Source organism: Syntrophomonas curvata (assembly GCF_052976825.1).
This window is the reverse complement of record NZ_CM129641.1, coordinates 2,709,677-2,767,347: the sequence shown is the minus strand read 5'-3', so window position 1 is coordinate 2,767,347 and position 57,671 is coordinate 2,709,677. Positions and strand designations below refer to the sequence as shown.

The window sequence follows — 57,671 nt, the reverse complement described above, 5'->3', positions numbered from 1 at the left end:
GCGTGGTAGATCTTGTTTAAGATCGCATATACCTGACGACCGGCAGGATAGAGCATATCGAAGGCCAGGACTATATCCTGATGGCCGGGAATTTTATCATGGTGAAAATTTCCTCCGATAAAATCCAGTTCCACCCCGTATTCCCTGGCATAGCTCCGGGCAACGGCTTCTACGTGAGGAAAATCGAATACCTGCGCCTTCATATGGGGGTTTAATTGCTTTAAGGCAATAGCGTAAAGACCATGCCCGCCCCCCAGGTCTAAAAGCTGCTGACAACGGTTGAAACAAGGATGACCGGATACTATCTTTACACAGGTATCTAAATCTTTCTGGTTTAGGGCTGACTGAGCCATGGCCTTTATAAAGGAAGGATTGAAGGCATCGGTCGGCCGCTCGAAACGGTTAGGAGCAATGGTCTCACCTTTAAGCCAATATACTAGTTTATCCCAGGCCTGACGGCGTTCGGGAGCCAACTGCAATGCGAGCAGGTCTCCCATATAACGGGGGCTATCAGGCCACAGATAGTTCAGGGAAAAATCGGAATTGCGATAGCAGCAGCCTTCCTTATTAAGCAAGCCCAGGGCGGCAAGCGCATCCAGGAACAAAACCAGACGTTCCACATCCTGTTCGCCTTCCTGTGCCAGCTCATCAGCTCTTTTGGTCTGTTTCCCCAGACGTTCAAAAATGCCCGCCGCGAAAGCCTGATAGATAATTATTGCTTCCTGCAAGTTGCGGGACAGCCTGCTTAAATGGGCTGCATCCGCCCCGGTGCCATTATTCAGGGCTATGCTGTATTCGTTTGAGGTTTCAGGACTACCGTCTTCCCTGTTTTTTAAAGGTTTCCAGCAGCTTAGCAAATATTTTTCTCCGTCACTGATTTTTATATCTGTCAATCCGGCTTTACTAATCATCCATACCATCTCGCTGTCGTCAGGGAGCGTATCCTCCGCAACCAATCCCCCAAGGGAGCGGTGCAGATGGTTGATTGCCTCCCGGCTTTGGGTATGGCAGATCACCAATCTCCCTCCTGGTTTAAGCAGGGCCGCCAATTGACGCAGGGCTGCAGCTTTATCCCGAAAATGGGGAAAACAGGAATTGCAGATTATTTCATCAAAGCTGTGGCGGGGAAGACCGGGGTTGACCGCATCTCCGACCACAAAATCCAAGCGGGTATCCTGGTAGCGCAAACGAGCTTGCTCCAGCATGTTTTCGGCAATATCCAGGGCTACAACTTTTCCGCCGGATGCAACCGCATCCAGCAGCATGGGAAGAAGCACCCCGGTGCCGCTGCCGACATCCAGTACCGCTGCTCCCGGGGTAATATTCAGCTCATGGACAATGTCCCGCAGGCATTCCCGGGTTTTATCACTTATCATTTCTTCCCAGCCTGCTGCCAGTTGGTTGAAATGTTCTTTATGTCTGCTCATGATCATACTTCCTCTCATTATAAATAAAACCAACTAGGTTGCGGTTCCTGCTTATAGCGCTATTTTAGAGCAGGATACGAAATGACCTGTCCCTGCTTCGATTAGTTCCGGCTGCCTCAAACAGTCTTTATCAGCCCGGGGACATAAGGAATAAAAACCGCAGCCTGCAGCGGCCAAGCTTTTATTCTTACCGTAATTAAGCGTAGCCGGCTTGCTCTCCAGGCTGGAGAATAAATCCACCAGCAGTTGGGTATAGGGGTGCCGGGGGTGGCGGACAACATCTTCCGTATCGCCGAGTTCCACGATCTGTCCCCGGTACATGACTGCAATACGGTCGCTCATGCACTGTACCACGTCCAGATCATGGGAGATGAAAAGACAGGCAATCCCCTGCCCGTTTTTGATGTCACGCAATAGCTGCAGTACATGGGCCTGAACCGAAACATCCAGCATGGAAGTAGGTTCGTCAGCTATAATCAGTTCGGGTTGCAGGGACAGAATTCTGGCCAGAGCTGCCCGCTGGATTTGCCCCCCGCTTAGCTCGCGCGGGTAGCGATAAAGGTGCTGAGGTTTCAAACCGACCGTTTCTATCAACTTAACCGCCTGCAGCAGCTGCTCCTTATTATTCCTAGGGCAACCTTGAACCTGCATAGGCTCGCAAATACTGTCCAGAACCCTGAGATGGGGGTTGAGGGCAGATTGGGGTGATTGAAAAACAATCTGCATACTTTTCCTGACCTGCTTAAGGTCATTCCCCTTGACACGGGTTATATCCTGTCCTTTATAGACAACCTGGCCCGAGGTGGGAGGGACAAGTTGCATTATCATACGGCCCAGAGTAGATTTGCCGCAGCCGCTTTCGCCCACCAAGCCCAGGGTTTCACCGGAAGCAATACTAAAAGATACTCCGTCGACAGCATTAAACGGCTGTTTCCTGAAGTTTCCGGTATAATAGGTTTTTTTCAAGTTCTTTACCTGAAGCAATATAATTACACCTCACTTGCCGTCCTGAATATTCCTGCATTATCGGGCGCTTCAGGAAGCAATCAGCCTCGGCCCGGGAACAACGCGAGCAAAAGCAGCATCCGGCCGAGGGATTTAAAAGATCAGGGCTGCTGCCTGGTATAGGAGTAAGCCGCCTTCCCGGCAGTGAATTCATCAAGGCTGCCGTATAAGGATGGAGGGGACATTCCAAAACCTCATGAACTGGTCCCTGTTCAAGTATTTCTCCGGCGTACATTACTGCTATCCAGTCGCAGAGGTAATAGGCCAGCTTAAGATCATGAGTTATTATAAGTGTACCGGCTCCGGTTTCATGGCTCAGCTGCCGCAAAATTTCCGCTACCTGGTATCGGGCTACGGCATCCAGCCCTTTGGTAGGCTCATCAGCTATCAGCAGTGAAGGGCTGCCCGCCAGCCCTAAGGCAGCGAGCACCCGTTGTTTCATCCCGCCGCTCAACTGGTGGGGGTAGTGTTTAAGATGCTTTTCGGCATTAGGAAGGTTCAAATTTTCCAGCATGGTAACCGCCTTCTGCTGGGCTCGTGAAGAGGATAACTTCCGATGCAGATGCAGGGTTTCTTTAAGCTGCCGGCCTATCTGCAGGACTGGGTTCAGGCAGGTACCTGAACTCTGGGGAATAAGGGCAATCTGGCGGCCCCGCAGTTTACGCATCTCTTCCCGCTCCAGATCCAGGAGATTTTGCCCCTGAAACGCGATTTCTCCGCTTATCCTGCTATAAGAGGGAAGCAGTCTAAGAATAGACAGGGCCAGAGTGGATTTGCCGCAGCCGGTTTCTCCTATGAGGCCCAGGGTTTTCCCTTTGCCTATCTCCAGATTTATATCGTTGCAGGCTTTTAGTTCTCCCTGCCGGGTAGGATAACTTGCATGGAAGTGGTGTATATTTAGAAGTTTGGTCACAGCAGTTTCCCCCTTTAATCTTAAAGCGTTTCTTTGCGGCCAGGCGCCGTAATATCCCGTAAGCCGTCCCCCAGGAAATTAAAGGCCAGGACGGTTATCATAATGGCCAGACCTGGAAATATCGTCAGATGAGGGGCGGAACGCAGAAAGGCTTTGCCGCTGGAAAGCATGGCTCCCCATACTGCTTCTGGCGGCTGCAGGCCCAGTCCCAGGAAACTCAGAGCCGCTGCATTTAGTATTACGTGGCCGATACCTAGTGTAGCCATAACTGACAGCGGAGCGGCAACATGGGGCAGAATATGTTTGCGAACAATATAAGCTTTGCCGGCGCCTATTGCCCGGGCCGACTCTACAAAATCCTTCTCTTTAACCGACAGAACTGCTCCTCTGACTACCCGGGCATAGCTCATCCAGCCCACCAGGGCCAAGGCCAGCATCAGGTTAAACAAACCCGGCCCCAGTAATCCGGCTATAGCCAGAGCCAGAACCAAACCGGGGAAGGCCAATAATACATCCACCAGCCGCATTAGCAGTTCATCGACCAAGCCGCCGTAATATCCGGATATAAGCCCCACCAGCAAACCGGTAGCCGCAGAAATCAGCGTTACGGTGATACCTATGAACAATGCGTTCCGAGTACCGAAAATCACCCGGCTAAATATGCAGCGGCCCAGATCGTCAGTTCCAAAGGGATACTGAGCGCAGGGTTCCAGCAGATTGTTTTCCAGGTTCTGCTCGTAGGGATGGTGGGGAGCGATAAACGGGGCCGCCAGAGCCAGGGTTAACAATAGAAAGACTACCAGCAAACCGATTAATGCCATTTTGTTGATTGCTTTATCCGAGCCGTAGGAACTGGAATAATGTACGTCATGCATAGCTCCTTATTTACACCTCTTTTTCCAACCTGATACGAGGGTCCAGATACAGGTAGGAGATATCAACCAGCAGATTGGCCACGACCACCAGAACAGCGAAGAACAGCACGCAACCCTGGATAAGGGCGAAATCCCGGGCAAAAATAGAATCGACCAAGAGCTTGCCCAGCCCGGGCCAGGCAAAAACGGTTTCAATCACCACTGCCCCCTCCAGCAGGTGCCCGGCCTGGATACCCAGCATGGTTACAACCGGAATAAAGGCATTTTTTAAAGCATGGCCGGCAAGTATGTCTCTTTCTCTTATTCCCCGGGCACGGGCGCTGATGATATATTCCTGTTCCATGACCTCCAGCATGCTGGAGCGGGTTAGCCGGGTAGTTATGGCTGCTATCCCACATCCCAGGGTCAGGGCCGGCAGTACCAGGTGGCGCAGGCTGCCATAGCCGCACACCGGCAACCAGCCCAGACTCAGGCCAAACAAGAACATCAAAAGCAATCCCAGCCAGAAGGCGGGCATGCTAACTCCCAGCAAGGCAATGGCCGTAGCTAAATAATCGACTGGGGTATTATATTTTACTGCGGCCAGGATACCGAGCGGCAACGCTATTAATAATGAAACAACCAGAGCCGCCAGGGTTAATTGCAGGGTAGCAGGAAAACGTACCAGGATTTCTTCCCAAACCGGTTCTCCGGTGGATAGTGAATTACCCCATTCTCCTCGAACAATATGCAGTAACCAGCGACCGTATTGGACGTATAGCGGTTTATCCAGCCCTTCTTCCTGACGGATAAGCTCAATTTGTTCCCGGTTCAGGTTTTCCTGGCCATAACGGGCCAGGGCTACCATCTCGGCGGGGTCTCCCGGCGCCAGGTGCATTATAAAGAAAGTTAGAAGAGTGACGCCCAGAGCAACAATTAACAAAGCTGCCAGGCGTCGGGCAATATATCTAAGCAAAACCAACCTCCGTGTAGGGATATGTTTTTAGATTCAATCCTGCAGGTAAACTCCATCCAGTTCCAGCCAGGGATCTTCGGCAGATATTTGATATCCTTTAACCCTATTCCTGGTTGCAACTGTCTTTTCCTCGTGGACTATATAGTAAGCGGGAACCTCATCCAGGATCATCTTTTGGATCTGGCTGTAGAGTTGGGCTTTTTTATCCCCATCCTGTACAGCTTCAGCTTGCTCTACCAGACGGTCATAAGATTCGTTGTTATAATGGCTCTTATAATTCTTGGAGTAATGGATTTTAACATGATGGGGATAGGGACCCCAGACGAAAAAACCGGTGCGCAGTATAACATCAAATTTGCCTTGGCTTTCCAATTGCTCCATGGCCGCAGTTTCCAAAACCTGTATATCCGCCTTAATCCCTGCCTGCGCCAACTGGGCCTGGCATGCCTCTGCTTCCCGCTGCTGGCGGGAACTCCAGGTAGAAATCAGGATATCTATTTTCAGGGGCTGGCCGTTTTTTTCAACTATCCCGTCACCGTCAGTATCCTTGAATCCGGCAGCAGCAAGCAGTTCTTTGGATTTATTGCTATCGGCGGTATAGAGGGGGAGGTTACCATCGCTGTACATCATGACCGGAGAATAAGCTCGTCCCCGGGCAGCCACACCGATGCCGTCCAGGATATTCTTAACTATACTTTCGCTGTCAATAGCGTAAGCTACTGCTTTTCTAACCTTTACATCATCGAAGGGCGGACGGGCGCAGTTAAACTGAAGAAAGTCGGTAAAAGTAGAGAGCTTGCGATGCACGGTAATACTGGCGTCCTTTTCCAGAACCTTAACCTCAGATTCGGGCACTTTGATGCTCATGTCAATATCCCCGGAAGTAAGGGCTATCATCCGGGTGGAGGCATCCGGTATGACCTTGAAAACTACTTGCTCCAGCCTCGATTTCTCCCCCCAGTAATCGTCGTTGCGAACCAGCTTGATTTCCTGCCCTTTAAGCTGCTGGGCAAGTTTGAAAGGGCCAGTTCCAACCGGTCCGGTAAAATTACCCTGAGCATCTATACTGCTCGGACTGGCTATCGGCCAGGCAACGTGGGTAAGGTAGGTGGGCAGGGGAATAGGCCTTACACAGGTAAAACGAACGGTATAATCATCCGCCGCCTCTATCTTTTCCAGTTGCAGGGTCTTGGCTTTGGTAACATTGGCACGCTCACCGTAGGAATAAACCACAGCATCAGCATTAAATGGAGTACCGTTGTGAAACTTGACCCCTTCCCGCAGATGAAAAGTCCATACCCGGCCGCTGTCATCTACGTCCCAGGATTCAGCCAGTCCCGGTATCAGTTTCAAATCGGGGTCAAGCCGAACCAAAGTTTCATAAATCTGTGACCAGACAAAGCGGGCATCGCCATCAGGAAATTGTATTATATCCCAGTTAGCCACATCGGTGCCTATGCCTATGTGCAGTACCTGATTATCCCCGGATACGGCTGGTTTGGATTGGGAGCATCCGGGCAGGCATAATAGCGCAAAAACCAATATTAATACAGTCCACTTTTTCATTGCAGCACATCCCCTCTTTAATAACTTGATCCAACTATCCCAGTTTTCGGGACTTTTCATATCAATGGCCGGTATCAATGATAATGGGCAGTAAACTTTGAGGTTTTTCCCGCCTTTTAGTTGCATAAAAAAGGCCACAAAAACCTATCTCCTGTTTACAGGATAATAAGCCTTCATGGCTTCCTTCAAAAACATGACAAATATGGATTTGAGTAAAATAAAGATATACCTCGGCAGGTTCCTCCTGCCTATAAACAATCTAATTCGACATAAAAAAATATTATCCTCTGCGTTAGGTGAAAAAAACGACGATATTTCAATATGCTCGGTCTCCCATCAGTATCCTTCTGCTGCAATCCCCATATGTTCGTATGCTATAATGGATACAAATGCCATATAGAGGCAATAATCCGGGATAAGACCTTTATCACATCAAACATAGCAAGGAAGTGCTGTTAAATGTCTCAGCCGTTAACTCCGGCACTGGAGGACTACCTGGAGGTTATTTACCAGCTTTCGGGAGAAAACGGAACCGCCAAGATAAGCGATATTGCCAGACGGATGAACATTGCCAAGCCCAGCGTAACACAGGCTATTGCATCCCTGCGCCGCGAAGGTCTGGTTTATCAGGATCGTTATGGGCCGGTATTGTTAACCCCCAAGGGTGAAAAGCGGGCCCGGGAGGTCTGGTATCGGCACACGGTAATCAGGCGTTTCCTCGAAGAAATATTGGGGGTTGAGCCGGCAACGGCTGACCGGGATGCCTGTTTAATGGAGCATAATATCAGCGTAGAAACCTTTTCTCAAATGGAAAAACGGCTGCAGGAAAAACCTGATGGAAAAATTCGCTTTGCAGAAAAGGATCAGCTGACGGTGGCAGAACTGCTTCCCGGACAAAAAGCCCGCATACTTAAAATTGTTGGGAAAGACTCCTGGATCAGGCAACGGCTGATGGAAATGGGGCTTGTTAAAGGGGCTAAATTGGAGTTGGAACGCTTTGCCCCCCTGGGAGATCCCATCGAGATCAGTCTGCAGGGTCAACATCTGAGCCTTAGAAGGACAGAAGCATCCATGCTGTTGGTTGAATTGATAGACGAATAGAGCAACTTTTATCCACAGGAGAGCAATAGGCTTGCTGATTACGTAGCCGTACCTATCTAGGCGCTTTGCCGGAGCTTATGCCTTATGCCGCTAATTCAGGCGTCCCGTATACTTTAAAACCTATTAACTGGCTGTTGACAATGAGAAGTCAAGGATGTATCATTGAAAATGATAATGATTATCAAAATCAAGTCTTGCAATAAAGGCTTTTGTTTTGGGATAAAAGTTAGGCTAGACTAACATAAGCGCAGGGGGTGCGGCGGTGGATTATCTGATCATAGCTTTGTGTTTTTTATTTGCTGCTATAATCCTCACCAGCCGCATCAAACGGTTTATTCAAATGCTTTATGAAAACAAGGAACTAAAAAAGAAGTCGGCAGCGGTAGAGATAACTCTACTTGAGGAGGAGAGCAATGACAATGAATTTTGAGGCGAATGTCTGCAAGGCTGAGACGAAGTCTTTGCTTGAGAGGCGAAAAAGCGTTTGGGAGCTGGGCTTAAATGTGCACTGTTCCGTATGCGGTACCTGCCTGAGTGTTGCTGAACAAAGAAATATGCTCAAAAAGCTTAATCTGCGGGAAAAAGAATATCGTGATTACGAAATACACGCCCTGTTCGTAAACAGCCTGCATATGAAGAACAGGTTATCGCTAATGGTAAATGCACACCTGGAAAAGAAGTATCGTTTGGATATAAATCAATATGCCTGTCTGCCGGAAGAAGAGCTTATGTCCGTCTGGCGGAAAAAGATGGCAGAGGGAAACGTGTGCGGGCTCTACTGGGTAATGTTAACTAATCCGAATTTATCTGATGAAAGCATAAATCTGGTGGTTGGTGAGGTGCATATGTTATCGCATTTGAATGGAGGCATATGCCGACACGAGCGCATGAAATTGAAACGGATGACTGAAGAAAAACAAGGATTAAAATTAAGATTGCATCAGAGCAAAGCCAGGGAAAGGGAATGGGCAGGGGAATTGGAAGCAGCCCGGATGTGCATTGGCAAACTGGAGAAGCAGATACGGGAGCTCCAGGCTGAAGCGGTTACCGGGGAAGAAGCGAAGGCTTATCGGAACATAATCGACAGCCTTAAAAAGGAAAATGATGAATTGCACAGCAAATTGGCGGAAACCGGCAGTAAATGTCATGATTACAAGAAAGAATCGCGGCGACTGGTCAAAGATAATGCTGCCTTGGAAAGACAGGTGCTGGAGCAAAAAGAGACTATCGTGGAATTATGCCGTGAAATAAAAAAACTGGCCAGGTGCAATGCCGGCGCTGTTAGTAGTGCTGAAGCAGAAGGCGGGGAGTCCAAAAAGGGTAAGCTGCTTATGGTAGGCGGGAATTGTAGGCTAAATCCCTTTTACCGTGATTTGGCTGAGCACATGGGCTGGGAGTTCCGGCATCATGACGGTTGTCTCGGCGGCGGGCGGCAGAGCTTGATGGAAATGCTAAAATGGTCGGATTTGATTCTATGCTCACTTGATATCAATAGTCATGGAGCGGTTCATTGTGTTAAAGACCTGGCCGGCAAATACGATAAGGAATACCGTTTACTGGGCAGTATCAGCCTGAGCAGAATGGCGCGGGCCCTGGCTGAAGAGTCTGGTGCATGACGAGCCGGCTGGGACGGGACGATAAACCTCTTGAAGACGCTGAGTTGGAAAGAGGGGAGGGGTCTCGAATATGCCCGTGATATATTGCTCGGGTCGGTCAGGTATTTTAACTGCCGCTTTAAACAATATGGATGAATGGGGGCTGGATTATGGCTGAAAATTGGGTTTATAAGAAGGATGAGGGTACAGCTGTTGCGCAAATTAGCCTTAACGATTTAATTACCGCCCTAACTGTTGCCCTTGACTTGGCCGGGGGTTCTGACCGTAAGCATTCGTTGCGTACTGCTTACGTAGCTACCCGTTTAGCGAGTATTATGCCAATACCCAAACTTGAGGTTGACAACATTTATTATGCGGCATTGCTGCATGATCTGATTCCAGCCCAAAGCTATTTTAATCAGGAATTGATATTTGACATTATTGCTAGCTTATCGCTGAATTCGCAGGTAGCCGGCCGGGTAGCGGAATTATGGAAATATAAGCGGAATAACCAGGTGAAAGCTTCTTTAGGGCAGCTCAGCTTTTCGGCGCGTATTATATACCTGGCAGAATACTTTGAAAATCTGTATTGCAACGGCGAAAAAGATGCTTATTTAGTACGCCGGCCCATAAACTTCTGGATCAGAAGCGCAGTAGCCGGGGTAGACAATAGAATAGCTGAAGCTTTCAATGATTGTGTGCGGGAGGAAGCATTCTGGCAGGATCTCAGGGAAAACCGCATAAACCGTGCTGTCAGACAAGTGGCGCCTGATTGGCGCCAGCAACTGAATGTGGATGACATTGAAAAAATGAGCCGAAGCTTTTCTTTGCTGATTGACCGTAAGAATCCCTATACCGGCGAGCACTCTCAACGAGTGGGAGCGATAGCGGGACATTGTGCCCGGCTATATGGGTTGGATACGGTTATGGTGCGAAAGATTTCCATTGCCGGCTATATGCATGACCTGGGCAAATTATCGGTACCTGAAGCCATCCTGAATAAACCCGGTTCTCTAAGCGAGCTTGAAATGCAGGTAATAAAGGCTCATCCCTATAATAGCTATGCAGTATTAAGTGAGGTTGAAGGCTTTGCCGACATAGCCCGCTGGGCGGGGAATCATCACGAGCGCATGGACGGCAGCGGTTATCCCTGGGGAAAGCGGGATCTTACTATTCTTGACCAGATAATAGCTGTGGCTGATATTTACGAAGCCCTAACCTCGAATCGGCCTTACCGGCAGGCTTTAAGTGCGGACGATGCCTTAAACCTGATCAAAAACCAGGTAATCAAAGGGGAGATTATGGCTGATGCCTATGGACTGCTGGAAGCAGCGATAGTGCATGGGGGCGGGCTGAAAGAGCAGGGTTATTATGGTGATAAAGATTGGTTGAGACCGGTGTATTCATATACTCAGGCCAAATAAATAGACGCGGGAACGAAAAATTTAACGGATAAGGGGAACAAATCATGGCGATTATGGGTGCCCGGAAGATAATGGTGATATTGACAGAATTGGAAAAGGAATATGATGATTTATTTTTTATGTCTTTGGAGCAAACCAGTACTCTTTTCGACCGATATCTGACCCAACTGCAGCTCATATCAAAAGATTTAACCCGAGCTGACAGAGAGGATGCCGAATCCCGGGATGTTTAATGTGAAGGGATTGGCTTAAGGAAAAGCTTCAAGCGCATTCCGCTATCCAGCCGTAGCTCCGGCTGCTATGGAAAGCGGATATCGACCGCAAAATGTTAGGTTAAACTAACACGTATCTGCCGCTAATGATGAGCCGGTATCGGTTTGCAGTTGACAAGCAGTGAAAAAAGCAAGCAGGGAACGGGGGAACTAAATGATCTGGAGGTGACGAAAAGATTTTTCTGAGGTTTATACAATGAAGTACTTAATAATGGAGGAGGGCATTGGATGAGAGCAAAGTCGCGTTTTAAAGCAATACTGAGTATCTTTATAATTTCGTTGATGACATTTAACTTGGGCATACCGGTCGGGGCAACCGACAGCTTAAACATGTCAGGTGGGAATGTTCCGGGTGTCCTGGTAATTGCCCACGGTTCTCCTGCTTCTCAAGATAGCTGGAATGTGCCGGTACGCACGGTTGTTCAAGAATTACGGTCGCAACTGCCCTATTCGGTAGAACTGGGCTTTTTAGAGTATTTGCCTGAGGAAGATATCCATATTGCTGTGCACCGGTTGGAAAATCAGGGAGTAACCCGAATTGTTGCCGTACCGCTCTTTATATCTTCGGCTTCCGAACATATGGAAGAAATCAAATATGTGCTGGGCTTGCCCAGCAATTATACCGGGCACGAAGAAACACCCGGGCACGATGGACACGGGGGAGGCGGATCCGAAGAAGAATTAAGTCCGGTTGAAGCCCGGGCCGGCATAGAGCTGACCGCAGGGTTGGATGACCACCGGCTGATAGGCGAAATATTAAGCGATCGGCTGCAGACATTCAGTACTGATCCTACGCAGGAAGCATTAATTCTGGCCGCACATGGCCCCGGGGAAGAGGCTTACCAGGGAGCCTGGGAAAAAAACCTCAATTCCATTGGTTCCCAGCTGCAGCAAAAACATGGCTTTAGGGTGATTGAGCATGGCTATGTGGCCTTCGGCCAGCCGGATGTGCGTACTGTGGTTGAGCAGGTCTATGTGGCCGAACAAGTCTATGCCGCCAGCCCGGTTACCGGTATTCTGGTAATGCCGGTTATGCTCAGCGAAGGCTATTTTACCGACATGAAAATTCCCGGCAGTTTACAGGGCCTAAACTACTCTTATCCCGCAAAAGGCCAGCGGGCTTTAATGCCCCATGATAACATACCCGGGTATATAAGTACCCGGGTTACTGATGCCGTCGTAGGTTCTGTTGAACTGAAAGAAGGAGGCCGGATCTGCTCCTACAAGTTTATGGATGCTGCCCTGGGAGAAGGGGGCGAGATTTGTATTTGCGCCGGCCTGGCTTTTCGGGCTATGCAGCAGGCCATACGCGTTCTCGTTCCTGATGCCGTTCCGGGAAAAGACCGCTTTATGGCCGTAGGCCCCAAATCTCATGGGAGTGAAGAAGCTTTTGCATTGCTGCTGGGCGAAGGCTGCTATAGTTTAGAAGATAGAGAGCACAATGGCTCATATTATCGGTATCAGATAACCGATCGGCAGACTGGCAGGGTGGTATCCGTCCAGGTTCGTCCGGAAGTATTTCCCGCAAACTTCTTTCCGCTCAGGCAAAAAATCAAAAACGGTGCCGCCACCCCGGAAGAGAAACAAACTTTCAAGTCCCTGCGCGGTCAGGTGGTAGAAAAGGTATGCTGGCAAGATTCCGAAAAGCTATTTACGGTAAATGGCCCGGCAATACCCGGTTCTGGTGGAGGCGGCAGTTCTTCCGCCGCTAGCCCGGTAAAGCCCGGTGATACCACAAAAGCCCCTGAAATTAAGGCATTAGCCGGATTACCGGTTAAAGTCAAAGCTTCCTTGGGGGCTATACTGATGATGGAAAATGCCGTCATAACTATACCGGCCAATGCATCACCGGCAGATATTGAGGTTAGTATCAGTAAGGCGACCGAAATTGCTGGCCTCAGTATCCCGGCAAGCCAGCAGTTAATCAGCGATGTGCTGGAGATTGCCAAAAACGAGACGGCTGATTTTAAGGTGCCGGTCAGCATTCAGCTGAGTTTTGACAAATCTGGCCTGAACACAGAAAAATATGAGGTCAAAATATGTTTCTATGATGAAGGCAAAAAGGAATGGATGCCGCTGGAAAATGTCAGCGTCGATCTTGCTGATGGAACAGTTCGCGGAGAAATCAGGCATTTTACCAAGTTTGCGGTATTAGCCTTTCCCCGGGATACAGTTCCGTCTATTACCGCTCCCGATAAATGTAGTGATATTTTGGGGCACTGGGCCGAAGCGAAGCTGAAAGAAATGCTGGGCAAAGGTATTATCGGCGGGTATCCTGATGGAACATTTCGTCCCGATGGGGCGATAAGCCGGGCCGAGTTCTGCACCTTGGCGGTAAAGGCGATGTACTATGAACTGCAGCCGGGTAATACTTTTGCGGACTCTTCCGATCACTGGGGAAAAGACTACATTTCGACCGCGGTCGCTCAGGGCATGGTGCATGGTTACAGCCCTGCTGCCTTTGCCCCCGATGATCCTGTCACCCGCGAGCAGATGGCGGCAATTATTCATAATATCCTCGGGACAGGTACGGATATAAAAGGTACGGATGTAAGCAAGAACATTTTCAGTGATGCCGATCTGATTTCCCCCTGGGCTCGGGAGGCGTTTGATACGGTCAGTCGAAGAAGCTTAATCAGCGGATATCCCGACCACAGTTTCCGGCCCCAAACTCATCTGACCCGGGCCGAAGCAGTCACGGTATTTTGTAAATTGGCGGAGATGGATAAGCAGTGATTGCCTTAGTGGCAAGCCTTATGATTATCAGTTCAGTCCTTCTTATCGGTGTATTGACAAAGCCCTTAACGTTTGTGGTCATCCCGGCCAATAGGCAGTGCTGGGATTTTGCAATCAATGTGGTTTTAAAATGAACCGGGTTGGAGAAGGCGGGTAAGGTATTAAAATAACTGGGAGAAGGTTGATGCTAATGAACAATGATGAGGTAGTGAATAAAAAGACCGGTATTCCCCGGTTGTTGGAAATTGCCGGGGAGAAACGCGGGTTGTTGGTTATTTCGGGAGTGCTGTCGGCCATAAGTACGGCGCTGATGTTTTTCCCCTTTGCAGCTGCCTACTTTATTGTGGCGGAGCTGCTGCAGCATGCTGCCAGTCCGGCATTGAGCGATATGGATTTGATTCGTCAATGGGGATTGCGGGCTTTGTACTCTCTGTTGGGGGCCCTGCTTTTTTTGTATGCCGGCACCATGGCTTCCCACATAGCGGCTTTTCGCATACTGTACAGCCTTAGAGTGCGCTTGGCCGAGCACCTGGCCCGGCTGCCCATGGGATACCATACCCGGCAGTCATCAGGAACCGTTAAGAAGCTGCTGGAATTAAGCGTGGAAAAGATTGAAAGTTTTATCGCCCATCAATTGCCTGACCTGGTGGGAGCAGTTGCTCTGCCGGTAATTATGCTGACGGCCATGTTTATTCTGGACTGGCGCCTGGCTGTTGCCTGCGCCGTCCCCATTATTGGGGCTTATTCCCTGCAGGCGCTGGTGTTCTATGGGGAAGAAGGAATGGGAAAAGTCAGAGAATATCATGATGCCCTGGAGAGAATGAATGCGGCCGGGGTGGAATATGTCAGAGGAATGCCGGCGGTCAAGGTGTTTGGACTTACCGTAAGCACCTTTCTGCAATTTCATAACTCGATTATCGGTTACCGGGATTGGGCGGTGCAATACGTACGTTTCTGCAGGCGGCCCTATATAGCCTTTACCACCATTCTGGTTTCGCTTATGGTCTTTATCCTGCCGGTCGGGGTTTTTATTCTTAGCGGCCAGCCGGATAATCAGGCATTTGCCCTGACATTGATGCTTTTTCTGGTAGTAGCTCCGGGTTTTGCTGCTCCCATGATGAAACTGATGAATCTGGGCGGCAATATGCGGATTATCGCGGAGGGAGTGGAAAGAATTGACGGGATTTTTGCCCAGCAGCCGGTTCCTGAACCTTTAAATCCGCAAAAGGCGGAAGGATATAACATTGAATTTGATAATGTGGTTTTTTCTTACGACGACCCGGCGGCCTCCACCCGGACCGAAGCCCTGGCCGGGGTTTCCTTTACCGCCCGGGAAGGTGAACTGACGGCCCTGGTCGGGCCTTCCGGAGGAGGAAAATCTACCATAGCCCATCTCATTCCACGTTTTTGGGATGTAGGAACCGGCGCTATCCGTATTGGCGGGGTGGATATCCGGGAGATGGGAACCGAACAATTGATGGATATGATCTCTTTTGTATTTCAGGATGTGCATTTGTTCTATGACACGATTGAGGAAAATATCCGTATGGGAAGCAGTGATGCCGGCTATGAAGAGGTCGTGGCAGCCGCTCAAGCCGCATCCTGCCATGAATTTATTGAATGCCTGCCCCAGGGATATCGAACCAGAATTGGCGAAGGAGGTACCTACCTTTCCGGGGGAGAGGCCCAGCGGGTGGCTATTGCCCGGGCGATTTTAAAGAATTCCCCCATACTGGTACTGGATGAAGCTACCGCTTTTGCCGACCCCGAAAACGAAAGCAAAATACAGGCCGGCTTGAGTGAGCTTATCAAGGGAAAAACCGTCATAATTATCGCCCATCGACTGTCGTCTGTCCGCGAGGCCGATCAGATCCTGGTGGTGGATGAAGGGCGGATTGTGGAACGGGGCCGGCATAATGAGCTTGTTGACCGGGATGGGTTATACCGGCGTATGTGGCGGGCCCATATTGATGCCGACAGCTGGACGATAGCAGCGGAAAAAGCAAGCAAGGCGGTGAATGAATAATGAAAAATTTCTTCTATAATATTACCAGCGGCGACCCGGCCGCGCTCTTGATCCCCTCGCTGGCCTCCTTTTTTGATGGTTTGGGCAAAATTATTCCGGCCGCGCTTATTTTTGATGTGGTCAATACCATGTATCTATTTTTTGCCCACCCCGGAACACCCCTAAATACCGGCAGGTTGTGGACGGTATGCGCAATTCTGCCCGCCTGGATGCTGCTGCAGTACCTGGTGTCAAGCTGGGCCTACGGCAAAACCTTTACCGCGGCTTATGCGGTTTCCGCCCAGGGACGCATCAATCTGGCAGAACATCTGCGCCGGTTATCACTGGGCTTTTTAGGCAGCCGTGACCCGGGCGACCTGACCACCATGATGTTGGGGGACTATGCGGCGGTAGAAACTACTATCTCGCATTATGTGCCTCAGCTGGTAAGCGCCGCCGCCTTGCCGGTGATAGCTTTTATCGGATTTTCCTTTATTAACTGGGAAATGGCCCTGGCCATGTTTATCGCCCTACCCCTGGCAATCCTGATTGTCTGGCTTTCGGCCGGCTTGCAGACCCGCCTGGGACTCAACCATGTCAAGGCCAAGGTCGATAGTGCCAGCCGTTTGCAGGAATATCTGCTGGGCATGCGGGAAATAAAATCCCATAACCTGAGCGGGGAGAGATTTGAACGTCTGCGGGAGGCTTTTGCCGCTCTGATGCGGGAATCAATCAAATTGGAAGGCGGGGTAGGCCCGGTTATGATGGCGGCGATTGCCCTGATGCGGGCCGGCCTTACGCTGATGATTTTTGTAGGGAGCTACCTGCTGGTGGGGGGAGAGCTTACCCTGCCGGTGTTTCTGATGTTCCTGGTGCTGGGAAATATGGTTTTTGAGCCTTTGACCGGGGTGCTGGTCAATTACGCCGAAATCCGCTATTCGGTTTTAAGCGCCGATCGCATCATGCAGATTCGCCGGGAAGAACCGTTGCCGGGTACGAAGAATCCTCCGCCCGGCAATCATATTGAATTTGACCATGTTACCTTTGCTTATGAAGACGCCCTGGTGCTTAAAAATATATCTTTTAATATTCCGCCAGGGAGTATTACGGCCCTGGTTGGCCCTTCCGGGAGCGGCAAAAGCACCATAACCCGCCTTATTGCCCGTTTTTGGGATGTGCAGGGGGGGGGAATACTGCTGGATGGCCAGAATATAAAGGAGATTGACCCGGAGAAGCTGCTGATCCGTATTTCCATGGTATTTCAGGATGTCTATCTTTTCAAAGATACCATCCGCAACAATATCAAAGTCGGGAAAATGGATGCCACCCAGGAAGAAATCGAATGGGCGGCCCGGCAAGCCTGCTGCCATGAGTTTATCATGAAACTGCCCCAGGGCTATGATACTCCGGTGGGAGAAGGGGGCTGCACCCTGTCGGGCGGGGAAAAACAGCGGGTATCAATTGCCCGCGCCTTATTAAAAGACGCTCCCATCGTACTCCTGGATGAGGCTACCGCTTCCCTGGACCCGGAAAATGAAAATCAGGTACAGCGGGCGATTAATGCTCTGGTCAGCAACAAGACCGTAGTTATCATTGCCCATCGCTTAAAGACCGTAAAAAAAGCCGATAATATAATAGTCCTGGATGAAGGCCGGGTAGTGGAACAGGGCGGACATGAAGAACTGTTGGCAAAACAGGGGTTGTATCACCACCTGTGGACTCTGCAGCAGGAGACGGCCGGTTGGAGCATGAAGGCTTCATGAACGCAGGGGCAATATGATATATAATGACAATATTAAACGGGGAGGTGTAATATGAATTCTTCCACTTATGAGAAAAGCCTGCTATTATCACAGCCCCTGCGGGAACCGGTATTGAGGAAGGCGGTCCAATCAATGCAATTGCCGGAGTCCGGCTATGGACTGGATATAGGGTGCGGAACAGGTTTGAACACTATTATGCTGGCGGAAGCTATGGGGCCTGCGGGGCGGGTGGTGGGTCTTGATAACGCAGAAGAACTCTTAACGAAGGCCAAGTTGCTGGCCAGTGAATCGGCGGCCCGGGAGGGGATTGATTTTATCCGGGGTGATGCCGGGAATTTGCCTTTTCCGGATAAAAGCTTTGACTGGGTCGTCAGTATCGATTGTGTCGGCGTTCTGGATATTGACCCGGTAATTTTGTTAAGAGAAATCGGCCGGGTGATAAAACCCGGCGGCAGGGTATTTATTATTATATGGTCTTCCCAGCTGCTGCTGCCGGGATATCCTCTCCTGGAGGCGCAATTGAACGCTACTGCGGCCGGCATTGCTCCTTTTAAGTTAGGGATTGCGCCGGACCGACATGTCATGCGGGCGCCGGAATGGTTCCGGCAGGCTGGTTTTCAGGACATCCAAACCCATACTTTAACCAGGGATGTTTGTTCACCTTTAAGCGTTGAAATAATTACCGCTATGACCGATCTACTGGCAATGCGCTGGGAAAGCAGCGAAATGGAAATGAGCCCCGAACTCCGGCATGATTACCGGCGCTTATGCCGTCACGATTCAACTGAGTTCATTCTAAATGTTCCGGGATACTACGCTTTTTTTACCTATACCGTTTTTTCCGGACGTGTTAATTGATGCCACTCTTTTCTGAACCACTGATAACAAGAGGTTTATTCCCAAGCTATTCCTGACCAACCTATATTTTCGGATATACCTGCCGATGCCTGGCCCTGCCGGTTTTAGCGGTTAACCAGCCGGCGATAACAGCGGTAATGGGGACTGATATGACCAAAGCGATACTGCCCACCAAGGCTCTAATAATTTCGGTTACAATAAGTTCCCAGTTTACTATACGCAAGGGCTCCATTTCGTAAACCATAAACAGCAGCATAAAAGGCAATGCTCCTCCGGTATAAGCCAGGATAAGGGTGTTGGCCATGGTTCCCATAATATCACGTCCGACATTCATTCCTGCTGCTATTAGTTCAGTAGTCTTCATATCAGGGTTCACCTTTTTAACCTCGCTTATGGCAGAAGCTACTGACATAGTCACATCCATAATGGCCCCTACTGCCCCGATGAGAATTCCGGCAAACAGCAAACCGCGCATGTCAATATTAAGATTCTCCACATAGACCAGCATACGTTCTTCCTCAGTAGCCAGGCCAGTGAGCTGTGCCAGGTCGCCGAAGGCGCAGGCCAGCCATCCAGCTACCAGCAACCCTCCCAGGGTACCCAGGGTAGCGGCCAGGGCTTTTTGGGAAAAGCCGGCAATAGATATCATAGTAATCAAAGTTACCCCTATTAGTACCACAACCGTAAGCGGCAGAGGAGGCTTTCCGGCTATCAACCCGGGAAGCAGTATTTTATAAATTCCTAAAACCGTTACGCCTAATCCGAATAGGGCCTTGGCTCCTTGCAGACGGCCGATTAATAGCAGTAGTCCCGCAAAAATAAATACTATCCACCCAAGCGCCGGGCTGCGTACCCGGTCAGAGACATAGATTGTTTTTACTGACTCCTCTGCATTTGGGGTTGTCGATTCCGCGATGTAAATGACTACCTGGTCACCCGGCGCCAAGCTCAGGTCAAAACCAGCACTGCCAGAAATAGTGTTAATAGCAGTTAAAACCTTGCCTTTATTTGGACCGCTAAGAACCTCCACCTGGACTTTCTGTTCTATCACCTTTCCTTGTAGCGCTTCAATTTCCTCTTCTTTTTCTTCTTTTACTTCCAGAACCAGAGCCTTTTCGTAGCTTTCCTGATACTGCTCATCATTGAATTCGGGATGGATCTGTCCCTGGGTCTGACCGGGCAGGAGAGCAAGAAAAAGCATCAGTAAGCATAAAAGGTAAATGATTTTTCGGGCAACTGGCTTAAGCCAAGATCCTGTCATTATACCCCCTCCCGTATAGTTAGGCTAAACTAATTATATATAAATAGCAGGAGCCTTGCAAAAGGTATAGTTGACGCTGATCCCCTTAAGCGATATTTGCATTTGGAAAACAATAGAACCGACAATAAAGATGGGAAGAAGAAAAAGCCGGCATAAGTTTTCCTTGACAAAATGAGATGTTATTAATAATATGAAATTGATAATCATTATCAGTAAAAGAAATTTTTTTATTCTATTAGTTAGGTATACCTAACTATGTTGGGAGGGATAACGTGGAAGTAATTATATTGGCTGCCGTAGGAATGACGGCACTGGCTATAATCGGTTTGCGGATAAGGCGAAGGTTACAGGAGTTAACGCAAGACAGTCCGGAAAAATGCAATGGTTGCAGCCACTGTTCCGATTGCTGTCTGGGAAGAGGGACCCAAGACTTTAATGCTATGAAATAACGAACTAACAACGATTGATTGATATGGAGGGTAGCAGAATGATTAGAACCTTAAAGGATTTAATCCCTGGGGAAAAAGCTCGTATTACTTCAATCATAGGCAATGGCAGCATACGCCGCAGAATACTTGAAATGGGGCTGGTACCCGGCGTAGAGGTGGTTATGGAAAGGTATGCCCCCCTGGGTGATCCGATTGAAATCAAGAGCCAGGGTTTCCATCTTTCTCTGCGTAAGGAAGAAGCGGAAACGATTATTCTGGAGCAAAGCGGTAAGGAGGGGTAGTAATGGTCCGTAATAATATAGTTATTGCCTTGGCGGGTAATCCTAATTCGGGTAAAACCACTATTTTTAATAATATAACAGGATCCCGGCAGCATGTGGGAAACTATCCCGGGGTTACAGTGGAAAAAAAAGAAGGCTGGGTAAAGCACCGGGGGGTTGAGATTACGGTAATTGATTTGCCTGGTACCTATGGGTTATCGGCTTATTCGCCGGATGAATTAGTGGCCAGGAACGTAATCATCGAAGAAAAGCCGGATCTAATTATTAATGTCGCGGATGCTTCTAATCTGGAGCGTAATCTTTATTTGACTACCCAGTTGAAAGAACTGGAGATCCCCATGGTATTAGTTCTAAATATGGCCGATGTAGCCGAACGTAACCAAATTGCATTAAATTATGAGTTGCTCTCACAATTACTGGGCATGCCGGTAGTGAGGGCAGTGGGAACCAGGAACGAAGGTACGGTTGCCATATTGGATGCAACGGTAGATGTACTAAGAGGACAGAGGAGTCCCCGCGAAAGACTGGTGCGTTACCGGCAGGAAATTGAAGAGGAAATAGTGCGCCTGCAGGCAGTATTGGCTGCGGAGGGTAGCTTAAAAACACCGGCAGAGGCTGCTGCATCCGGTACAAGCCGAGAATATGTCTATCCCGCCCGCTGGACCATAATAAAATTGCTGGAGAAAGACCATGAGTTAATTAAAAAAGTCCAATCTTTTTCCTTTAGCGAAGATTTATTGGAACAGGTGGAGCAAAGTAGACAACGAATCAGAAGGTTGCAGGGCGATGACCCTGAGATGACCCTGGTTGAGGACCGGTATGCCTTTATTCGTGGGGTATGCCGTGAGGCTTGTCAGGTTAGTGTGGTAAACCGGGCATCCCTTACGGAAAAGATAGATAATATTATATTAAACCGCATACTGGGTATACCTTTGTTTTTGGGTATGATGTGGCTGCTGTTCCAACTTACCTTTACCCTGGGAGCGCCTCTGATGGATTGGATTGATATTGGTGTTTCCGCACTAGGGGACTGGGTGAATGGTCAAATGGCGGAAGGAATGCTGCAATCTCTGGTAGTCGATGGAATCATCGGCGGTGTGGGAGGCGTTTTGGTTTTCTTACCCAATATTCTGCTCTTGTTTTTGGGGATCGCCTTCCTGGAAAGCACCGGTTATATGGCCCGGGCAGCCTTTGTTATGGACGAGGTCATGCACAAGGCGGGGCTGCATGGAAAGTCATTCGTTCCTATGCTGATTGGATTTGGATGTACGGTACCTGCCCTAATGGCCAGCCGTACTCTGGAGAATCCCCGCGACCGCCTGGTTACCATGCTGGTAACCCCTTTAATGAGCTGCGGTGCACGATTGCCGGTTTACACTTTGCTCATTGCTGCTTTTTTTACCCCCCGGGTAGGAGGCAATATCCTTTTTTCCCTATATCTTATCGGTGTTGTCTTAGCAATAATTATGGCCCGGGTATTTCGCACCTGGTTGTTGCCTGGTGAGACAGAGCCTTTTGTTATGGAACTACCGATTTATAGACTGCCTACTTTAAAGGGTGTTCTTATTCACATGTGGGAAAGAGCATGGCTCTACCTGAAAAAAGCAGGAACCATTATCCTGGCCATATCCATAATTATGTGGGGACTGTTTACCTTTCCTGCGGCAGATAAAAATGGGCATGAATTCCAGAGTCCCGGTGTACAGATGGAGAACAGTTATGCTGGTCGGGTGGGTAAGGCCATAGAGCCTGTTCTTAGACCGCTTGGCTTTGACTGGAAAACCGGAGTGGCTCTGTTGGCGGGTTTTGGTGCCAAGGAGGTAGTTGTGAGTACTTTAGGCACCCTTTATAGCATTGAGAACGAAGATGCTTTGACCGGGGAAGAAGAACCGGTAGTTAAGAGTTTTGCCCAACGGGCCAAGGAACAATCAGGCTATACGCCGCTGGTAGCCTATGTGCTCATGATATTCACCCTTATCTATGTACCCTGTATGGCAACTATAGCTGTAATCAAGAGAGAAACCAATAGCTGGAAATGGCCGGCTTTTACCATAGGCTATACAACGGTTCTGGCCTGGGTAGTATCCTTCCTGGTATACCAGGGTGGCTTGCTTATAGGGATAGGGATTTAACCCTATCCCTGGAGTGGCCGTAATCCTTCCGTAGCTCAGAAGCTCGGCATCTTTGGTATATGTGGGAATGGAATCATTAACCGGTCAGCCGCCATAAGCCGCATGCAAAATATTTAAGACATCCTGGTATTCCAGTTTTTTGAAAGCCCCCAGAGTTCCCCGGGAGGTTGCTTTCGTCGCCATTTCCGCTAAACGGTTTTCCTCTACCCCGATCGCGCTTAGACTGGTAGCGAGACGCAGTGATTCAAAGAATTCTGCCGTCTTTTCTATACCCGCGCGGGCTATCATTGTCTCTTCCCCTGTTATGTTCCATACATTGCGAGCGTATTCTGCCAGCCGGGGGGCAGTCTGTGCATCCAGGACATAGCGCATCCAATGGGGGGTCAGGATGGCCAGGCCCAGGCCGTGGGTTATATCATAGAGAGCGCTGATCTCATGTTCGATATCGTGGGTGGCCCAATCGGTACGCTTGCCGGCTTTCAGCAATCCATTGAGAGCCAGGCTTCCCGCCCACATCAGATTGGCTCGAGCCTCGTAGTTATCCGGTTCGGCTATGGCAATCGGGCCATAATGGATACAGGTCTTTAGTATGGCCTCAGCCAGGCGGTCCTGAATAAAGGTGCCCGGAGTGGGGCTGAAATACTGCTCGAATACATGACTCATAATATCAACCGTTCCTGCCGCAGTTTGTTCGGGAGGAACTGAAAAGGTATACTCCGGGTCGAGAATGGAAAAGCGGGGAATCAATACCGGACTACCTATTCCCAGCTTCTGAGCGGTTTCGTCGTTGCTGATAACGGCGTTGGAGTTCATTTCGGAACCGGTGGCAGCCAATGTCAATACGGCGCCTACCGGCAAGGCATGGTTTATCCGGGCTTTGCCGGTGAAAAAATCCCAGGGATCACCCTCATAGCCGACGCCGGCAGCAACGGCCTTAGCGCAATCGATCGCACTACCCCCCCCAACGGCCAGCACCAATTGCACACCATGCTCCCTGCAGAGCTTTACCCCCTGATGCACGCTGCTAATCCTTGGATTCGCCTGAACCCCGGAAAGTTCCACATAAGCTATGGAATTATCCCTGAATATCTGCATGATCTGCTCATATAGTCCATTGCGTTTAATGCTGCCTCGGCCGTAAACCAGAAGCACCTTGTTGCCGTAAGCCAATATTTCCCCGCCCAATTCCTCAATTTTTCCTCGTCCAAAACGGATACGGGTAGGAAAATGAACATTGAAGTTTAACATCTTGCACCCCCCGATATTGCGGTTATTAAATCATTGCTTGGCAGCACTCCTGCCTGCAGGGGAATCATTCCCCTAACTCATTCGCCCCGGGCACAAAAGCGCTGCAGACCCATCAGATGGCAGGTGGCAGCCGCAGTGGTGCCGAAGAAAAGCGCCGGCTTTTGGTTGCAGTAATCAGTTATGGTGGAGTTCACCACCGTACTGCCGGTGGCTACAATGATATCGGCCCATTCCAGTACCTCTTTGGTTGCCTCATAGGCTTCAATCCGTACTCCGGATTTAGTTTTTCCAATATTGTCTGGATCCAGATCCACTGCTCGTAAAGGAAAAGCTTTGGCCAGTCGGTCAAACATAGCCGGCTGATAGCCTATCAGGGCTATCCGGGGGGTACCGTATTCCTTCTGGATAAATGCGACCAGTTCTTCGGCACACTGCTCCGGCTGCTCGTCATGGCAGTGAATGGTTTTTTCAATCAAGCCCAGGTAGCGGCCTATGGCGTTCATGGTAGCTATAAGGACTGCCCGGTCAAAATTGCTTTCCAGCGGATTATTCAACACTTCCTGCAAGGTACCCCTAAAATTACCCGCCATATCGGTAAAAGCCTGTCCTTTAACTCCCCTGAACTCAGCCTGCATCAATTTTTCTTTGCCTTTAACGATAGGATAGTCTCTGCGCTCGGGACTGCCAATGGCTTCCTCCACCGACAGTGCCCGCCCGGTGATAACGATTTCCTCTTCCAGCAGATTGTGGGCTTCAGCTATCGCTTTAAAACGTTTAACCAGTTCGGAATAAAAATCTCCTTTTACACTCATGCTTTAAAACCTCCTGAATCGAATAGCCATCACGGTTGTTATTTAAATTATATCAGTTTAGCCGTACAATTCCGGCATCTTTTCTTTAACAACCGCAGAAGCTCTGAAAAGCCTCCAGCCATTCGGGATGGTTTTCCATGAATTCAACCAGAAGCATTATCTTCTTTACGGTTTCCGGGGTGATATAGTGCTCGATTTTTTCAGTCTCTTCCAACAGGCCTTCCTGTACCCCCAGCAGTTTAAAAAAGCGCTCCAGGGTCTCGTGTCTTTTAAGCAAATACGCACCCAATGAGTACCCGTTTGGGCTTAATTCAATTACCCCATACTTTTCAAATTGGACATAGCCCATTTCAGCCAGCTTCTGCACCATTTTACTGGCTGATGGCGGTTGTACATTCAGAGCCGCTGCCAGGTCGCCGATACGGGTATACCCTTTCTCATCAGCCAGGCGGTAGACCATTTCCACATAGTCCTCCATGCTGGCCGTAATTGGATTAGTTTGCTGCTGTTTTATCTGGTAGCCACGAACAGTTCGAAACTCACGTGGTTTTTCTTCCATAAAATCATACCTCCGCAGGATTTTGCCGTGATGCAGAAGTCCTGTTGTAAAGCCTTCGGTCGGGCGGTTCCTGTGCCGCTGCCTGACGGCTTTGCCCCAGGGCTTCTACAACCCCGGGTGATAATATTTATGTGGCAAAAGTTATAGAGATAACCCAATATAGCTATAGCCTGATTAAACCTGCTCCTCGGTTTATCAATAGGGTCGCCAGTATACCCAGGGCGAGGGGGAGCAGGGCGGCTATAACCGTCCAGCGCGCACTGTGGGTTTCCTTGAAAATGGTATAAAGGGTGGTGCCGCAGGGAAAATGCAGCAGCGAAAACAGCATTACACAGAGGGCGGTGAGCCAGGTCCAGCCATGATCAAGCAGCAGGGTCCGTAACGCGCCTATACTGTCCAGTTCCAGCATGGAACCGACTGACATATAACCCATGATAATTATGGGTAAAACGATCTCATTGGCAGGCAGCCCCAGGAGAAAAGCCACCAGGATAATGCCGTCCATCCCCATGATCTGACCTAAGGGGTCCAGCCAGTTGGCAAGGTGGGTAAATACACTCAGATCACCAACAAAGCTGTTGGCCAGTATCCAGGTCAGGGCTCCGGCCGGGGCGGCAATCACTACCGCCCGCCCGAGTACGAACAGAGTGCGATCCAACAGGGAACGGATGATGATCTGACCCAGTTGGGGTTTGCGAAAAGGAGGAAGCTCCAATACGAAGAAGGAAGGAGTTCCCCGCAACAGAGTGCGCGATAATAAATAGGAAACGAGCAGGGTAATCAGTATCCCAGTCATTATTATGCCTACCACTGTCAGAGTAGCGAGCATGGAGCTATAAGCCGGGGCAACCAGGGCGCTCATAAAGATAGTTGCCAGGGCGATCAGGGTGGGGAAACGGCCATTACAGACAGAGAAGGTATTAGTAAGGATGGCTATTAACCGCTCCCGGGGAGAGTCAATGATGCGGCAGGATGTAATCCCGGCAGCATTGCAACCGAATCCCATGCACATGGTCAAACACTGCTTGCCATGGGCTCCGGTTCGGCGGAAGAGATTATCCATGTTGAAAGCCACCCGGGGTAGATAACCCAGATCCTCCAGCAGGGTAAAAAGAGGAAAGAATATGGCCATAGGGGGAAGCATGACAGATACCACCCAGGCCAGAGTACGGTACATACCCAGAATCATTACCCCGTATAACCAGGGAGGCGCTCCCCAGGCAATAAAAAGGTCAATAAGCTGTTCTTCTATCCAGAACAAACCGCTGGCCAGTAATTGAGAAGGATAATTGGCTCCTGTTACAGTAATCCAGAGAATCAGGGCCAACAGAACCAGCATAATAGGAAAGCCCAGCCAGCGGGAGGTAAGGATGCTGTCAAGTCTGGCATCCAGGTCGACCGATAGCTTTTCGGTTCTTACTGCCTGGCTGCAGATTGCTTCAGCCTGCTGATAGATACTGCTTACTATACGATCCTTTATACCGGCCTCATTTGCAGGCAGGAGAGGTTCCAATTCGCGTAGCACTGGAATTTTCCGATTGCTTATGGTAGACACAGGGCCATATCCTCCTTTAGTCCCCCCCGGGGATAATCAGCAAGTGCGTTGTCGGTAATATGGTTCAGGAGACTAAATTCGCCTTCCAATAGGCGCAGTGCCAACCAGCGGCTGTTGACCCAGTTGGGGATATATTCTCCCATTCTTTGCTCAATTTGATGTACCAGGGATTCCAACTCCTGATCATAGACTACGCGCCTGGGGTCGGTAACGATTTTCCCGCCGACCATATCATCAAGGACATTCTTCAGCCTGTGCAAGCCCTGACCGCTTCGGGCTGATGTGCCAACAACCGGAATCCCCAGTTCTTGAGCCAGCCTTGCTGTATCCACCTGAATTCTTTTTCTTTTGGCTTCATCCATAAGATTAACGCAGAGTACAACCTGACTGGTAATTTCCAATATTTGCAACACCAGATTCAGATTGCGCTCCAAACAGGTGGCATCGGATACTACCAGAGTAATATCAGGACGAGAAAAACAGATGAAATCCCGCGCTACCTGCTCATCAGCAGAACTGGCGTGCAGGGAGTAAGTGCCGGGCAGGTCTACCAGAGTATAGTGGCGATTACGGTGGTAAAAGGCTCCTTCAGCCTTGATTACTGTTTTTCCCGGCCAGTTGCCGGTATGTTGTTTCATTCCGGTTAAGCGGTTGAATACCGTGCTCTTCCCAACGTTGGGGTTCCCAGCCAGGGCTATAATAAAATGATCGCGAACCGTTGAGCTGCCCTTACCAGACTGGGATAAAGCGGTATTGCAATTCCTAGCGTGCATGTAAATACTCCTTTCCCATTATAAATTGATTAACGCGTCTACCAGAATCTGTCCGGCATCTTCATTTCGCAGGGCTATAACCGTACCCTTAATCCAGTAAGCAGTTGGGTTTCCAGCCGGGCTGCGGCGGATGATGTCTACCCTTGAACCGGGTACCAGGCCTAGGTCAAGGAGCCGGCGCCGATTGGGGCCGATAGTTGAGATGCTTGTAACCCGGGCGCTGCTTCCCACCGGGATATCCGCCAGGGATAGGGAAGGGTTCATATTATTATCTTCACCTCTTTTTCGTTCGCCGGACTCCCTTTTCTGAGTTGTGCCTTAAAAAGCTTGCGGCGGGTAAGAAAGTTGCAGTCGGCTAACTTGCTGTTTAACTTAATTTATTAGGTTTATATCAGCCTGGTGCATGTCCCGGTATACCTTTAATGTCCCGCAATAGCTGAACGTAATTGCCGGCTGGCGGATATTGCTTACTTGACAGCGAAAAGGTATCAATTAAAATTTTAATAAGGAGTGATTCTGATGAAAAAGCGAAATATTTTCGAGAACTCAGCTTATTTCCTGGCCCGCAAATCAGGTCAGATGCTTAATATAGGCAAGCTCAAATTAAACATCGTTAACCTGGAAAATGAAATGTACAATATGAAGGCTGAACTGGGTGGCATTATCTATAAATCTTTTAAAGAAGGAGGGGATTGCAGCGCACAGGTCGGCGAGCTCTGTGACAAACTGGCGCAGACGGATAAGCAACTGCAGGATATGCAGCAAGAAGCGGAAGAAAGCGGGAATAGGGTTTAATGGGTTAATTTTCCTTGACCCGTTGGAGAAATTTTGATATATAGTTTCTATTAAAGCAGTTTAAGGCTATGGTGCTTTTAGACTCACCGAAAGGAGTTGTCATCATGCGAAAAACCTGGGTTATTACAGTAATTGTAGTACTCTTTGCCGGTTTCCTTCTGGGAGGCAGTATTGTTGCGGAAAATACCGGAACTCCGTTGTTATCCGGCCTATTCGGAACCAATTCGGATAACGCCGTTGAAAATAAAGCACCGGTTAATACTGCCAGTGCTGCGGCATCCCTGCCCATGGGGGTGGCGGATATTGCCGAGAAGGCAGGGCCGGCAGTAGTTAATGTTGAGGCCAGGATTAAAGTGAGTTCGGGAAGGGCCGACCCCTTTATGAATGATCCTTTTTTCCGCGAATTCTTTGGCGGCAGCATGCCGGTGCTTCCACAATCACGTTATGAGAAAGGTATTGGCACCGGATTTATTATCTCGGCTGATGGTTACATAATTACCAATCAGCACGTAATAAACAATGCCGACCAGATAACGGTCAAGCTTACCGGTAGGAAACAGAGCATTCCAGCCCGGGTGGTAGGGCAGGACTACGAACTGGATTTGGCGGTGCTGAAAATTGATGGTCAGGGATATCCTACTCTGCCTATGGGTGATTCCGATAAAATGAGAGTGGGAGATTGGGTGGTGGCTATTGGCCAGCCCTATGGATTAGATCACACTGTTACTACCGGGGTAGTCTCTGCCAAAGGGAGGCCGGTTACCATTCAAGATCGCAATTATAAAAATCTGATCCAGACTGACGCGGCTATAAATCCCGGTAACAGCGGCGGCCCCCTGTTGAATATGGCGGGGCAGGTGATTGCCATTAATACTGCGGTTAATGCCCAGGCCCAGGGAATCGGCTTTGCTATTCCGATTAACACCGCCAAAGGTGTTTTACAGGAACTGATGAATGGTCAGAAGGTAGTTCGGCCCTATATGGGCATAAGGATGCTGGACCTGGATCAGGAGGTTTGCAGTGAACTGGGTCTGCCTGCAGACACCCAGGGGGCAGTGATAGTAGAGGTCATCTCAGGCAGCCCGGCAGCCAAAGGAGGGCTGCAGGCCATGGATGTTATTCAAAAGCTGGATGGAAAGGCGGCTGCATCAGGGAGCGATGTACAGGCTGCAGTGGAACGCAAAAAAGTGGGAGATAAGCTGAGCGTAGACTTACTCCGGCAGGGCAAAAGACTGACACTGAACCTGACCCTGGCAGCCAAGCCATAATTATACAGATACGGCGGCAGGCCCTCGTAGCATATGCAGATGCCACGGGGGCTTTTAAGTTTTATGACCAACGGTCCAGGGCGGATAATTGGAATGACTGCGCTACCCTTACCATATTCGTAAGATTTGTATTTTCATTACGGCTTGACAGACAGCAAAAATTTTTCCAACCAGCGTGGGTAGTGTAAGATATAAGTGGTCTATAAAAAATATGACGCATCTGATTTTACACTTAGATTGTTGAGGTAGCTCGCATTGTCGTACATATTCCACACCGAATTAGAACTTTTTTCATTTTTGGTCTGTGCAGTATTGCTGTTTAATACATACCAGCACCACAATAAACAATTCTTAGCCAACAGGTTATTTATTGCTTTATTGTATGTAAATATGGCTTTATTACTGTTAGATATCCTGTCCTGGGTTCTGGATGGACGAGCCGGGACGATTAACGCCATATTTTTAATGGCAGTTATGATGCTGGGTTATCTAATGGCTACCTTGCCGGCCTTTTTGTGGGTAATTTATGCTAACTACCAAGTGTTTAACGATATAAATCGTATTCGGAAATTAATGGGGATTTTTTTGATTCCATTAGTTGCTAACTTGATAATGACCTTGATAACTCCTTTTACAGGTTTGCTTTTCTATTTGGATAAAAACAATGTGTATCATCGTGGCCCATGCTGCTCATTATATACAGCGCTTATTTTTATTTATCTTATCTACGCTTTCATTCTGATTATCTCCAACCGCAAAAATATAGAGAAACGATACTTTCTGCCGTTGGTTTTATTCTCTCTACCGCCATTTGTGGGTAGCCTCATCCAGGCCTTTTTATATGGGTTGTCTCTGATTTGGAGCAGCGTAACGATATCTTTGCTAATTGCTCATTTATATATTCAAAATCGCAAACTAAACACTGACTATCTTACCGGGGTATATAACCGTCTGCAACTGGATAGATATTTACAGAACAAGATTCGCAACAGCGATACATATAATGGTTTTTCGGCAATTCTTTTAGATATTAATGATTTCAAAAAAATTAATGATAAATACGGGCATCTTATCGGTGATGAAGCGCTGACCGTAACGACCCGGCTCTTGAAAAGCAGCTTGCGCAAGGATGATTTTTTGGCCAGATACGGCGGAGACGAGTTTTTGATTATTTTGGATATTCAAGATATGGTTACCTTGGAAAAGACGGTCACGAGAATTCAAGAGAATATCAGGGCTTTTAATAAAAGTTCCAATAAACCCTATCAACTGAGTCTGAGCATGGGCTATGATGTACATGATTATAAGTCGGGGATGAGTAAAGATGTATTTTTAAAGCATCTGGACGATCTTATGTATAAAGATAAAAGAGCCCAATCTTAATTAAGCATGGGGATTCCTCACTCAGGAGGGGTGAATAATGACCAGAAAAAGAAAACGCCCGGTAAATGTCTCAAGCCCGGAAGAGAAAAAAACGATTATCAATCCCAACCGGATTAAGGTGCGGGATATGCGGGGAATTCTTCTAGGCGGCTGCGGGTACCATAAGGACAGGAAAAAACTGCAGAACAAATATGCCTGCCGACGTCCGGAGCGGGATGAGGATTAACTTATATGATTAAACGCATTGTCCAAGATATAGCTGCTCATGGGGGAAGGGCCTTCTATACCGGTGGTTACGTTCGCGACCGCCTGTTACAGGGTGAAGCTGTGAGCGGCAAAGATATCGACATTGAAGTTTTTTCCCTTTCTCAGAAACAGTTGCTTTCCATCCTGGCCAATTACGGTGAAGGGGTGGTGGTAGGAAAATCCTTCCCGGTAATCAAGCTTAAGCATTACCCGCAGTGGGATTTTACTCTGCCGGAAAAGGCTACTGCCAGCTACCAGGAGGCATGTGCCCGGCGCGATTTTACCATAAATGCCATGATGATGGATATTTTAAATGGAAAAATTCTTGATTTTTTTGGAGGCCAGGCAGACCTGCAAAAGAGAATTATTCGTCACACCACGGAAGAGGTGTTTGCAGCTGACCCCCTGCGGGCCTACCGGGCGGTACAACTGGCAGCCCGGCTTGATTTTGGGATTAGTCCCGCCACCCTGGAGTTAATCAAACAGTGCCCGCTTCATGATATAAAACCTGCCCGGATTTTGGAAGAACTACGTAAACTGCTGCTCCTCGCCTCCCGCCCCTCGATTGGACTGAGGTACATGCAGGAAGCGGGGATGCTGAAACGCCAGCATCCCATGCTCTTTGACCTCATTAATTGTGAGCAGTCACCGGTTAATCATCCCGAAGGTGATGTCTGGGAGCATACTTTGCAAGTGGTCGATGTAGCTGCCGGACTCAAACAACAGTCAAGCAATCCCGAGGTTTTAATGTTCGCCGCTCTGCTGCACGACATCGGCAAACCCGCCGCCACCCGCATCCGGGAGGGAAAAATTACTGCTTACGGACATGATCTTAAGGGGGCGGAGCTGGCGCGGATCTTTCTGGGCCAGCTTAATGCAGCCGGCAATCTGATTGCCGATGTATATAAATTGACAAAAGAGCATATGCACCCGGTTTTACTCTATAAAACCCGGGACAAGGTCAGCGATAAGGCTATCAGAAAGCTGGTCAACCGGGTAAATGTCCGGGAACTGCTGCTGCTGGCCGAAGCCGATTTTAAAGGACGGGGCCGGGAACGGGACTTTGAGCCGGTGCGGGAATGGTTAAACCAAAGAATGGAGAGCCTCGGGCTGGATCCGGAGCAGAGAATAGCACCCTGGGTGCAGGGAAAAGATTTGATTGCCTTGGGGGTGCAACCGGGAACCAATTTCCGCCGTCTACTGGATCATGCCTTTGAGATGCAACTGGAGGGCAAATCCCGGGAGGAGATCCTGGACTGGTTAAGCACCAGGACCCAAAACTGATTTAACACCTTCCCTATATCCAATCCATCCCCGATTGAGCAAATACACCGGCACGATGCCTATGACAGGCCGCCGGGCTAACGGCTCCGCTTGTTGTTGCCGTAGCCTTAAAATAGGTACGGAGACTTACTCTTATCGTTTGGTGAGGTGAGAAAATGAATAATATTTTTACCCTTCCGGATATGCTTCCTGACGGGGAAATGATTGAAGCCCTTATTCCAGACCGGGGAATTCTGATTGAGCGTATTATTTCTAACGGACAGTCTTCGCCGCCGGGATTCTGGTATGAACAGGAGCGGGATGAATGGGTGGTGCTTCTTCAGGGTGAATCCGAGCTGCTGTGGGAAGGGGGGAGAAAAATTATCCTTGGGGCAGGGGACTGGGTTTTGCTGCCTGCCGGCGAGCGTCATCGGGTGGAGAGGACTTCAACTGACCCACCCTGTATTTGGTTGGCAGTACATGGGAAAATGGTTTGAAACAACTACTTGAATACCCTGCGGCCAACTTCTCTGATATATAACTTTAAGTTATTTCTAATATAATGATACGTGTGATATATTAGTGTAAAAGGGGAAGAGGGTTGTACCATGACTATAAATATAGAGGATTTTATGCGTATTCGAGAAACCAGTTTGATGAAAATCAAAGCAGCCAAAGATGAGGGACAAAAAGTGGTTGGCACCTATTGCGCCTATTGCCCCCAGGAGATGATTTTGGCGGCAGGAGCTATCCCGGTCAGCCTTTGCGGTACCAGTGAAAAACCGATTGCAGCAGCGGAAGAGGTATTGCCGCGTAATCTTTGCCCGCTGATCAAGTCATCCTATGGCTTTGCAGCTACCGACACCTGCCCGTTCTTTCATTTTTCCGACCTGATTATTGGAGAGACTACCTGCGACGGTAAGAAAAAAATGTTCGAGATCATGCAGGATATCAAGCCGGTACATGTGATGCAGCTGCCCCATCTGCACCAACTGGATGCGGCGCTTAAGCTATGGATTACTGAGCTGAGGCGTTTGCGTTCCACCCTGGAAGCCGATTTGGCAGTAGAGATCAGCGATGACAAATTATGGGAGGCGATTGCTAAGGTAAACCGGGAAACGGCTACGGTGAAAGCCATCTGTGATTTAAATAAAGGAGAACCGGTACTGAGTGGCCTGGATTTGCTTACGGTTACCTGGTCGAGGCATTTTAGCAGCGATAAAAATAGCCTGTTGTCAATGCTGAAGGGTTTACAGGAAGAGCTGGCAGCCGGCCGGCCGGTGGGTTCGGCGAAAAAACCGCGGGTGCTGCTTACCGGTTGTCCGGTGGGCCTTGGCTCGGAGAAGATTATCCGCCTGGTGGAAGAAGCCGGGGGCTGTATTGTAGCCATGGAGAATTGCTCCGGCTATAAGACTCTGGAGTTGCAGGCTGATTCCGGAATTAACGACCCCATAGTTGCCTTGGCCCAAAAATACATGGCCATACCTTGCTCCTGTATGAGCCCCAATCCCTACCGGATGGAATTATTGCGGCATATGATAGAGGAGTTTCGGGTTGATGCGGTTGTTGACCTGACCTGGCAGGCCTGCCATACTTATAATATTGAAGCTTTTGAAGTGGGCAGACTGGTAAGAGACAATGGTCTTCCTTATCTGCACCTGGAAAGCGATTATTCTTCTTCCGATTTGGAGACATTAAAAATTCGCATCGAAGCATTATTGGAGATGGTTGTCTGATGTTGGTTGTCGGTCTTGATATCGGGTCAGTTGCAGCCAAAGGTGTGATGCTGGATAAGGGTACCATGCACCGGGCTATGGTACCCACCGGGTGGAGCCCGCGTGATGCCGGTGAGCAATTGATAAGCGAATTATTGGAACTATCCGGACGCGAACGGGATCAAGTAGATGATATAGTAGTAACCGGTTATGGCAGGATCGCTATCGCCGGCGCCGGTCAGGCAGCAACCGAAATAAAATGCCACGCCCGGGCGGTGGCTGAGCTTTATCCCTCGGTGGGGACTATAGTTGATATCGGCGGGCAGGATAGTAAAGTAATCCGGGTTAATGAACAGGGCCGGGTAATTGATTTTGCCATGAATGATAAATGCGCTGCCGGAACCGGCCGTTTTTTACAGGTAATGGCAAATGCTCTGGGGCTGGATGTAAGCGAATTAGGGGAAACTGAAGACCCTGATAAAATAGTTTCTATCAATAGCATGTGCACTGTTTTTGCTGAATCCGAGATTATCGGCCTGCTGGCCCGGGGTACATCTAAAGCCGGTATAATTGCCGGGTTGCACCAGTCGGTGGGCAGGAGAGTTGCAGCTATGGTAAGAAGGATTGGCATCTCCGGCGAAGTGGCTTTTACCGGAGGAGTAGCGCGAAATCCGGGAGTATTTCGTGCTCTGCAGGAGGAACTGGGGTGTCGGCTAATAATACCGGAGGAGTGCCAATTTACTGGAGCATTAGGTGCTGCCCTGCTGGGGCGGAGTAGCAATTTAATTTGAAAGGGTGATTCATTGATGGGTAAAGTTGTGGATGCCAGGGGGCTTACCTGTCCGCAGCCGGTCATTATGACCAAGAAAGCCATGGGAGAGCCTGGGGGCGATGAGCTTATTACCATAGTCAACCAGGCGGTGGCTCTGGAAAATGTCAGCAAACTGGCCAGGAGCCAGGGGTATGAAACGGAAGTAGAGCAAAAAGATGACGACTATTATATTCATATGACCAGAATGGGTAAAGATGATGATACTGGCGGCCCTGAGACAGAGGAGTTAGCCATTATGATCCGCAGCAACCTTTTCGGTCAGGGGGAAGCTGAACTGGGTCAGGTGCTGATGAAAAGCTTTTTATTCAGTCTTAACGAACTGGATACCCGGGTCACCCATATCATATTTATGAACAGCGGTATTTTCCTGACCATCGAAGGTTCTCCAGTGCTCGAAACCCTTAAGGTGCTGGAGGGGAAAGGCGTTGAAATTCTCTCCTGCGGTACCTGCCTGGACTTTTATCAAGCCAAAGATAAATTGGCAGTTGGCAGTGTTACCAACATGTATACGGCTCTGGAAATCCTAACCACGGCAGGACGCAGTATTACGCTGTAAAGCGATTTAAATAGATTATGGAAAGTCTTTCCCTCGCCTTTATCTCTTTTCATCCGTCAGTCATATCCCTACCTCGACAAGCGGGGTTTCTACAGGCAGAGGGTTAGGTGCAGAGGAAGGAAGAAAACTACGTTGATATACATGGATAATGCGGCTACTACTTATCCCAAACCGGAGAATGTCTATACCGCAGTTGACTATTTTAATCGCAGCCTGGGGGGCAACCCGGGGCGGGGAAGCAACCAGGCCACTTTAAAGGCGGGGTCGATACTGGTTGACGCCAGGGAAGCACTGGCCCGGCTTTTTAATATTAAGGACAGCGAGCAAATCGCCTTTACCGCCAATATAACCGAATCGCTAAACATAGCTTTAAAAGGCTTTCTTCATTCCGGTGACCATGTAATAAGTACCAGCATGGAGCATAACGCCGTAGCCCGTCCCCTGTATTCTCTTTCCCAGCGGGGGGTTGAGTGGACGACGGTACCATGTGCGGGTGACGGCAGTCTGGATCCGGAGGATATTCGTAAAGCTATAAAACCTAACACCCGCATGGCGTGTATGCTGCATGCCTCCAACCTTACCGGTACTATTATGCCCATAGCCCAGGTGGGTAAGATATGTCGGGAAAACGGCCTGATTTTCGTGGTGGACAGCGCTCAAAGCGCAGGAATATTACCTCTGGATGTAGTGGAGCAGAATATTGATATACTTGCTTTTACCGGTCATAAAGGGTTGCTGGGTTTACAAGGTACGGGCGGAATCTATGTAGCCCCCGGAGTTGAAATCAAGCCGCTTAAGGAAGGCGGAACCGGTTCCTTTTCCGAACATCTTGAACACCCCGAATTCATGCCTGACCGCCTGGAAAGCGGCACTCCCAATACCCCGGGGATAGTAGGGCTTTTAGCCGGGGTCGAGTTTATCCTGCAGACCGGGCTCGGCAACATTCGTCGGCATGAGCAGGAGATTACCGCAATGCTTCTTAACGGGCTCCGGGAAATTAAAGGGACTAAGTTATACGGACCAGGTGACAGCAGCCGACAGACAGCAGTAATTGCTTTTAATATTGATGACATGGATTGCGGCGAGCTAAGTATGCAGCTTGATTACCGTTATGGGATAGTAACCCGTTCCGGCCTGCATTGTGCTCCTCTGGCCCATAAGGTTATCGGGACCCTGGAGAGCGGGGCTTGTCGGCTCAGCCCCGGATATTTCACCACCGGAGCCGAAGTTGAAACGGTGATTCGGGCTATACATGACCTGACCAAAAAAATCGGGGGCCAATAAGGCCCCCGTTAGCCCCAGGATCAGCTTCTTTATGGCCTATTATCCCATTCTGCTTTTGATAGGGGCTGACTACATACGGGTTCATCGATGCGATGCAATTGAGGTTGCAGTCAGATTGATTATCGATTTTCTAAGGGATAAAATTCATCTTCCGCGCTTCCCATTCCAGCCAGGAGCGAAAGTCGGGGTGGGCTATGGCGATTAATTCCTTTACCCTGGTGCGCAAATTCTGCCCTTTTAGATTGGCGACGCCGAACTCGGTTACCACAAACTGTACTTCGGTGCGGGATACGGTGGTAAATATGCCGTTGCTCAGGCTTGGCACTATTTTTGATTTTATTTCGCCGTTTTTGTCGGTATAAGTTGAGTACAGAGTAAGAAAAGATTTCCCGCCGCTGGAGCGCCAAGCCCCCTGGACAAAATCAAGCTGCCCTCCGGTACCGGTATATTGCGTGAACCCGATTGATTCTGATGCACATTGCCCGCTTAAATCCACTTCCATGGTTCCATTTACCGATATCATATTATCATTCTTACCGATAATATAGGGGTCATTAACAAACTTGGTGGAATGCATTTCTACCATGGGGTTCTCATCGATAAAGTCGTATAGTTTCCTGGTGCCCAGAGCAAAGGAACCGACCCATTTGTAGGGCATGAAATTCTTTTTACTGCAATTGATTGCTCCGGCTTCATAGAGGTCAACCATGCTGTCGGTCAGCATTTCGGAATGAATTCCCAAGTCCTTTTTCCCCATCAAAAAATTGGCCAGCGAATTGGGCATGCTGCCAATGCCGATCTGTATGCAGGAGCCGTCCTCGATCATATCTGCGATAAAGCGGCCGATCTTTTCATCCTTTTCGTTAATCGGGATGAACGGTAACTCCACCAGGGGTATAGTATTTTCAATAACAGCGCCTACCTCGCTGATATGCAGCTGGTTGTTTCCATAGGTACGGGGCATATTGTCGTTTACCTCAACAATGATGGAACGGGGATTACTGACCTTGGCTGCCTCCCACCCCCAGTCCACATTGCAGCCGGTACTGAAAAATCCGTGTTTATCCATGGGCGATACTACCATGGTGCTGATCTGAAGATTGCGGCAGCGGGATATCATGTCTACCGTCTCCCCCAGGCGGCAGGGAGTATAGGTAAAAAGCCCCTGGCCCACCCCGTGCCGGGTCGCAGGTGCTACGAAACCGGAATCAATAGTAACCTTGCCCACCAGATCCGGGTGGTAAAGGTCAAACCATCTTACATCAACTCCGCTGACATAAGTAATATCACGCAGATTGCCGGCGCGGATTCTTTGAGCCACCGCGTTAATCAGACCTAAAGGCTGGCCGTTGGACAACGGTGCTACAATATTGTCCCCTGATTGAACCAGTTGGGCAGCCTCCTCGGCACTTACCAGCTTCTGCCGGTATAAATCCTTCCATTTATCCATCAAAATTCCCCCTCCTCTAATCAGGTTAAACCGTCATTAGGCCGGGCCACTTTATTTCTCAATAGGCCTGGCGTTTTTATTTGCCTTTGAATGAGGCTTTGCGTCCTTCCAGAAAAGCCAGCATCCCTTCGCGCTGATCCTCGGTGGAAAAGAGATAGGCAAACTTCTCCTTTTCCATCATCAGTCCGGTGTAAATGTCCACATCATAACTTAAATGAATCAGCTCTTTGGCGGTACGAATTGCCACCGGCGGTTTTCTGGCAAGCTTGCGGGCCAGTTTCATAGTTTCTTCTTCAAGACGGGCTGCTGGTACCAGCAGGTTAATCAAACCCAAGTCCAAAGCCTTCTTAGCGTCGAAAATCTCGCCCAGAAAAATTAATTCCTTGGCCTTGCCCTCACCTACCAGCCGGGTCAGTCTCTGGGTACCGCTACCTCCGGGGACGATTCCCAGATTAATTTCGGGCAGACCAAAAAGGGCATTGTCGGCTGCAATGCGAATATCACAGGCCAATGCCATTTCACACCCGCCCCCCAATGCGTAGCCGGCAATGGATGCAATACTGGGTTTGCCCAGAGCCATCAGCTTATTCATACTGATTTGTACCTTGTAAATATACTGGTGGGCTTCCCGGGGAGAATAATTGACAAAATTCTTGATGTCTGCGCCTGCGGCAAAGGCATTGGAATTGCCTTTAATTACAAGAACCCTGATATCGTCGTCGCCGGCAATATAATCATTTACTACCGATAATTCCTCCAGAACCTTTTCGTTAATGGCATTCAAAGCCTCCGGCCGATTTAGTTGTACCGTTGCAATGCCAGAATCCTTAAGGTAAAGAATAGTCTCAAAATCCATTTTTACACCTCCCTTTTACTAATACCTTCTTAAAACCAACCGGCTTTGGAGAGAGGAATTTTAAAAATATTCTGAAAATTAGATTGAGAATAAAAGGCAAAGCAACTGGTTCTCATAGGGAAATTCTTGAAGAATGGTGTACCGGAAGTAAGAAGGATTAGTTACATTAAACTGGTAAATAATGCAAAAGTCAATATCAAACGTAAATTGTCCTGACTGGAACCAATATATGACCGATCCCTTGGTTTGATGCTCCAATATTATAATTCCGGTACCCCGTCTGCTTTTTTTAAAAAAGCAAAAAGCTGAGGGAACGAGTGGGCATAAAAAAACAGTGGAACTCAGTCCACTGTTAAAGCGAAATATTAAATCTTCATCTATTTTAAGATTGGTCCCGGCATGGGCAAAACATTTTTGGAGAAAGCTGTGTTAAGAACTATAGCCGAAGCTACATATATACCCAGGATGCCCCCGGCCAAAAGGAATTTACTGGCTAAAGCGGCGTAGCTGTGGCTAATCAACTGTAAATCCATGAAGGCTACAAAAAATACGCCTGCATCAAGTGCCAGCACTACCAGACTCATAACCAGCGGAGACTGTTTTAAATAGGCGGGAGTCCACATAATTAAGACAATCCAGAGAACCAACCAGGCCCATCCATCTATGCGGGTATCTATAGCCCAGCCGTTAGAGGCCGCAAAATATTTAAAGATAAACTCCAACCCGCCAACCAACATAAAAAATGCCGAAAAGAAAAGAAAGACATTGCCACCGGTTAGATGACCGCCCTTTAATTCAATAACAGCAACAATAACCTGGACGAAGAAACCTCCCAATAACCATATCCCCAGCAAAGGTATACAGGAATGATCAACCTTACCTCCCAGTACTGCGTAAAAGCAAAAGCAAGCTATGGCCAGTGCTACCAATCCGGCGGGCGCGGGACTTGCCCAGGCGCCATGTTCATTAGACGACATTCAGCCAACTCCTCCCTCTCCAATTTTAAAGGCAATCAAGATGATTAATCTGCTTTTACCACCTCCCCAATATAGGAATTTGCTTTAAAGGTAGCTGATACCTGTTAAGCCGCTATAGACCGGAATCGGAGCTGTGCTGCTTAAAGGCTGTTATTAATTAACCTTGAATTAACACTGTGGGGATAACTAAAACAAGACCGAAAATGTTCAGAAAATTCTAGCTAATTACTTAAACATTATCAAAATTACCAGGATATTGTCAATAAAATTATTTTATTGCAAAATAATGTAAAAAAATAATCAATGCGGGAAGATTACATACTTGACAAAAATAAAGCAGAGATTTATATTTGATAAAAGGGATTAAAATAGTCAACAATGGGGTAGAGATTATGCAGATAACCAGACAAAGCGAGTATGCTATACGCACCATGCTGGAACTGGCCCGGGCGCCTCGGGGCGAGAATATATCCACGCGTTTTATATCCGAGAAACAGGATATACCGGAGGATTTTTTAAAGAAAACCTTAAAGCTGCTGGTTTTGGCCGGTCTGGTTAATACCCAGCGGGGTGCGTGCGGGGGTATTACTCTGGCCCGTGATGCCAGTGAAATTAATCTGGCGGATATCATAGCGGCGGTGGAAGGAAATATAGCCTTGAATGTATGCCTGGCACCCGGATATAAGTGCCCCAACCAACCGGGGTGTCCGGTTTCCCGTAACCTGGCTCGGGCTCAGCAAGCCATGCTTGATGAACTGCGTAAAGAGAGCCTGGCAGACATGTTAACCGATTCCCGGATTTCCTATTAATTACTGTTAACGGCAGAGGGACAATCTACCCTGATAGTTGACTAAAAACATCCCAAATATCATAAAGAAAAGAAGGGGAGGAATTATAATGTATTGCAACCAGTGTGAACAGACTAGTAAGGGTGTTGCCTGTACTGCTATGGGCGTATGCGGTAAGGATGCTGATACCGCAGCATTACAGGATCTATTGCTGCATTCACTGAGAGAACTGAGCGTTTATGCAGTTAAAGCTCGCCAGGCAGGCATAACAGATCAGGAAATAGACCGTTTTACCTTGGAAGGTCTATTTGTTACCCTCACCAACGTGAACTTTGACCCTGAAAACATAAGCGAGTACATCAAAAAGACTTCCCAACTAATTATTTCGTTACGCCAGGTTTTAAAAAGATGCAACCTTGGCGTTGAAAATGATATTTCCCCCTATAGGATACCGGCTGACCTGAATACTTTAATTAAGCAAGCTGACCAACTTGGTATGCTGATGGATAAAAAAGCAAATCCTGATATTCAATCCCTGCAGCAGATTCTGGTCTATGGATTAAAAGGAATTGCTGCCTATGCCTATCATGCTTGCAAACTGGGATATGAGGACGAACGCATTTATGCTTTTTTACATGAAGCCATGGCAGCCATTGGGGAGCACGGCGATGACCTGCAATATTGGCTCAACCTGGTCCTGCGCTGCGGAGAGGTTAACGTAATCTGTATGGAGTTGCTTGACCGGGCCAATACCAGCAGTTTTGGTCATCCCGTTCCAACCCGGGTGCCGCTTGGACACCGGACGGGCAAGTGCATTCTGGTTTCCGGACATGACCTGAGTGATCTAAAGGCCGTACTGGAGGCTGTTCAGGGCAAGGGTATTGACGTCTATACCCATGGGGAGATGCTCCCTGCTCATGGCTACCCCGAGCTTAAAAAGTATGAGCATTTTTACGGTCACTATGGTACCGCCTGGCAAAATCAGCGCAAGGAATTCGTGGTTTTCCCGGGGCCGATTCTTATGACTACCAACTGTATACAAGAACCGCGGGATAGTTATATGAATTCCATCTTTACTACCGGGCCGGTAGCCTGGCCGGGGACAACCCATGTGAACGAGGACAATTTTGCCGAGATAGTGCAGATGGCTCTGGAGATGCCCGGTTTTACCGAGGATGAAGATGCTGGCAGTGTTATGTGCGGGTTCGCCCATAATGCCGTCCTGGGTGTTGCCGACAAGGTTATTGCTGGAGTTAAAAGCGGCCACATCCGTCATTTCCTTTTGGTCGGCGGCTGTGACGGGGCCCGGGCGGGACGCAGTTATTACAGCGAAATAGTTGAAAAAGCCCCGCAGGATACGGTAATACTGACCCTGGGATGTGGCAAATACCGCTTCTTCAACCAGAAACTGGGGGATATTGACGGTATCCCGCGGCTTTTGGATTTGGGGCAGTGCAATGACGCTTATTCGGCTGTGCAGATTGCCCTTGCTCTGGCACAGGCGTTTGATTGCGGGATAAATGATTTACCCTTGTCCCTGGTCCTTTCCTGGTATGAACAGAAGGCGGTAGCTATACTCTTAAGCCTGCTTTATCTGGGAATTAAAGACATAAGGCTGGGACCTACTCTTCCGGCTTTTATTACCCCCGCGGTACTAGATGTGCTGGTAGAGAATTATGGTATAAAACCAATCACTGATGCTGATGCTGATTTAGAGGCGATCTTGTCCAAATAGCATTGGAACGGGCAATGGCAGAGGCTGTTGCCCGTTAAACCAATTGATCTCCCATGACCGCAGGCTATACCCACCTCCGGGGGACAAGCAGCCCCGGAAAAACCCTTAAAAATCAGTATTAATCGGGCAGATGTGTGTAATCTGTGGTTATTTTATTAAATATTAGGAGGAGTATCATGAGTGAGGATGTAAAGGTCTTAAATTCTGCTGTGGCTACCAAAATGAAGACTTCGGAGCTGGTAAGTTACCAGGCCGGTGCAGTGGTCAGCAAGACCCTGATAGCACGTCCTACCGGTACGGTAACCCTGTTTGCTTTTGACCGGGGGCAGGGCTTAAGTGAACACACGGCCCCTTTTGATGCTATGGTATCAATATTGGATGGGGAAGCAGAAGTGATTATTGCCGGACAGCCTTATATTTTACAAGCGGGGGAAATAATAATCATGCCCGCCGGGCAGCCGCATGCATTAAACGCCGTACAGAAATTTAAGATGCTGCTTACTATGATTAAGTCCTGATTTTAAGAGGAGGAGTTTTTCATGCAGTGGTCTGAGGAGGCGCTACAGGAGCTGGCCAAGGTTCCGAAATTCGTCAGGGATATGGCCAAAAAGGCAGTTGAGCATGAAGTAACCGGCAGCGGAAGAACGGAGATAACTGCGGAAGATGTTCAACATAGCCGGGACAAATACCTGGGTATCGTAGGGAAGAAGTCGGCTAAATACGGAATCAGAATAGCTGTGGTGAGGTGTGAAACGGTTTCTGAAGTCTGCCCCGGAGTAGCCTGTTTTAAGGCCTTCAACCAGCGCAGGTTGAATTTCAAAGACTACGGGCCGGATGCTGAAATAGTTGGTTTTTTCACCTGCGGAGGCTGCCCCGGCAGAAGAATATCCCGTCTGGTCGATAGCCTGAAAAAATATGGTCTGGATGTGGTTCATCTCTCCTCCTGTATGGGTTTGAAGGATACTTATCCGGCCTGCCCCCATATAGATGAAATCAAGAAGAATCTTGAGACCAAGGGTATAAAAGTGGTTGAGGGAACACACCACTAAGAAAACCGGTTCCGGTTTCGCAGTAAAGGAGGATTGAAGTGGGGACAAGAACTATAGTCAAGATAGATGAAGAATTGTGTAACGGTTGTGGGGCCTGCATAAGTCCCTGTGCTGAAGGGGCGTTGGAACTGGCTGGTGGCAAGGCGCGGGTTATTAAGGAGGAGCTATGTGACGGGGCCGGGTTCTGCCTCGGAGCATGTCCGACCGGAGCCCTGTCTCTGGAGAGCCGCGAGGCCCCTGAATTCTCCGAACAAGCGGTTAAAAATCTTTCCCTTATACGTCCCAGAAACTATATACCTCAGCAATGTATGCAATGCGGAATGGATGAAGACCAGGTCTGCTTGCTCCCCCTCAAACGTCGGGGAGAAGCCTTATGGATATGTACCAGGTGCCTGCCCGGGCTTATACACGGCTGATACCCGGATGGTATTTTTATCTGGAGTTGTATTTCTGGCAGCAAATGAATATAATATAATTAACGGTGGCGGAGAACTTAAGATTGCCAATTTCTTAGGTCTAAAGGTCATTGGGTTGAGTTTTTCAGGTTTAACGGTTATTTTTAATGATAACATCCCTTTTCACTTAGTAAATTTATCAGGTGGTTTTCCTTGGAAAAGGTCTATATGGGGTTTATACCGGTCACATGGTTTTCTCCGCCACCTAATATAATGATTTTAATGCCTTTATAAGCTGCTTATAAAGGCATTTTTTATGATGCGGGAAAACCAGCGGCTCTTTTGCAGTATATACTAGTCTCAACTGCTGATAATTCCGTTTATACTGCATTGCGCACGGAGGGAATATTGTTTGACAGCAGAACCGTACAGTCTTAAAAGGCATATTTGTTTGATTACCGGCGCCGGCCGCGGAATCGGGGCTGAAGTGGCCCGGGTGGTAGCGGCGGCAGGGGCATCAACCGTCATTAATTACCATACCTCCGAGCGGGAAGCCTTGCAACTGCTCGAAGACTTAACTGCCCGGGGTTGCCAGGTCATGGCCGTAAAGGCCGATATCAGCAAGAGCCGGGATGTTGAGGCGATGTTTGCCGGTATCCAAGCCGAATGGGGACCGGTTGACCTTTTGGTCAACAATGCCGGAGTCTCATTGAAGCGTTTACTTACGGAAACCAGTGAAGCAGAGTGGCAACAGGTAATGGACACCAACCTTAAGGGCGCTTTTTTGTGCAGTCGCCAGGCCCTGCCGGCCATGGTTAGAAACCGTTTTGGACGAATAGTAAATATAGCATCCGTCTGGGGCTTAAGAGGTGCTTCCTGTGAAGCGGTCTACGCTGCTTCCAAAGGTGGGCTTATTGCTCTGACCCGTTCTCTGGCGGCAGAAATGGGCCCTTCAGGGATTTGCGTTAATGCCGTTGCTCCCGGGCCGGTACAGACCGATATGCTCAATCAGGAGCTGGATCATGATGAAATAACTGCTCTGGCAGCTGACATCCCTCTGGGAAGACTTGCAACCCCGGGGGATGTAGCAGCTACCTGTCTTTTTCTCTTATCCCCTGCCGCCGGTTATGTTAATGGTCAGGTTGTTGGCCTGGATGGTGGCTGGAAAGTGTGATAACAAAATTGCTTGGAGGTTATAGTTATGAAATTAACGCGTAATAGTCTTTGCTGGTGTGGGAGCGGTAACAAGTATAAAAAGTGTCACCTGGAGATGGATCTGCGTCTGGAAGAGATGGAGAATCAAGGTTGTATAGTTCCTCCCCGGAATATCATTAAAAGCGAGCGGCAGGTTGCAGGAATCCGTCGTTCCTGCCAGTTAAGCAAGGAGATTCTCGATAAACTGGAGAATATAATCACTCCGGGCATAACCACCGAGGCCATCAATACCTGGGTCCATGAGTATACGCTGGCGCATGGGGCTTATCCGGCACAGTTGAATTATAATGGCTACCCGAAAAGTGTCTGCGTTTCCTTAAATGAGGTGATTTGCCATGGTATACCCGGCGCCAGGGTTTTAAAGGATGGAGATATTATGAATGTAGATGTCACCTGCATTCTTGATGGCTACTACGGGGACACCAGCCGCATGTATATAATTGGGGATGCGTCTGATGAGGCCCGGCGGCTGGTCGAGGTGGCCCGGGAATGCATGTATCTGGGGATTGAACAGGTGCGTCCCTACAATCGGGTAGGGGATATAGGCTTTGCTATTGAGCGGCATGCCCGCCAATTTGGCTATTCGGTCGTACAGGATTTCGGCGGGCATGGGGTCGGGGTGGAATTCCACGAGGAGCCTTTTGTGCAACATTATGGAGAAAAGGATTGTGGGATGGTACTGGTACCCAACATGGTATTTACGGTAGAACCGATGATAAATGCCGGTACTTACAAGTGCCGGGTGCTGGACGATAACTGGACTACAGTAACTCGTGATGGCTCTCTTTCGGCTCAGTGGGAACATACGGTCCGGGTTACCGAAACCGGGTTTGAAATACTAAGCGCATAGTGAAAAAGCTGATATAAATTATTCCGGTTTCTATCCGGTTGCGCCTTGCAGCTGTGCATAGTCGGCTTTATAAAAAAAAGGAAGCTTTTTGCCAACGGCGGCAAAAAGCTTCTGAAACATAGGGGGTAGAAAATATAGGGATTGTGAATGAGAAGGTTCAGCATCCTTATAAGCAAAAAACATGCCAAAGGAGAAAAAAATCACAATCTACCGGCTGTGACCGGATTTAACCAACCAAGCCGCTGCTTATGGGGTGTGAAATAGATGTAACACTGTAACCTGATGAAACACTAGTGGTACAGTACTGGGTTACATGGCGGTTAATCCCAACCATCTCAAAGGGTACCGTGCCTTACCTGATTAAATCCTGGGTTGGCCCGGGTCTTTTTGTTTGTTTACCGGTTTTGAGTTCTACCACATATATTTTTCGCTCCCGGTCGGCGGGCCGGGGAAAGGTAATCATGCAGGCAAACGAATCTGCCCGGCCAGGTTGTATAAGGGTCTTTACCTTGCTGTAGCTGTCAGCAGTCAGTACAGCGATATATTGGCTACTGTCCTGGCCAAGGGAAGTGAGCCAGGAATTAACCTCATCATCCGACTTAAAATTGCCCGGTATACTGGTCTTAAGGTAAGCACGCTGCTTGAACCCCAGCAAGTATGGGAGGGGGTCATTTTCCAGAGATAATCCCTGATCCAGCAGCACCAGGTAATCATCCCCGGACGAGAGCTGCTCGGTCTGTGCTATTACATTCAGAGCCAGACGGTTGGATTCATTGGTGACTTCTTTGCTGCGGCAATAATTATAGTAGGGGACGAATTGAAGGCATACCAGCATGGCAGCGGTGGCTATGGCCAGGGCCCGGATGCCTCTTTGGCTTCTAACCAGGCTATGCATGCAATCATAAAGATGAACTGCCCCGGCTGACATAAGCAGCAAGGCGCAGATAAATACAGGCATGATATAACGGGTGTTTAGGAAAAAACCGTAGCGTTCGTTGAGGTTGGGTATTATTAGAAAAGCGGCAGCTATACAGCATAACGGCAACACCTTCTTTTGCTTCCAGGCTACAATAAGCCCTGTCAGCAACAGCAACAGGGACAGACTGAAGAAGGGATGAACCAGATACTGCAGCAGGTGGTCATGATGGCTATAGGTCGAGCTTAGGGTGCGCAGTAATTGAACAGCCATATTATAGCAATTCAAAATATAAGATGAAATTCCGGGATCCTGCTCCAGGGTGTAGGATTTGTGGCTGAGCCAGCGCAGGCTGCCGCCCCGGGAGATGATATTGAAATAAATCATGTTGGCATAACCGGCCAGCAGAGCCAGGGCAGCAGCAAAGTACCAGCGGGGGCTGATTTTAACCTGCTGGCGAAATGACGGCCGCAGTAAGTAGAAAGCGGTGGCCAAGAGATATACTATCACTGAGGAGTGGGTCTGCAGGGCGGCAGCCCAGGCAAGGGCAGCCAGAACCAACCAGGGCCCGCTTTTTTTCTCCTCCGCCTTGATAGTGGCAATCAGGGCCAGGGTAAAAAAGAAAGGGGTGGTGCAATTTGACCAGGCCATATGAGTTACCAGGATGTGCATGCCGTTAAAAAGCAGGAGGGCGGCAGCCAGTAAGCCTGTCCGGCGGCCGAAGAGACGACTGCCCAGGTAATATATCAGGGGAACGGTAAGGGCCGCAGTTACAGCCACATATAAACGGGGCACGTATATGCTGGGTCCCAGAATCTTAAAAAAGCCGGCCATAATATAATTATGCATGGCGCCTATATCCCAGGCAGCGTTATGCAGGGGTAAAAGCTGCCCGGCATATATCAGATAAGACAACCTTACTTCTTTTAATTCATCTATAAAGCGGGGTATCTCCCATAGCCAGGGTAAACGCAAGCCCAGAGCGGCAGTAAAAGCGGCCAGAACAAAGGCGCACTGCTGCATAGCCTGATTGCCGCCGGGAAGGGCGTAGAGATTGAAAAACAATCGGGCCTTTATACTAAAAAGATCCAGCAGCATCTGGGCCGGAGCCAGCAGCGGGTTAACCCGGCTGCCTGCACAATCTGTGGCTTTAACCGGCAGTTCAGCTATTTCATATTGCAGAGCCCGGGCCAGCACCAGAACTTCCACATCAAAGGCAAAACGATTAAGGCGTTGGCGGCTGAAGATGTCCTGCGCGGCCTGGCAGTGGAAGCCTTTTAGACCGCATTGGCTATCCTTTATACCGGGAAGCAGGAGAGCCTGTACCAGCAGGTTGAAGGCCCGCCCCAGCAGGCGACGCTGCCGGGATTCGCCTTCCATTCGCTGGCTCCCGTAGCTATGGCGGCAGGCTATGGCGATTTTACTTCCGGCCTGCAATTGGTTGCGTAAAGCTTCAATGTGCTGGGGTGTGAAGGTATCGTCAGCATCACAGAAGATTAAGAATTCTCCCTTGGCAGCCTGTATACCGGTTCGTACTGCTTTGCCTTTTCCCTGGTTGCGGGGATGGGAAAGGCATGAAACCTGAGGATGTTTGGCGCAAAAAGCCTGAGCTTTCTCCCGCGTGGAGTCATTGCTGCCATCGTCGACTACGATAATTTCAATCGGAAACCGGGATGGCAAGGTCGATGCCAGGTTGTGCAGCCTTTGGGGAAGCCGGGTAGCCTCGTTATAGGCCGGAATGATTATGCTGGTGAGACTGGGCTGGTAAGATCTATGTTCCGATTCGGCGCTGTCTTTTTTAAAAACCCAGTAACGGTAGAACATAAAATTCCAGCTGGCTGACAAAACCGCAGCCACTAATTTGGCGGCGTTAAGCATCAGATAGGAGGCGTCAGGCGCTGGCGAGAGTAAGGCAAAAAGACCTACGGTCGCTGTATTGACCAGCATTCCGGTCAGGGAAACCAATATGAACTTGGGAAACTGTATACCATAAGCAGGTTCGCTGGATTTGAAAGTCCAGACACGATTTAAAATGAAGCTGTTGATGATTGCTGTAGTGACCGCCGCCATGTTTATCAGCAGTAAAAACAACCCGCTCTTCATACCGCTTAGACTAATCAAGATATTGAATATTCCAAAATCAATGACCGTATTTAGGATTCCGACTACCGTAAATCTACATATCTGCCCCAACATGTACGTAAAATCCTTTCATCTGTCAGATATATAGATTATTTCCAAAATTGATGAATTAATGCTGCTGGCTTTCAGGCAATGCCGGTGATTAAAACTGTCCTTTACTGTCTCCCATAATTTTATGATAGATACATATAAAGTAAGCTAAGCTATAATATAAAACAGCGGGTAATATTTACCCAAGCTGCATATTAAAGGCATAAATATTAGGGGGGATTTTCAAATGTACACAGAAGAGTACAAACAAAAACTGGTTAGTGCAGAAAAAGCAGTGAGTGTTGTAAAATCCGGGGATATTTTGGACTATGGTTTCTTTTGCGGCAAACCGGTAGTCTGTGACCAAGCTCTGGCCAAAAGAACCGACCTTAAAGATGTTCAAGTCTATTGTGCGGTGACAGTACCACCAGTACCGGAGGTAGCCAAGGCAAAGGGCAGTTTCATCTACAATGACTGGCAGTTCAGCAAGGTATCCCGCATCCTGCAATCCTATGGCTTATGCAACTACGTTCCTATTCTTTATCACGACGCCTGCAAACTCTACCGGGAGAATATTGCTCCTCACCGGAATGTAGCTATTGCTCAGGTTACTCCCATGGATAAATTCGGCTATTTCAATCTGGGGCCACAGAATTCTGAGACTTTGGCCAATATGGAAGTGGCCGATATAGTAATTGTCGAGGTTAATAAAAACCAGCCTTATTGCCTGGGAGGGGCCGAAGAATCGGTGCACATAAGCCTGGTTGATTATATTGTTGAGGCCCCTGACGACCAGAAACTTCCTGACCTGCCCGGTATCCAGCCCAATGAAATAGACAAGGCCATTGCCGGTCATCTTATGGAGTATATTTATGACGGCTGCTGCATCCAATTGGGTATCGGCGGTATGCCCGGAGCGGTAGGTACGGCTATTGCTGATTCTGATTTGAAGAATCTGGGCGGTCACACCGAGATGTTTGTGGATGCTTATGTAGATATGTTAGAAGCCGGGCGCATGAACGGAATGGCTAAAAATTTTGACCGGGGCAGGGTGGCTTTTACCTTTGCTATTGGCAGCCAGCGGATGTATGACTTTATGGATAACAACCCCGCCTGTACTTCCTATCCGGTAAGCTATACCAACGATCCCCGGGTTATAGCCGGCCTGGATAATTTTATTTCTATTGTCAATGCGGTAGAAGTAGACCTCTACTCCCAGGTTAACGGGGAGAGCAATGATACTGCCCAGATTTCTGGCAATGGCGGGATGTGGGACTTTGTAATGGGGGCGCAGTGGGCCAAGGACGGCAAGAGCTTCATATGTTTGTCTTCCACATTCAAAGATAAGGACGGCAATCTCAAATCACGTATTGTCCCTACATTTGCTCCTTCATCGATAACTACTATCCCCAGACAGATGGTAGACTATATTGTGACCGAATACGGAGCTGTAAGGCTGAGGGCGAAACCTACCTGGTGGAGGGCAGAAGAGCTAATCTCCATAGCTCATCCTGATTTCCGTGATGAATTGATAAAAGAAGCCCAGAGAATGAATATATGGACCAAGACCAATAAGATCGGTTAGCCTAAAGCCCTATGTTTATCATGGGAAACATCAGTCCCTTATAAAATTAGGACTTGATATAGTCCAAATGTTGTATTGCAAGATTGGCTAACCCGGGTTATCATAATGACGAGCCCCGGCCAAATAGTAAAAGGAGCATTGCATGTGATGGAAGATCTGGAAAAGCTGATGCAAGAGATTGAGAAACTACGGGCTCAGTTGAACTATCAGGGTGAATGCAGGGGTTTGCAGGATGATGATGTACTGAAAAAAAGTAAGTTGCTGGACAACCTTATTAATCAGTACTACAAGCTTACCCGGACGAAAGCTCTGTAGGCTGTACTGAGTCTGGCCTGGGGGGTAAAAGGGTTAGAGAAGGTAAAACACCACTCGTTTAAAAAGAGTGGTGTTTTGTCATTTAGGGTCAGAGGAATCCATTGTCAATAGCTTATGCCTAATAGCCATTAATAGGGAATTTATGCCAATTATAGTTCTTGTATGTAAATCGTAAAAGTAGTAAAATGCATTATATTACGGGCTGTGAATATGGTTGCGGGAGGGTATTTTTATGGGTAAAATACGTCTGTATGCCGACAATGCTTGTGATCTGGACACAGATTTTCTTGAACAACTGCAGGTAAAAATGTTTTACATGCCAGTTACCATAAAGGATAAAACCTATCGGGACCGTTTGAGCATCAATCCCCCTGAATTCTACCGCTTGATTGCCGAACCCGGTGTAGTTCCCATGACGGCGCAGATTACGCCGGCAGAATTCCAAGAGGAATTTGAACGGGTTATGGCAGAAGGTGATGATGAGATTATCTATATTGCCTTTTCTTCAGGTCTCAGCGGCACCTATCAATCAGCTTGCGTAGCCCGGGATGTGGTTGATCCCCGGAGGATAACCGTCATAGACTCCCGGAGTGCCTCTGTTGGTTACGGACTGACCGTGATCAAGGCGGCGCATGACATTGCTGCCGGCAAAGGAAAGGATGAGGTGATTGCCGGAATTAAGGATAATATAGCCCGCATTCAGCATATCTTTATTGTTGGAAACTTCGACATGCTTAAAAGAGGAGGCCGTATAAGCGCCGCTTCTGCCGCCCTGGGCAACCTGCTCAATATTAAATTGATCGCCCATTTTGTGGAGGGCAACATTCATCCGCTGGAGAAATCTCATGGCCTTAAGAAGGCTAAAAAACGAATGCTCGAAATAATGGAAGAAAGAGGCTGCCGACTGTCAGAACAGCTGATAGGTATTAACCATTCCAATGACCTGGAAGGCGCCCTGGAGATAAAGCAGTTAATCCAAGAAAAATTCGGCTGCCAGGAATTCGTCATATCGGAGATAGGGGCGGCCATTGGCTCCCATGTAGGCGCAGGCACCTACTCGGTTTTTTTCCTTACTCCACCGCTGAGCTAAGGAGGAAGGGGAACCAGCTCAAAGTGCTATGCTTATATGAAAATCGGTTGCGGAGGCTGCCTTAATTCCGGTTAGCCAGAATCTGCTCGTATATGGCGATATAATCATCTACCATTCTTTCCTGACTGAAACCCAGTTCTACCCAATGGCGGCAGTCCCTTCGATCCAGGTTGGCGATCAGCGCCAACTTTTCGCAGGCTTCTGATGTGTTATTGACCAGGAACCCGGTATGGCCGTGATTGACGACTTCCGGCATTGATCCCCGCCGAAAGGCTATTACCGGGGTGCCGCAGGCCATGGATTCTACTACGCTAAGGCCGAACGGCTCATCAAAGTGGATGGGATGAAGCAGTGCATAGGCCTGGCCCAGCAACTGATTCCTCTGCCCGGGGCCGACCGATCCCAGGTAAAACACGTTCCGGTTGTCCACATGGGGGGCAACCTGTATATTATAATAATCCTTATCCTGGATAATACCTGCGATATAAAGCTTCATGCCATAGCGGCGGGCAATCTCGATAGCTTCCGCAGTCCCTTTGTCCGGATGGATACGGCCGAAGTAAAGCAAATATTCTCCGGGCTGTTCAACCAAGGTAAATTCTTGCAGGGCGATGCCATGGTATATGGTAGCCAGATAATCAAGCTCAGGGCTGCGGTCAGCATCGCTTATGGAGACATAGAAGTTATCCCGGTTATATTCCCGGTAAACAGGCAGTATCTTGCGGGAAGAAAAACCGTGAACGGTGGTTAGTACCGGGGTATCAATCAGTCGGCTATACGATAAAGGCATAAAATCATAATTGTTATGGATGAGATCAAATCTGTCTGCCCGTTCGAAAAGATAGGCTATATGCATGGCCTCCCATACCTTGGGGTCTATGCTCTGGTTTTCCTCATAGGGAAAAGGGCAAATATACTCCAGCCGGGCCGAGGTGTGCGAATCACCGGTGGCAAATAGGGTAACGTCAACCCCCTTCCGCACCAGACCTTCTGCCAGTAAAGAAACCACCTGCTCCCAGGGGCCATAGTGCCGAGGAGGTGTCCTCCAGGCTATTGGTGACAACAAAGCTATTTTCATATCTTTCACTCCTGCTTCCAAATAGTAATATTTCTAAGTTTTCACCAAATCCAGAATAATAATCCAGCAGAAGATTCATTTATGGGCAGTGTGTTACAGGGATTTAGACTTCCTCTTTCCGGGACAGGTGCTGCTGGTAGCGGGCAAATAGTCTTATCAGATTACCCCGAGGGTCGGTATAAAAATCCTCTTTTCTGCAGTCTTCCAGCCATGGGATATGTCGGCTCCGGGATACATCCGGGGTATTTCCGATTAATGCAGCCCAGGCAGCAGTACCTGGTTTGGCGCTGCCGTCATGGCGAAACAGGCCAAAGCAGCGTTCGTGAAGGTTTTGCCTAAGCGGCGGCAGAGGCCATAAGTGGGGGGCATAATCGCCATAACACCAAGCTAAGGCCCCCGTCAAGCTTTGGCTTGGAAGCAGGGAGAGGGTTTTCCGGTAATAGTCGGCGGCCTCCTTTTCATTGAACAATGAAGACTTGAGCTGAGTCTTTTCCAAGTCCTGCATCAGCGGGTGCAGTTTAGGCCAGGTAGGTACCCCGAACTCCTGCAGCATTACCGGCTTTCCCCCCAGCCAGGCCGTAATCATACCCAAAAAGGGTACAAGACGAAATTCCAGTTCTTGCTCTACCCAGGACAGATAAAACGGATAAGCGTGCATGGAGAGGAAATCGCAATAAATTGCTGCATCCTGAGGCCAAAGCTGACGGTTTTCCTCCAAATCTTCAGCATGCATGCCCAGGGTGAGGGGACAGCCGCCGCTGTATTCCCGCACCTGACGGCTCATGACCCCAAGCCATTGCCGGGCCCTATCCCGGTCAGGAGGCACAACGCAGTTGGAGGCTTCGTTACCGAGGTCATAGGCGCAAATTGCCGGGTGACCCCTGAGCGCTGCACATATTTCCTCTATCTGCAGAGTCTGAGCCTTAATTACCTCATCATCACTGTAATAATTGCGTATGGTTTTTTGCACCAATCTTCCTTCCGAGTATACGGGAAAACGTTGGGGGCTGTCATAGTCCTTCAGCATCCACCCAGGAAACCAGTTGACTCCGCTCATATGCCCGCAAAAAAATGTGGGCATAAGCTTAAGGCCAGTTGCATAGGCAATGTCGGCTACTTTTTTTAAATTGGACACCGCTTCCCGGGATATGATGTCGGCAGCGGGTTGAAAATCCTCCCATTGGAGAAAAATACGTACTACCTGAAAGCGGAAACGGGCCAATTGTTTATAATCCGCTTCTACCTCTCCGGGGTCAAACCGGCTCCACCAGTACATTGCCTTATTAATGGGCCAGTAATTAATCCCGGTAATAAAATCCCTTACTTCATTCATCCCATTCCTCCGAATAATGAGAAACCACAGATTTGCCAATTTAAAACGTAAATGTGGCTCCTAATTAAAGCTGTGCTTTTTTAAACCAAGCTGTAATTAGTATGGCATAAAAGAAGCAGGTTATTTCCCGGTTTACCGGATTGCGGCTATGGCAAAAATCACATAATTGCCATAGACCTGGGCCAGGATTTTGAGAGAATAGGGGTTGTTGTTCCTGAATTTCATATCCGCTGTTCCCCAGGATACGGTAGCATCCCGGTTGGCTGGAACATATCCCACCCGCAGATTATGCGCATGCCTTTCCAGAACCGGTAACCCCGATTCCAAAACGCTGTTATAAAGGGTGGAGGATGTTTGGCATACGCCTCCGCCGATACCGGGCACCAGGCGCTTGCCGACAATTACTCCTGCAGTCTGGTATCCTCCCGCAGCCGTTCTTTGGCCTACCGTATGATTGAAGGAAAACACTTCACCGCTCTTGACGATGGCTCCATTTAGTTTGCTGCAGGAGAGATTGATGTTATGGTTGCGCGATGCCGGGCTGCCGGCAATACTGGTATAGTAGCCGCCGATTATATCTTCCGCCGGCCATAGTTCTGCCATCACCGGTGCTTCGGCCAGGCTTCCCCAGCGGGGTAGATTAGCCGGAAGCTGCGGTGGGGCCGGAGGAGCAAACTGGGGGTCGGGCCCCTGATAATCCGAACTGCGCAGGATGATAGCCCCTGCCCGACTGTTGTAGCTGATGGTATAACCCAACTGCTCAGCCACAAATCGCATAGGAAGATAGAATTCGTCCAGCTTAACCGTGGATTCAGGGTTTTCATCAACCCGGGCTGGTGGCAGGTGCAAATATTCTCCCTCTTCAAGCAGGAATTCTATTGACCCTTTGCGCAGCAACAGGCGGGCGTCTATTATCTCAATCTGGGTACCAAAAACAAGGCTGCAATCGTTTAATGAAATGACCGCCCTTTCCCAGGTATCTATAAAGGCTGCATAATTTAAAGGGGCTTCCTCGCCATCAAGATAGATATCAATGCTTCTAAGGATTACTGAAGTTACCGGTGTTTCCTCCGGGGCGATAGCTTCGGCTCTTGCTCCTGGTGTAGAATTGAATAAAGTGAAACTGAACCCAAGAACGATTAAAATGTAACTGATTACTCTTTTCATGTTTGTCTCCTTCCCTAAGATTTATTAACATGTTTATTGAGTTTAGCTTCACATATGACTGAATTATGGGAATAATTGGTGAAGAGGTGCGGGCAATGAACACGCTTTTGGAATTTAAGGACATCTACCGCCGGTTTGATAGTAAAGAGCGTTTTCTGGCGGCATCAGGCAAGGTGGGTTCGGGAGGGATACTGGCGATAAAAGGAGCATCGGGAACAGGTAAATCGACCCTGCTTAGAATCTTGGCCCGTTTGGTAAAACCAGAGCGGGGAGAACTGTTCTACCAAGGTAAGTCCTCCCGGGAGATATCGGCGCTGGAGTGGAGACGGAAAATTCATTATGTACCCCAGAAAGCGGTTATGTTTGAAGGAACTGTGGAGGATAACCTGCGCCTGCCCTTCAGCATTAAAAACATAACATCCCCATACGATGAATCGCTGGTTGGAGACTATATGAGCCAATTATTGCTGCCTGCCGGCCTGTTACCGCAGAAGGCGCATAACCTTTCAGGGGGGGAAGCCGCACGCGTTGCCCTGATAAGAGCCTTACTCATAAAACCTGAAGTGCTGTTATTGGACGAACCTACTGCTTCGCTGGACAATGCCAGCCGGGGTCGGGTCATCAGCCTGGCAGCAGGCTGGGTAAGCGAACAAACAGGGCGGGCCATAGTATTGATATCTCATCAGGATGCGGATCTGGAAGCATTACCGAACCTTACGATCCTGGATTTGGAAGGAGGAAAAAAGGCATGAGCAGCGGGTACATCCCGATTTCCAACTGGCAGCTTGTTCTGAGTGTGGTGCTGGTGCTTATTACTGGAGGCATTTCTGCTCTTTTGCAGCTGGGTTTGCTTAAATCCCTGGTATGGGGTACTATTCGGGCATTTATCCAGCTAACCTTGATCGGCTATATTCTCACCTATATTTTCCAAATCAATAAGCTGGCGGTCATTATTCCTATTATTCTTTTAATGAGCTTTATTGCCGGCCGGGAGGCGACCCGTAGAATCAGTGCACCTTCCAACCAGGTTTGGCGATCTTTTATTGCTCTTACGGTCAGTACTTTTATAGTCGGGGTTATCGTGCTGGTACTGGTGATCTCCCCCCATCCCTGGTATTCTGCTCAAATTATGATACCCATCTTTGGGATGCTGCTGGGCAATTCTATGAATGCCATTGCTCTTTCACTGGATCGCATGTACAGTGAAATCAACGGCCATAGAGAAGAGGTGCAGCAACTGCTGTGCTTTGGCGCCACCCCCTGGGAGGCCATAATGAACTATGCCCGTAAAGCTCTGGTGGCGGGAATGACTCCCAGCATCAATTCCTTGATGGTAGTCGGCCTGGTAAGTCTGCCCGGTATGATGACCGGTCAAATTATAGCCGGTATGAATCCGCAGTCAGCCGTACGTTATCAGTTTGTAGTAATGATAATGATGACTGCCTGTGCTGCTATAGGTTGTCTCATAATCATCGGCTTGTCATATAAAAACATGTTTAATGACGATCTGGCTCTGGCGGAAACACTGCATAAAAATTAAAAACCCGGGCCAAAGGCACGGTTGCAGCCTCGGTGACAAATGTCGCCCGCTTTATTGCAAAGACCAGAGCTGCCGTACCTCTTTACTGCGCGGACCCAGGTCCGGAGAACGTGAGGAACGCTACTCCGGAACGGCGGAGCATAACATGAAAAATAGCGGTTTACAAGTAAAGGCAGACAGCCGATCTGCTGCCTGCCTTCCCCGAAGCCCATGGTTCAGTTTGTGTCCCTATGGACATGCGCTTAACCTCCGG

The 57,671-nt window shown here is 48.8% G+C and carries 54 protein-coding genes (1 of these 54 cut by a window edge); 34 read left to right on the top strand and 20 right to left on the bottom strand.

All coding sequences use genetic code 11. The features are described 5' to 3' along the window. The 6 genes in view from ACU70B_RS12685 to ACU70B_RS12660 are tightly spaced (at most 51 nt apart) and all read right to left on the bottom strand, a layout consistent with a single transcriptional unit that may run on beyond the window. A protein-coding gene (locus ACU70B_RS12685) for a class I SAM-dependent methyltransferase (RefSeq protein WP_447183886.1) crosses the window boundary here: on the bottom strand, window positions 1–1,427 show its 5' portion. The gene continues 229 nt to the left of window position 1, outside the view; 1,427 of the gene's 1,656 nt are visible here — the first part of the coding sequence; its start codon is at window positions 1,425–1,427; its stop codon lies beyond the left edge, outside the window. A gap of 51 nt (window positions 1,428–1,478) precedes the next feature. Beyond that, window positions 1,479–2,411 carry an oligopeptide/dipeptide ABC transporter ATP-binding protein gene (locus tag ACU70B_RS12680; RefSeq protein WP_447183885.1) on the bottom strand — a complete coding sequence of 311 codons (933 nt, stop codon included), beginning with the start codon at window positions 2,409–2,411 and terminating at the stop codon, window positions 1,479–1,481. Next, a complete protein-coding gene (locus tag ACU70B_RS12675; RefSeq protein WP_447183884.1) occupies window positions 2,347–3,345 on the bottom strand; it encodes an ABC transporter ATP-binding protein in 999 nt (332 codons plus the stop codon). The genes ACU70B_RS12680 and ACU70B_RS12675 overlap by 65 nt, the downstream gene beginning before the upstream one ends. Before the next feature lie 20 nt (window positions 3,346–3,365). Further along, window positions 3,366–4,220: a nickel transporter permease gene (nikC, locus tag ACU70B_RS12670; protein WP_447183883.1), complete on the bottom strand. Its 855-nt coding sequence runs from the start codon at window positions 4,218–4,220 to the stop codon at window positions 3,366–3,368. Window positions 4,221–4,230: 10 nt separating this feature from the next. Next, window positions 4,231–5,175: a nickel ABC transporter permease gene (gene nikB, locus ACU70B_RS12665; RefSeq protein WP_447183882.1), complete on the bottom strand. Its 945-nt coding sequence runs from the start codon at window positions 5,173–5,175 to the stop codon at window positions 4,231–4,233. Window positions 5,176–5,208: 33 nt separating this feature from the next. Further along, window positions 5,209–6,741 carry an ABC transporter substrate-binding protein gene (locus ACU70B_RS12660; protein ID WP_447183881.1) on the bottom strand — a complete coding sequence of 511 codons (1,533 nt, stop codon included), beginning with the start codon at window positions 6,739–6,741 and terminating at the stop codon, window positions 5,209–5,211. A 459-nt stretch (window positions 6,742–7,200) separates the two neighbouring features. Between ACU70B_RS12660 and ACU70B_RS12655 the strand changes: the two genes are divergently transcribed. From ACU70B_RS12655 to ACU70B_RS12615, 9 genes are all read left to right on the top strand, one after another. Further along, a complete protein-coding gene (locus ACU70B_RS12655) occupies window positions 7,201–7,842 on the top strand; it encodes a metal-dependent transcriptional regulator (RefSeq protein ID WP_447183880.1) in 642 nt (213 codons plus the stop codon). A gap of 262 nt (window positions 7,843–8,104) precedes the next feature. Next, a complete protein-coding gene (locus tag ACU70B_RS12650; protein WP_447183879.1) occupies window positions 8,105–8,272 on the top strand; it encodes a hypothetical protein in 168 nt (55 codons plus the stop codon). Next, window positions 8,256–9,458: a DUF2325 domain-containing protein gene (locus ACU70B_RS12645; protein ID WP_447183878.1), complete on the top strand. Its 1,203-nt coding sequence runs from the start codon at window positions 8,256–8,258 to the stop codon at window positions 9,456–9,458. Before ACU70B_RS12650 ends, ACU70B_RS12645 begins: the two co-directional genes overlap by 17 nt. Window positions 9,459–9,607: 149 nt before the next feature. Continuing rightward, window positions 9,608–10,861: an HD domain-containing phosphohydrolase gene (locus ACU70B_RS12640; protein ID WP_447183877.1), complete on the top strand. Its 1,254-nt coding sequence runs from the start codon at window positions 9,608–9,610 to the stop codon at window positions 10,859–10,861. 44 nt (window positions 10,862–10,905) lie between these two features. Beyond that, window positions 10,906–11,094, top strand: a complete 189-nt coding sequence (locus ACU70B_RS12635; protein ID WP_447183876.1) for a hypothetical protein — start codon at window positions 10,906–10,908, stop codon at window positions 11,092–11,094. Window positions 11,095–11,361: 267 nt separating this feature from the next. Beyond that, a complete protein-coding gene (locus ACU70B_RS12630; protein ID WP_447183875.1) occupies window positions 11,362–13,869 on the top strand; it encodes an S-layer homology domain-containing protein in 2,508 nt (835 codons plus the stop codon). A 190-nt stretch (window positions 13,870–14,059) separates the two neighbouring features. Continuing rightward, entirely contained in the window at window positions 14,060–15,895 is a 1,836-nt protein-coding gene (locus tag ACU70B_RS12625; RefSeq protein ID WP_447183874.1) for an ABC transporter ATP-binding protein, read from the top strand. Continuing rightward, window positions 15,895–17,637, top strand: coding sequence for an ABC transporter ATP-binding protein (locus ACU70B_RS12620; RefSeq protein WP_447183873.1), 1,743 nt, complete (start codon window positions 15,895–15,897; stop codon window positions 17,635–17,637). The genes ACU70B_RS12625 and ACU70B_RS12620 overlap by 1 nt, the downstream gene beginning before the upstream one ends. Window positions 17,638–17,688: 51 nt before the next feature. Then, on the top strand, window positions 17,689–18,495 hold the full coding sequence (locus ACU70B_RS12615; RefSeq protein ID WP_447183872.1) for a methyltransferase domain-containing protein: 807 nt from the start codon (window positions 17,689–17,691) through the stop codon (window positions 18,493–18,495). A gap of 61 nt (window positions 18,496–18,556) precedes the next feature. Here the strand turns inward: ACU70B_RS12615 and ACU70B_RS12610 are convergent, their stop codons facing one another. Continuing rightward, window positions 18,557–19,756, bottom strand: a complete 1,200-nt coding sequence (locus ACU70B_RS12610) for a YibE/F family protein (RefSeq protein ID WP_447183871.1) — start codon at window positions 19,754–19,756, stop codon at window positions 18,557–18,559. Window positions 19,757–20,028: 272 nt separating this feature from the next. Here ACU70B_RS12610 and ACU70B_RS12605 point away from each other — a divergent pair, with 272 nt between their 5' ends. Genes ACU70B_RS12605 through feoB form a run of 3 tightly spaced genes read left to right on the top strand, consistent with a single transcriptional unit; the run spans window position 20,029 to window position 22,618 of the window. Then, entirely contained in the window at window positions 20,029–20,205 is a 177-nt protein-coding gene (locus ACU70B_RS12605) for a hypothetical protein (protein ID WP_447183870.1), read from the top strand. Between the two features lie 38 nt (window positions 20,206–20,243). Then, a complete protein-coding gene (locus ACU70B_RS12600) occupies window positions 20,244–20,486 on the top strand; it encodes a FeoA family protein (protein ID WP_447183869.1) in 243 nt (80 codons plus the stop codon). A gap of 2 nt (window positions 20,487–20,488) precedes the next feature. Continuing rightward, window positions 20,489–22,618 carry a ferrous iron transport protein B gene (gene feoB / locus ACU70B_RS12595; protein ID WP_447183868.1) on the top strand — a complete coding sequence of 710 codons (2,130 nt, stop codon included), beginning with the start codon at window positions 20,489–20,491 and terminating at the stop codon, window positions 22,616–22,618. 84 nt (window positions 22,619–22,702) lie between these two features. Here feoB and ACU70B_RS12590 read toward each other — a convergent pair whose 3' ends face one another. The 6 genes from ACU70B_RS12590 to ACU70B_RS12565 form a co-directional block, all read right to left on the bottom strand. Then, a complete protein-coding gene (locus ACU70B_RS12590; protein ID WP_447183867.1) occupies window positions 22,703–23,866 on the bottom strand; it encodes an iron-containing alcohol dehydrogenase in 1,164 nt (387 codons plus the stop codon). 77 nt (window positions 23,867–23,943) lie between these two features. Next, on the bottom strand, window positions 23,944–24,678 hold the full coding sequence (locus ACU70B_RS12585) for a Rossmann-like domain-containing protein (protein WP_447183866.1): 735 nt from the start codon (window positions 24,676–24,678) through the stop codon (window positions 23,944–23,946). 85 nt (window positions 24,679–24,763) lie between these two features. Continuing rightward, the gene (mntR, locus tag ACU70B_RS12580; protein WP_447183865.1) at window positions 24,764–25,237 is read right to left on the bottom strand and encodes a transcriptional regulator MntR; all 474 of its coding nucleotides are present in this window, start codon (window positions 25,235–25,237) and stop codon (window positions 24,764–24,766) included. 163 nt (window positions 25,238–25,400) lie between these two features. Further along, window positions 25,401–26,792, bottom strand: coding sequence for a nucleoside recognition domain-containing protein (locus tag ACU70B_RS12575; protein ID WP_447183864.1), 1,392 nt, complete (start codon window positions 26,790–26,792; stop codon window positions 25,401–25,403). Continuing rightward, on the bottom strand, window positions 26,780–27,565 hold the full coding sequence (locus ACU70B_RS12570) for a FeoB small GTPase domain-containing protein (RefSeq protein WP_447183863.1): 786 nt from the start codon (window positions 27,563–27,565) through the stop codon (window positions 26,780–26,782). The genes ACU70B_RS12575 and ACU70B_RS12570 overlap by 13 nt, the downstream gene beginning before the upstream one ends. A gap of 18 nt (window positions 27,566–27,583) precedes the next feature. After that, entirely contained in the window at window positions 27,584–27,829 is a 246-nt protein-coding gene (locus ACU70B_RS12565; protein ID WP_447183862.1) for a FeoA family protein, read from the bottom strand. Window positions 27,830–28,084: 255 nt separating this feature from the next. On the opposite strand from ACU70B_RS12565, the gene ACU70B_RS12560 reads away from it, so the two are divergent. From ACU70B_RS12560 to ACU70B_RS12515, 10 genes are all read left to right on the top strand, one after another. Continuing rightward, entirely contained in the window at window positions 28,085–28,360 is a 276-nt protein-coding gene (locus ACU70B_RS12560) for a hypothetical protein (protein WP_447183861.1), read from the top strand. 104 nt (window positions 28,361–28,464) lie between these two features. Then, window positions 28,465–29,628, top strand: a complete 1,164-nt coding sequence (locus ACU70B_RS12555; RefSeq protein ID WP_447183860.1) for a trypsin-like peptidase domain-containing protein — start codon at window positions 28,465–28,467, stop codon at window positions 29,626–29,628. Window positions 29,629–29,883: 255 nt separating this feature from the next. Next, window positions 29,884–31,011, top strand: a complete 1,128-nt coding sequence (locus ACU70B_RS12550; RefSeq protein WP_447183859.1) for a GGDEF domain-containing protein — start codon at window positions 29,884–29,886, stop codon at window positions 31,009–31,011. A 37-nt stretch (window positions 31,012–31,048) separates the two neighbouring features. Beyond that, window positions 31,049–31,237, top strand: coding sequence for a hypothetical protein (locus tag ACU70B_RS12545; protein WP_447183858.1), 189 nt, complete (start codon window positions 31,049–31,051; stop codon window positions 31,235–31,237). 5 nt (window positions 31,238–31,242) lie between these two features. Next, window positions 31,243–32,541 (top strand): CCA tRNA nucleotidyltransferase, encoded by a 1,299-nt coding sequence (locus ACU70B_RS12540; protein WP_447183857.1) that lies wholly within the window; start codon window positions 31,243–31,245, stop codon window positions 32,539–32,541. Window positions 32,542–32,696: 155 nt separating this feature from the next. Beyond that, on the top strand, window positions 32,697–33,017 hold the full coding sequence (locus ACU70B_RS12535; protein ID WP_447183856.1) for a cupin domain-containing protein: 321 nt from the start codon (window positions 32,697–32,699) through the stop codon (window positions 33,015–33,017). Between the two features lie 111 nt (window positions 33,018–33,128). Continuing rightward, a complete protein-coding gene (locus tag ACU70B_RS12530) occupies window positions 33,129–34,256 on the top strand; it encodes a double-cubane-cluster-containing anaerobic reductase (protein ID WP_447183855.1) in 1,128 nt (375 codons plus the stop codon). After that, entirely contained in the window at window positions 34,256–35,026 is a 771-nt protein-coding gene (locus tag ACU70B_RS12525) for an acyl-CoA dehydratase activase (RefSeq protein WP_447183854.1), read from the top strand. Before ACU70B_RS12530 ends, ACU70B_RS12525 begins: the two co-directional genes overlap by 1 nt. Window positions 35,027–35,041: 15 nt before the next feature. Continuing rightward, entirely contained in the window at window positions 35,042–35,623 is a 582-nt protein-coding gene (gene yedF / locus ACU70B_RS12520) for a sulfurtransferase-like selenium metabolism protein YedF (RefSeq protein WP_447183853.1), read from the top strand. A 141-nt stretch (window positions 35,624–35,764) separates the two neighbouring features. Further along, window positions 35,765–36,907 carry an aminotransferase class V-fold PLP-dependent enzyme gene (locus ACU70B_RS12515; RefSeq protein WP_447185778.1) on the top strand — a complete coding sequence of 381 codons (1,143 nt, stop codon included), beginning with the start codon at window positions 35,765–35,767 and terminating at the stop codon, window positions 36,905–36,907. Window positions 36,908–37,037: 130 nt separating this feature from the next. Here the strand turns inward: ACU70B_RS12515 and ACU70B_RS12510 are convergent, their stop codons facing one another. The 3 genes from ACU70B_RS12510 to ACU70B_RS12500 form a co-directional block, all read right to left on the bottom strand. Continuing rightward, window positions 37,038–38,357 carry an acetyl-CoA hydrolase/transferase family protein gene (locus tag ACU70B_RS12510; protein WP_447183852.1) on the bottom strand — a complete coding sequence of 440 codons (1,320 nt, stop codon included), beginning with the start codon at window positions 38,355–38,357 and terminating at the stop codon, window positions 37,038–37,040. 76 nt (window positions 38,358–38,433) lie between these two features. Beyond that, window positions 38,434–39,213 carry an enoyl-CoA hydratase/isomerase family protein gene (locus tag ACU70B_RS12505; protein ID WP_447183851.1) on the bottom strand — a complete coding sequence of 260 codons (780 nt, stop codon included), beginning with the start codon at window positions 39,211–39,213 and terminating at the stop codon, window positions 38,434–38,436. 377 nt (window positions 39,214–39,590) lie between these two features. Beyond that, a complete protein-coding gene (locus tag ACU70B_RS12500) occupies window positions 39,591–40,190 on the bottom strand; it encodes an acetate uptake transporter family protein (protein ID WP_447183850.1) in 600 nt (199 codons plus the stop codon). 392 nt (window positions 40,191–40,582) lie between these two features. Here ACU70B_RS12500 and ACU70B_RS12495 point away from each other — a divergent pair, with 392 nt between their 5' ends. The 7 genes from ACU70B_RS12495 to ACU70B_RS12465 all read left to right on the top strand — a co-directional run bounded on the left by ACU70B_RS12495 (window position 40,583) and on the right by ACU70B_RS12465 (window position 46,222). Further along, window positions 40,583–40,999 carry an RrF2 family transcriptional regulator gene (locus ACU70B_RS12495; protein WP_447183849.1) on the top strand — a complete coding sequence of 139 codons (417 nt, stop codon included), beginning with the start codon at window positions 40,583–40,585 and terminating at the stop codon, window positions 40,997–40,999. Window positions 41,000–41,087: 88 nt separating this feature from the next. Further along, window positions 41,088–42,713, top strand: a complete 1,626-nt coding sequence (gene hcp / locus ACU70B_RS12490; protein WP_447183848.1) for a hydroxylamine reductase — start codon at window positions 41,088–41,090, stop codon at window positions 42,711–42,713. A 176-nt stretch (window positions 42,714–42,889) separates the two neighbouring features. Further along, a complete protein-coding gene (locus ACU70B_RS12485; protein WP_447183847.1) occupies window positions 42,890–43,231 on the top strand; it encodes a cupin domain-containing protein in 342 nt (113 codons plus the stop codon). Between the two features lie 21 nt (window positions 43,232–43,252). Next, on the top strand, window positions 43,253–43,762 hold the full coding sequence (locus ACU70B_RS12480) for a CGGC domain-containing protein (RefSeq protein WP_447183846.1): 510 nt from the start codon (window positions 43,253–43,255) through the stop codon (window positions 43,760–43,762). A 38-nt stretch (window positions 43,763–43,800) separates the two neighbouring features. Then, entirely contained in the window at window positions 43,801–44,178 is a 378-nt protein-coding gene (locus ACU70B_RS12475) for an ATP-binding protein (protein WP_447183845.1), read from the top strand. Between the two features lie 391 nt (window positions 44,179–44,569). Then, complete coding sequence (ymfI, locus tag ACU70B_RS12470; protein ID WP_447183844.1) at window positions 44,570–45,331, top strand: elongation factor P 5-aminopentanone reductase; 762 nt, start codon at window positions 44,570–44,572, stop codon at window positions 45,329–45,331. A gap of 27 nt (window positions 45,332–45,358) precedes the next feature. Next, window positions 45,359–46,222, top strand: coding sequence for a methionyl aminopeptidase (locus ACU70B_RS12465; protein ID WP_447183843.1), 864 nt, complete (start codon window positions 45,359–45,361; stop codon window positions 46,220–46,222). Window positions 46,223–46,574: 352 nt separating this feature from the next. Here the strand turns inward: ACU70B_RS12465 and ACU70B_RS12460 are convergent, their stop codons facing one another. Then, entirely contained in the window at window positions 46,575–49,334 is a 2,760-nt protein-coding gene (locus tag ACU70B_RS12460; protein WP_447183842.1) for a glycosyltransferase, read from the bottom strand. Between the two features lie 223 nt (window positions 49,335–49,557). Between ACU70B_RS12460 and ACU70B_RS12455 the strand changes: the two genes are divergently transcribed. From ACU70B_RS12455 to ACU70B_RS12445, 3 genes are all read left to right on the top strand, one after another. Next, the gene (locus ACU70B_RS12455) at window positions 49,558–50,895 is read left to right on the top strand and encodes an acetyl-CoA hydrolase/transferase family protein (protein ID WP_447183841.1); all 1,338 of its coding nucleotides are present in this window, start codon (window positions 49,558–49,560) and stop codon (window positions 50,893–50,895) included. Window positions 50,896–51,042: 147 nt separating this feature from the next. Then, window positions 51,043–51,210, top strand: coding sequence for a Spo0E family sporulation regulatory protein-aspartic acid phosphatase (locus ACU70B_RS12450; RefSeq protein ID WP_447185777.1), 168 nt, complete (start codon window positions 51,043–51,045; stop codon window positions 51,208–51,210). Between the two features lie 232 nt (window positions 51,211–51,442). After that, window positions 51,443–52,300, top strand: coding sequence for a DegV family protein (locus tag ACU70B_RS12445; protein WP_447183840.1), 858 nt, complete (start codon window positions 51,443–51,445; stop codon window positions 52,298–52,300). Between the two features lie 61 nt (window positions 52,301–52,361). Here the strand turns inward: ACU70B_RS12445 and ACU70B_RS12440 are convergent, their stop codons facing one another. The 3 genes from ACU70B_RS12440 to ACU70B_RS12430 all read right to left on the bottom strand — a co-directional run bounded on the left by ACU70B_RS12440 (window position 52,362) and on the right by ACU70B_RS12430 (window position 55,878). After that, entirely contained in the window at window positions 52,362–53,378 is a 1,017-nt protein-coding gene (locus ACU70B_RS12440) for a glycosyltransferase family 4 protein (protein ID WP_447183839.1), read from the bottom strand. A gap of 103 nt (window positions 53,379–53,481) precedes the next feature. Further along, entirely contained in the window at window positions 53,482–54,711 is a 1,230-nt protein-coding gene (locus tag ACU70B_RS12435; protein ID WP_447183838.1) for a glycoside hydrolase 5 family protein, read from the bottom strand. 132 nt (window positions 54,712–54,843) lie between these two features. After that, window positions 54,844–55,878 (bottom strand): VanW family protein, encoded by a 1,035-nt coding sequence (locus ACU70B_RS12430; protein WP_447183837.1) that lies wholly within the window; start codon window positions 55,876–55,878, stop codon window positions 54,844–54,846. Window positions 55,879–55,973: 95 nt separating this feature from the next. On the opposite strand from ACU70B_RS12430, the gene ACU70B_RS12425 reads away from it, so the two are divergent. Both ACU70B_RS12425 and ACU70B_RS12420 read left to right on the top strand, forming a co-directional pair. Beyond that, a complete protein-coding gene (locus ACU70B_RS12425; RefSeq protein ID WP_447183836.1) occupies window positions 55,974–56,630 on the top strand; it encodes an ABC transporter ATP-binding protein in 657 nt (218 codons plus the stop codon). After that, window positions 56,627–57,418, top strand: a complete 792-nt coding sequence (locus ACU70B_RS12420; RefSeq protein WP_447183835.1) for an ABC transporter permease — start codon at window positions 56,627–56,629, stop codon at window positions 57,416–57,418. Before ACU70B_RS12425 ends, ACU70B_RS12420 begins: the two co-directional genes overlap by 4 nt. The last annotated feature ends 253 nt before the right edge of the window (window positions 57,419–57,671 follow it).

Excerpts from the sequence above, each read along its gene's own strand:
- ACU70B_RS12480 (WP_447183846.1), top strand. The coding sequence starts at position 43,253 with ATGCAGTGGTCTGAGGAGGCGCTACAGGAGCTGGCCAAGGTTCCGAAA.
- mntR (WP_447183865.1), bottom strand. The coding sequence starts at position 25,237 with ATGGAAGAAAAACCACGTGAGTTTCGAACTGTTCGTGGCTACCAGATA.
- ACU70B_RS12525 (WP_447183854.1), top strand. The coding sequence starts at position 34,256 with ATGTTGGTTGTCGGTCTTGATATCGGGTCAGTTGCAGCCAAAGGTGTG.
- ACU70B_RS12515 (WP_447185778.1), top strand. The coding sequence starts at position 35,765 with ATGGATAATGCGGCTACTACTTATCCCAAACCGGAGAATGTCTATACC.
- ACU70B_RS12590 (WP_447183867.1), bottom strand. The coding sequence starts at position 23,866 with ATGTTAAACTTCAATGTTCATTTTCCTACCCGTATCCGTTTTGGACGA.
- ACU70B_RS12465 (WP_447183843.1), top strand. The coding sequence starts at position 45,359 with ATGAAATTAACGCGTAATAGTCTTTGCTGGTGTGGGAGCGGTAACAAG.
- ACU70B_RS12450 (WP_447185777.1), top strand. The coding sequence starts at position 51,043 with ATGGAAGATCTGGAAAAGCTGATGCAAGAGATTGAGAAACTACGGGCT.
- hcp (WP_447183848.1), top strand. The coding sequence starts at position 41,088 with ATGTATTGCAACCAGTGTGAACAGACTAGTAAGGGTGTTGCCTGTACT.
- yedF (WP_447183853.1), top strand. The coding sequence starts at position 35,042 with ATGGGTAAAGTTGTGGATGCCAGGGGGCTTACCTGTCCGCAGCCGGTC.
- ACU70B_RS12625 (WP_447183874.1), top strand. The coding sequence starts at position 14,060 with ATGAACAATGATGAGGTAGTGAATAAAAAGACCGGTATTCCCCGGTTG.
- feoB (WP_447183868.1), top strand. The coding sequence starts at position 20,489 with ATGGTCCGTAATAATATAGTTATTGCCTTGGCGGGTAATCCTAATTCG.
- ACU70B_RS12645 (WP_447183878.1), top strand. The coding sequence starts at position 8,256 with ATGACAATGAATTTTGAGGCGAATGTCTGCAAGGCTGAGACGAAGTCT.
- ACU70B_RS12430 (WP_447183837.1), bottom strand. The coding sequence starts at position 55,878 with ATGAAAAGAGTAATCAGTTACATTTTAATCGTTCTTGGGTTCAGTTTC.
- ACU70B_RS12660 (WP_447183881.1), bottom strand. The coding sequence starts at position 6,741 with ATGAAAAAGTGGACTGTATTAATATTGGTTTTTGCGCTATTATGCCTG.
- ACU70B_RS12565 (WP_447183862.1), bottom strand. The coding sequence starts at position 27,829 with ATGAACCCTTCCCTATCCCTGGCGGATATCCCGGTGGGAAGCAGCGCC.
- ACU70B_RS12530 (WP_447183855.1), top strand. The coding sequence starts at position 33,129 with ATGACTATAAATATAGAGGATTTTATGCGTATTCGAGAAACCAGTTTG.
- ACU70B_RS12510 (WP_447183852.1), bottom strand. The coding sequence starts at position 38,357 with ATGGATAAATGGAAGGATTTATACCGGCAGAAGCTGGTAAGTGCCGAG.
- ACU70B_RS12425 (WP_447183836.1), top strand. The coding sequence starts at position 55,974 with ATGAACACGCTTTTGGAATTTAAGGACATCTACCGCCGGTTTGATAGT.
- ACU70B_RS12495 (WP_447183849.1), top strand. The coding sequence starts at position 40,583 with ATGCAGATAACCAGACAAAGCGAGTATGCTATACGCACCATGCTGGAA.
- ACU70B_RS12600 (WP_447183869.1), top strand. The coding sequence starts at position 20,244 with ATGATTAGAACCTTAAAGGATTTAATCCCTGGGGAAAAAGCTCGTATT.
- ACU70B_RS12420 (WP_447183835.1), top strand. The coding sequence starts at position 56,627 with ATGAGCAGCGGGTACATCCCGATTTCCAACTGGCAGCTTGTTCTGAGT.
- ACU70B_RS12585 (WP_447183866.1), bottom strand. The coding sequence starts at position 24,678 with ATGAGTGTAAAAGGAGATTTTTATTCCGAACTGGTTAAACGTTTTAAA.
- ACU70B_RS12460 (WP_447183842.1), bottom strand. The coding sequence starts at position 49,334 with ATGTTGGGGCAGATATGTAGATTTACGGTAGTCGGAATCCTAAATACG.
- ACU70B_RS12535 (WP_447183856.1), top strand. The coding sequence starts at position 32,697 with ATGAATAATATTTTTACCCTTCCGGATATGCTTCCTGACGGGGAAATG.
- ACU70B_RS12455 (WP_447183841.1), top strand. The coding sequence starts at position 49,558 with ATGTACACAGAAGAGTACAAACAAAAACTGGTTAGTGCAGAAAAAGCA.
- nikC (WP_447183883.1), bottom strand. The coding sequence starts at position 4,220 with ATGCATGACGTACATTATTCCAGTTCCTACGGCTCGGATAAAGCAATC.
- ACU70B_RS12620 (WP_447183873.1), top strand. The coding sequence starts at position 15,895 with ATGAAAAATTTCTTCTATAATATTACCAGCGGCGACCCGGCCGCGCTC.
- ACU70B_RS12485 (WP_447183847.1), top strand. The coding sequence starts at position 42,890 with ATGAGTGAGGATGTAAAGGTCTTAAATTCTGCTGTGGCTACCAAAATG.
- ACU70B_RS12445 (WP_447183840.1), top strand. The coding sequence starts at position 51,443 with ATGGGTAAAATACGTCTGTATGCCGACAATGCTTGTGATCTGGACACA.
- ACU70B_RS12640 (WP_447183877.1), top strand. The coding sequence starts at position 9,608 with ATGGCTGAAAATTGGGTTTATAAGAAGGATGAGGGTACAGCTGTTGCG.
- ACU70B_RS12635 (WP_447183876.1), top strand. The coding sequence starts at position 10,906 with ATGGCGATTATGGGTGCCCGGAAGATAATGGTGATATTGACAGAATTG.
- ACU70B_RS12615 (WP_447183872.1), top strand. The coding sequence starts at position 17,689 with ATGAATTCTTCCACTTATGAGAAAAGCCTGCTATTATCACAGCCCCTG.
- ACU70B_RS12435 (WP_447183838.1), bottom strand. The coding sequence starts at position 54,711 with ATGAATGAAGTAAGGGATTTTATTACCGGGATTAATTACTGGCCCATT.
- ACU70B_RS12545 (WP_447183858.1), top strand. The coding sequence starts at position 31,049 with ATGACCAGAAAAAGAAAACGCCCGGTAAATGTCTCAAGCCCGGAAGAG.
- ACU70B_RS12540 (WP_447183857.1), top strand. The coding sequence starts at position 31,243 with ATGATTAAACGCATTGTCCAAGATATAGCTGCTCATGGGGGAAGGGCC.
- ACU70B_RS12610 (WP_447183871.1), bottom strand. The coding sequence starts at position 19,756 with ATGACAGGATCTTGGCTTAAGCCAGTTGCCCGAAAAATCATTTACCTT.
- ACU70B_RS12570 (WP_447183863.1), bottom strand. The coding sequence starts at position 27,565 with ATGCACGCTAGGAATTGCAATACCGCTTTATCCCAGTCTGGTAAGGGC.
- ACU70B_RS12555 (WP_447183860.1), top strand. The coding sequence starts at position 28,465 with ATGCGAAAAACCTGGGTTATTACAGTAATTGTAGTACTCTTTGCCGGT.
- ACU70B_RS12505 (WP_447183851.1), bottom strand. The coding sequence starts at position 39,213 with ATGGATTTTGAGACTATTCTTTACCTTAAGGATTCTGGCATTGCAACG.
- ACU70B_RS12440 (WP_447183839.1), bottom strand. The coding sequence starts at position 53,378 with ATGAAAATAGCTTTGTTGTCACCAATAGCCTGGAGGACACCTCCTCGG.
- ACU70B_RS12655 (WP_447183880.1), top strand. The coding sequence starts at position 7,201 with ATGTCTCAGCCGTTAACTCCGGCACTGGAGGACTACCTGGAGGTTATT.
- ACU70B_RS12630 (WP_447183875.1), top strand. The coding sequence starts at position 11,362 with ATGAGAGCAAAGTCGCGTTTTAAAGCAATACTGAGTATCTTTATAATT.
- ACU70B_RS12560 (WP_447183861.1), top strand. The coding sequence starts at position 28,085 with ATGAAAAAGCGAAATATTTTCGAGAACTCAGCTTATTTCCTGGCCCGC.
- ACU70B_RS12500 (WP_447183850.1), bottom strand. The coding sequence starts at position 40,190 with ATGTCGTCTAATGAACATGGCGCCTGGGCAAGTCCCGCGCCCGCCGGA.